We start from the raw sequence: 41,610 nt of genomic DNA, 5'->3' as shown, positions 1-41,610 counted from the left end.
TGCGTTACTGGCGCGCCGACGTGCTGGTGCTGCCGCCTGCCGATCACAGTGATGCCCTGCGCCGCACCGTGGATCAACTGCTGGGCTTCCCCGCTCAGCAGGTGGACGGTGTGTGGCTGTGGGACGTGCGCGGCCTGGTCTGAGCTACCGGTCGCCGCCCCGCATCAGGCCCTGCGCGTCCACGGAGGCCACCAATTCGCCGGTGCGCGTGAACACCTGGATCCGCCCGTACATCCGGCCACTGCCCGCGAACGGGCTCTCGCAGCGCAGCAGCAGCCAGTCGTGCAGGGTGAACGGGCGGTGGAAGGTGATGGTTTGGGTGAGCATGGCCGCCGCGCTGCGGCCCCCGCGCCGGGCGATCTCGGCTTGCGGATACGGGCGCATCGCGACCGGGCCCAGAAATCCCTCGCTGCCGTGAGCCAGTAGCGCGCGGGCGATCCCGGGCAGGTCGGGCGCCTTGTCGCAGCGCATCCACACATCCAGTGACGGCGGTCCCGCAAGGTCGAGCGCCACCGCATCGGCCCCGCCGACCGTCCGAACCTCCCACGGCAGCACCGCACACGGCAGTTCCGCGCACTCCTCCGGCCCGGGCACATCGGCGGGCAGCGCGGCGCCGTGCGCGAGGAAGTCGGGCTCGTCGACACTGAGCATGGCCAGCACCCGTGCGTGCTCGCGCCCGTCCTGCCGGAACGACACCTGCACGGTCGCCAGCGCCCGGCCCGACTGCACGACTTCGACCTCCACGTCGACCTCGCGATCGGCGTACCCGCCGCGCGGGAAAACACCGTGCAGGGATTGCACCGCCATATGCGGCACAGTGCGTTCGGCGGCGACCACCGCCTGCGCCAGCGTCTGGCTACCCAGCGTGGTCGGCAGCGTCGAGGTCACGTTCCGGGCCCGGAATCGCCCCGGCCCGACCTCGCCGAGGTCGAGCACTTCGAGCAGATCGGTCAGGTCGACGACCGGCCACAGATGAGTTCCACCAGCCATCGCGAAATGCTCGCACACACATCCGATTCCGGAGAACCCGAGGAGCGGTGAATGGGACGAGCCCCGATGCCGCGTGCTGTCGCGGCAATTCGGTCGGTGAAATCCCGCTGGTTGGAGGGGTTGTAAGGCAGCATGTGGCGCATGCGGACATTTGCCCGATTGTTGCAGGCTGGTGTTGTCGGGGCGTTGGTTGTGGCGGTCGGTCACGGCGTCGCGGCCGGTCCGGCCGCGAGCGCCCCGTTTGGTCAGTTGCCGTGGCCGACTGCTGAACCGGACGGAGTGCAGGCGCCGGGGGCCGCGCTGGCGGACGGAGTCACCGGCACGGTGTTGTGGTCGCGAGAGCCGAACACTTCGGTCCCGATCGCCAGCATCGCGAAGGTGATGACGGCACTGGTCGTGATCAACGCCGGCGACCTCGACCGGACTGTCACCGTGCCGCAGGAAAGCATCGCCTACTGCACCAGGTACGACGGAAGCAACGCAGGCCTGGCCCCCGGCGAGGTGCTCACCACGCGACAGCTCCTCTACGCCATGGTGTTGCCGTCGGGCTGTGACGCCGCCTATACCCTGGCCGAGGGCTACGGGCCCGGCCAAGACGGCTTCATCGCCAGGATGAACGGCACCGCGCGTGAAATGGGCCTGGCGGGAACATATTTCACCGATCCCAGCGGACTGCCGGCCCCCGACGACAACTCCACCTACTCCACACCGGCGAACCTGCTGGCCCTCGGTCTGCGTGCGATGAGCCTGCCGGTGTTCCGTGAGATCGCGGGGTCGCAGAGCTATCACCTGCCGGCCGGCCCGGCCAATCGCGATCACCTCTGGCAGACCACGAACCAGCTGCTGCGCACCTATCCGGGCACCATCGGCATCAAAACCGGATCCACCGACGCCGCGGGCGCCTGCTTGCTGTTCGAGACGGTGCGGGCAGGAATACCGCTGATCGGTGTGGTCCTGCACAGCTCACCCGGCAGCGGCGCCGCCGCAAGGGACGATGCCGAGCGCATGCTGAACTGGGCCTACGACCCGATCCTGACCGCGCTACCGATCGGTTAGCGCGAGATCGGTTGGCACCGAAGGAAAGTGGCGGCGGGGGATATTCGATCTGTCTACCGCGGCGTACCGTTCGCGGCGGCTGGGAAGCGCCCCGGCCGCCAGGTCGAAGTGTGATCGGGACCTCGATTGCGCAGGTGTGATTCACACCCTATGCGGAGCTAACTCTCCGCTTGGGGTGTTATTTTTTGCGCATCCGGAGCCTGCTCTCCGCTTCGACGAGGAGTTGTAAATATGGAAACCGCCCGTCGAGCGCACTATCAGGTGACGTTCGGAGTTCTCGCGCTCGGTGTGGGTGCATACGCGCTGTTGCAGTCGTTGGTGATGCCGGTGCTGCCGACCATCCAGGAGTCGCTGGGTACCAGCCAGACCAATGTCACGTGGGTGCTGACGGCCTACCTGTTGTCGGCGTCGATCTTCACCCCGATCATGGGCCGCCTCGGCGACATGCACGGTAAGAAGCGACTGTTCGTGATCGCTCTCGTCGCGCTCGGGGTGGGTTCGCTGCTCGCCGCCCTGGCCACGAGCCTGTCCGTCATGATCGTGGCGCGGGCGATCCAGGGTGTCGGAGGTGGTGTGCTGCCCTTGGCATTCGGCATCATTCGCGACGAGTTCCCCAGGGAGAAAGTGCCCGGCGCGGTCGGCATCATTGCCGCCTTGACCGCCGTGGGCGCCGGACTCGGGATCGTGTTCGCCGGCCCCATCGTCAACCTTCTCAACTATCACTGGCTCTTCTGGATCCCGCTCGTCATGATCACCATCGCTGCGGTGGCTGCCTTCTTCCTGATCCCGGAATCGGAGAACAGCAACGAGGGCAAGGTGAACTGGGGTACCGCGCTGCTGTTGTCGGCGTGGCTGGTCGCGCTGCTGTTGGCCGTGAGTCAGGCGCCGAGCTGGGGCTGGGGCTCGCCCAAGGTTCTCGGCCTGCTCGTGGCCGCGGTGGTCATCGTGATCACCTGGGTGATTGCCGAGTCACGCTCGTCCAATCCACTCATCGACATGAAGATGATGCGGATTCGCACGGTGTGGGCGGCGAACCTGGTGGCGCTGTTGATGGGCGTCGGCATGTACGCGGCCTTCGGCTTCCTGCCCCAGTTCTTGCAGACACCGACATCGGCCGGTTACGGCTTCGGCGCTTCGGTGACCCAGTCCGGACTGATGCTGCTTCCCACGACCGTCGGAATGTTCCTGCTCGGTCTGGCTTCCGGGCCACTGGCAGCGCGCTTCGGTTCCAAGAACGTGCTTTTCGTGGGATCGCTGGTCGGTGCGGTGGGCTACTTCATGCTGGCGTTCCTGCACGAATACGAGGTGGACATCTACATCGCGATGGCGATCGTCGGCATCGGCTTCGGTGTGGCCTTCTCGGCCATGTCCAATGTTGTTGTTGCCGCGGTGCCACCGGCGCAGACCGGGGTGGCCAGCGGCATGAACGCCAATATCCGGACCATCGGCGGTTCGCTCGGCGCCGCCTTCATGGCCAGCGTGGTCAGCATCGGGGCCGCGCCCTCCGGTCTGCCGAAGGAATCCGGGTACACCAACGGGTTCGTCATGCTCGGCATAGCCGTCGCACTGGGTGCATTCGCCGCATTGTTCATCCCCTCGATCGCACGGAATCAGCAGTCGCAGCTCGAGGATCCGGCTCCGCTCGCCCACGGCGAGATGGCGCTGATCGCGGGCGGTACCGTAGTGGGCGATGAGTCTGAATGAGCCCAAGGTACTGCGTCGCGATGCCGCGCAGAATCGTGAGCGGCTCCTGGATGCGGCCGAGCGGGTCTTCACCGATTACGGGATGGACGCGAGCGTCGATGAGATAGCGCGAGTCGCCGGTGTCGGGATGGGCACGCTCTACCGCCGATTTCCCACCAAGGACGCACTGATCAGTGCGCTGGTTCGCAAGTTGCTGAACGATTTGGTGGTTATCGCGAATGCGGCCCGCGACCGTACCGACGGTCGCGGCCTGGAGCAGTTGCTCTACGGGACAGGCGAAGTCATCGCATCACAGCGCGGCTGTCTGCCGCGATTGTGGAATGACGAAGAGACCAAGGCGCTGAAGGCCGAGTATTGGCGCATCGTGACCGAACTGCTGATCGCCGCCAAAGCGGCGGGCCGCATTCGTGAGGATCTCACCGATACCGATCTCGAGGTCCTGTTCTGGGCCATGCGCGGCGTGGTCGAAACAACCCGCGGGGTCGTCGATACCGCGTGGAAGCGGCACCTGGCCCTGAGTATCGCCGGAATGCGCCCTGGCGCAGAGGAACTCGTCGAAGCGCCGCTCGATGAACGGCTCGCGGTGCAGGCCAGAACCCGCTTGCATTCGAGCGGACGGAACGCGGAGACCGCCGCCGCAAACCAGCCGCCCGGGTAACCGCCGCGGTCGGCCGAACGAGAACGCCCCGGGGCCAGTGGTTCCGGGGCGTTCTACGTCATCAGCAGGACGAGTTCGGCGGCGGTGGCTTGGTGATGCACGGGATTCCCGATCCTGTGGCATTGATCAGTCCGGCCAGGATCTGGACCAATCCATTCGCGACATTTGTGCTGCCTGAGTTTTCACCGATTTCGACGGCGGGTACCGCCGGGGCGGCCGCCATCGCCGGTGCTGCGGCGCCGAGGACAGCGGCGGTGAGTGTGACTGTGGCCAAGCCGGTTCGAAGTGCGAGATTCATTGGGCAGTCCTTCTTTCTAGATTCCGTGGGATGTTGACGGTGTCAGCCCGAGATCCGGCGCTGCCACAGCGGTGAGGTGCATGAACGAGACCGCGAAGCGGCCGGATTCGGGGACCATGCACAGCAGCGTGTCGCCTGCCTCGACCATGCCTTCGGTCAGCATCTCGTGCCGAGATAGTCCTCGATCTTGTTGTTGGGCACCGGATCTCCTGGGAGAAACCGGCCGGTGGCCGTGATGTAGGCATTCATGCTGCGACTCCCGCTGATCTGACAGAGAAACTTAGCGAACAGTACTGTACGTAGATAGGCGAATCGACCAAAACGCGTATGTTCCACTTCGTGCACCGGCTCCGTAGCAGGTCAGTGCAGATGGTCGAGACGATCCGCGATGCGTGCGGTGAAGTCCGTATTGGTCAGGAGCCTGATCCGGTACCGAGCGCCCGGAGGGCGGCGGACCGGATCTCCTGGCGGAGTGCGTCATCGAGCGAGCCCGCGTGCTCCTGTAGTGCGGGCACGATGGTCTGGGCGACAGCGAAGGCGGCGCGGCCACGGACCCGATCGGCGGGCGTTGCGGCCGGACCCGCGAGCAACTCGATGATCCTGCGGCACGCCGCATCGGCGTCGTGCTGCGGAATGAGGTCGGCCACCGACGGGTCGGTCGCGAAAGCGATGAACAGCGCGCCGGTTTCGGCCGCGCCGTCGATGTACTCGGTGAGGATCTGCGCCGGACTCAGCTGCTGCGTCTCGGCCCGCGCGATGAGCTCGGTCACGGCCGTGAACGGTGAGTCCAGCAGCTCGGCGGCGATGTTCTCCTTCGCCTTGAAGTGATAGAACACCGCCGCCTTGCTGGCGCCCACCGCCGCGGCGATATCGGCGATCGAGGTCGCGGCATATCCCTTGCGCAGGAACAGTTCCCGGGCCGCGGACAATATCTCGTCTCGACGTCCGGTGGTCACCGCATGCTCGCGGGCATGGTCAGGACGATCTTGCCCTGGAGGTGTCCGCGTTCCCCGCGCTCGTGCGCGCTACGGGCGTCCTCCAGCGGGTACGCACTGTCGATGGCGACCGTGAGCGTGCCGTCGTCGAACAGTCTGCCGAGCTCGCGCAGGTCCGCTCCGCTGGATTGCACCTGCCCGCCGACACGCGTGATGCCACGTCGCGAAAGTTCTTCCGGCGGATAGAAACCCAGCGTGATGGGCACCAGGCGGCCGCCGTCGGCGAGGACCGTCAGCCACCGTGCGGCATCGACCCCGCCGACGCTGCCGACGCAGTCGATCACCACGTCCACCGTGCCCGCCGCCCCGACCGGATCCCCGTCGGTGTAGTCAATGAAAGTCTCGATTCCCAACCGGCGCAGGAACTTTTCGTGCCGACCCGAGGCGACCGCGACAACCTCGGCACCGCGCAGCCGCGCCAGCTGCACGGCGAAATGACCGACCCCGCCCGCCGCGCCCACTACCAGCACGCGCTCGCCCGGCTCGACCGCGCCGTATCGATGGATCTGCTGCCAGGCGGTCAGCGCCGCCATCGGCACAGCTGCCGCCTCGATGTGGCTCAGCCGCCGCGGTTTCGGCGCGAGGTCGGCAACCGGCGCGGTCACGTACTCCGCATGTGTGCGCCCGTGGCCGCGCCCGTCGAACGGCGGAAACCGCACGAGGCCGTAGACCTGGTCCCCGACAGCCATTTCGGTCACGTCCGCGCCCACGGCGACAACCTCGCCGGACACATCAGCGCCGGGAATGGACGGGCGCGCAATCGAGGGCCGGTACTGCGGCGGCAGATCCGCGAAACCGCTCCGGCCGCGGAAATCCGACGGATTCACCCCGGCCGCGTGCACCTCGAGCAAGACCTCGCCGCTGCCCGGAGTCGGCCTATCGATCTCCTCGACTCGCACCACCTCGGGCCCACCCGAAGTGAATACCACCACCGCTTGCATTGTCGTCACGCTGACCACACCTCTCGGCCCACCTGCCTGACCGATCGGTCAGTGCTCCCACTATGCGGGCTGAACTGACCGATCGTCAAGGGCAATCAGGTCACCACATGTGGCAGCGACCGTCGCGATGGCCACCCTGGTCGTGCTCGTCGTTGTGCCAGTTGCCGTTTCGGTCGCAATGCCAGTCGTTGTGCCACGGATCGTGCGGATCACCCCAGCCCGGATGGTTGAAACCCGCCCAATCCGTCGCGGCCGGCATTCCACCACCCGGGATCTCCGCCGAGGCCGCACCCGCTACCGGGCCGGCGAGCAATGCACCTGCGGCGGCCATCGCCACCAATGTTCCCGCAAACTTTTTCATGAAGGCGCAAACCTTTCTATTTTCTCCGAAGGCCTTAGTGGCCAAAACAATTCCAATACAGAAAGGTGATCGATACAACGAAATCTCTTGAACTCTCGGCACATTGACAGCCGGCGACACTCATATGCCGAACTGTTCCGATCACCGAATTGCCGATCGCGGGAGTAATGGCCCGCTGGACCACGCGCTATACCGCTGTTACGGATTCTGAACACCGGGTATCCGGATCAAAGGGGGGTTCGCAGACTTCATTCAGGTGGGGCACAGGATTCGGAGGGATGATCGGCAGGGTGTTGAATTCGATCTCGATATCGATGCTGGTGGCCTCGGCGGCACTGTTGCTGATAGCCACGAGCGGGCTGGTCGCGCGGATGGTGAATTCGCGACGCCAGCCGGTGATCGTTGCCGCGGCGCTCGCCCCGTGGTTGATGGCTGCGGTACTTCCGGCGGCGGTGCTGGCCATCGCGGCTCGGCAGTGGATCGCGGTCGCCGTGAGCGCCGTGCTGCTGGGCGCCGCGGTGGCAACGCAGTGGCCGCTGTACCGGGCGCGACTGTCGCGGAACCGGGCAGCGGCGGGCGAGCGACCACTACGGGTCATGCAGGCCAATATCCTTATCGGTGGAGCGGATCCGGGAGCGCTGGCGGCGTCCGTCGATCTGCTGGACATCGATGTGCTGACGATCTGCGAACTGACGCCGCAGGGTCTGGATCGCCTGATGGCGTCACGACTGCCCGAGTTGCTGCCCTACCACTACTGCAGCACCGGGGAGTACGGCGACGGCACCGGAATATGGAGTCGCTATCCGCTGTCGGACACTCGACGCCACGATGGCTTCGTGACCGAATTACTTTCCGCCCGTGTCGAACTGCCCGACGACCCGTCGCCACTGGTGTTCGCCGTGCACCCGGTGCCGCCGTGGCCGCGTAAGCCCGGTGATTGGCTGCGCGAAATGGAGTTGCTGCACCAGTTGCTCGCGAAGATCCCGGACGACGCCGGCCCGGTACTTGTCGCGGGCGATTTCAATGCCACCATGGACCACCGTCCCTATCGGGCCCTCCTCGACGGGGACTATCGGGATGCGGCGGTAGCGGTCGGCGCGGGAATCCTGCCCACGTACGCCGCCGATCGCTGGTATCCGCCCGTCATCGCGATCGACCACATTCTCCTGCGCGACGCCATCGCGCACGAGGTGCACACCGTCGAGCTGCCCGGCTCCGATCATCGCGGCATCTGGGCCTCGATCACCATCTGATCCGAGCGCATCGCTCCCGCACTGCTTTTCGATGGCGAGGGTGTCGCGGAATAGGGCGTCACGAGTTCCCGCTGATACTTGTCGGGCAGCGCACGCAGGGCTGCATCCGTCGAGACCAGGAGGAAGTGCGGCATGACTGACTGGAATGCGAATATCGTCGCCGAGTTCCGAGCCAATGAGGGCCGGGTGGGCGGTCCGTTCGAGGGCGCGCCGATGGTGCTGGTGCATCATGTGGGCCGCAAGTCCGGCCGCAAGACCGTCAGCCCGATGATGTTCATGCAGGACGAGCAGGACCCGGCGACCATCTATGTGTTCGCCTCCAAGGGTGGCGCTCCGACCAACCCCGACTGGTACTACAACCTCACTACCGCGGGAGAGGCCGAGATCGAGGTCGGCACGGCGAAATACCCGGTCACCGTCGTGGAAGTGACCGGCCCCGACCGGGATCGGATCTATACCGAGCAGGGTCGCCGCTATCCCGGCTTCGCCGAATACGCCGTCAAGACCGAGGGCATCCGCACGATCCCGGTCCTCGCCCTGCGCCGCGCGTAAGCACACTCTCCGTCGCGCCGACTGCCCTTGCCTGCGAACTCGTCGGCAAGGGCGGACAGCGCCTTTCTGATGGAGACCAGAGCAGGTCATACGTCACTACGCGGTAGTGCCGCGCCGCGAGAGCAGCGACTGCAGCAGAACGAGTACGCCGAGGACGAGGACGGTCACACCGACCACACGCAGTCCGGCGTCCGCGGCCGAGATGAATGCGGTGATGATGTCGTGGCTGCGTCCCGAAGTGGTGGCGAGGGCCTGTGCGACGGTGTGCGGGTTGTGATCGGCGCGGATGTCCTGCGGTAGTGCGGCGGCGAATCGCGCGGTGAGCACCGTGCCGATGACGGCCACGCCGAGGGCGCTGCCGAACTCGCGGGTGGTGGCCTGCAAACCGGCGCCGACCCCGGCTTGGGCGGGCGGCAGCGAGCCGGCGATGGCGCCCGAGAGCGTCGGAAGTGCCAGTGTCACACCGATTCCGGTGACGATGAGCCAGGCGGCGTAGACCGGGTACGGGGTCTGCGCACTGCTGGTGGACAGGCCGAGTAGTCCGCAGCCGACAAATCCGAAGGCCAGGGCGATGGTGGCATCGAGTCCGATGCGCTGTGTCAGGCGTCCGATGTGCCGGGCGCCGAGGATGATCGGAACGGTGAGCGGGATGATGCCCAGTCCGGTCCGCAGCACGCTGAATCCCTTGCCGTACTGCAGGAATGAGGCATTGATATAGAACAGCGCGAACATGCCGAAGAAGATCGCGGTCATACCGAGGCAGGCGCTGCGCAGGTGCGGAAGACGGAACAGTCGCGGATCGAGCAGCGGATGTTCGACTTTCAGTTCGACAATCATCCACACCGTGAACAGCACTGCGGCGCAGCCGAATCCGGCAATGACGGTAACGCTGCCCCAGCCCGCCTCGGGTCCCTGGACAATGCCCAGCAGCAGCGCCACCGAGGCGCCGACGAGCAGCAGCGCACCGGGCGCATCGAGGCGGCGGTCGTGGCGCGGTGATACCGGCGCGATACGTCCGACCAGCGCGGCGAGCAGTAGCGAGATCGGCACGGCCGCAATGAACAACCAGCGCCATGATCCCCCGGACAGCACCGCCCCGCCGCCGACATTGCCGATCACTCCGCCGATGCCAGTCATCGATGCCCAGACGGCGATGGTCGGACCCTTGCGCTCGGCGGGAACCGCGTGCAGCAGCACGGCAAGGGTATTGGGCAGTACGGCGGCAGCGCCGACGCCGGTGATCGCACGGCTGACCAGCAGCAGCATTAGGTTCGGCGCCAGCGCCGACAGCAGCGCGCCCAGCGCGAACAGCAGTAGCCCGGCGATCAGAACGCCTTTGCGCCCGAAACGATCGCCCGCGGCTCCGCCGGGGATCACCAGGCAGGCGAAGAAGATGACGTAGGTGTCGACGATCCAGACCAGCGCCGACGCGGACGGATGCAGTGCGCTGGCGGCGAGCATCGGGACGGCGAGATTGATCGCGGCGACCATACCGACCACCAGGACGACGCAGGCGCACATGGCCGCGAGCAGGCTGCGCGGCGAGGCCGGGGCAGCGGACGGGCTGCGCGCCTCTGGAGCGCGAATCAGATCGGTGAGTGGCATGGGATCGACGTTAAGGACGTGGAGGGTGTGCGCGCCACGCAACTTGGGTAATCTTGACTTGCGTACAGTGCAACTATGACCGAGCAGCTCGACCTGAATCTTCTGCGTGTATTCGACGCGCTGCTGCAAGACGGAAGCGTCACGGCAGCCTCCGAGCGCCTGCATCTGTCCATCCCGGCGACCAGCCGGGCACTGGGCCGCCTGCGGCGGGCGATGAACGATCCGATCCTCGTGCGCGCCGGTCGCGGGATGGCTCCGACACCGTTCGCACTGCGCACCGCACCGCGGGTGCGCTCCCTGCTCGACGAAGCAGCGGCGCTGATCAGTGCCGACCGTGAGGTCAGGATCTCAGACCTGAAGCGCACCTTCACGATTCGCATCAATGACGGCGTCGCCGCGACACTGGCGACGGCGGCGGTCGAAGCCACGGCCGCGGTCGCACCGGGTGTGATTCTGCGCTTCGTCAACGAGGGCAACGAAAGCATCGAGGCGCTCCGCGACGGATCGGTCGATCTCGATATCAGTGCAGGTGATGTTGCGGCGCCGGACATTCGGACGGCAGTGCTGTACCGGGAACGCATGGTCGGCATCGTCCGCGCCGACAGTTCGCTGGGCAGGAATCGCCGCCCGACCCTGGCGCAGCTGTGCGGGCATCCGCACGTTTCGGCCTCGCGTCGCGGACGGGCTCGCGGACCGCTCGACGACGCACTCGACGCGGTGGGCCTGCAGCGCCACATCGCGGCCGTGGTTCCCACCTTTGCCGTTGCCGCGCTGCTGGTTTCGTCGAGCCACTACGTGGGACTCGTCCCGCAGCGTCTCGCCGAGCAGCACGGCCGATCCTTCGGCATTCGCTGGTTTCCCATAGCCGCCGACCTGCCGGAGATCGAACTGCGACTGCTCTGGCATGCCCGGCTCGACGCCGATCCGGCACAGCGCTGGCTACGCGACACGATTCTCGACGCGCTCAGGCTCGAGTGACGTCCGAAACCCCCTGGTTCCCAGTCGATTCAGAGCTCGGACAGGCGCGGCGGCGGCGCACCGTGTGGGAGACGGGGACCGACGGCAAGCAGGCTGCCGGGCTTGCGCCCGTGTCCCCAGCCGATTTCCTTGCGGTAGCGGCCGATGTGGTCTTCGGGAATCGTGGCGGGCTCCGGCAGCGGTGCGACCTCGGGGGAGACGTACAGGGCATCGGTGGGGCAGTAGGCCTCGCACATGAAGCAGGTCTGGCAGTCGGACTGCCTTGCGATGAGCGGGATTCCGCTGTCGGTGCGGTCGAAGACATTGGTCGGGCACACATCGACGCACTTATCGCAGGCGATGCAATCGCCCGCGCGGACGAGTTCGATCATGACGCCACCGCCACGGTGGTATTGGCGGCCGCGGCGGTGGTGGTCCACACCTGATCGAGTCCGCCGGACAGAATGTGGTGGTGCTGCGCCGGATCCAAATCCGGGTGATCGGCGCGCTTGCTCATCCCACGAGTCTCATTGCGCTGCAGCGTTGATCGATACATGAGCCGCCCCACGGCGGTGATCGCCGCGGCCTGACGCGCCCGCACCCGTGCATCGCCAGCGCCGCCACCGAGTCCCTTCGCCCGCTCCCACAGCTCGTCCAGCGCATCGAGCGCGGGCCGAATCCGATCGCCGTGCCGCAGATAGTTCTTCTCGAACGGAATCAGCTCACCCTGTGCCGCGGCCACCACCTCGTCGGCGGTCACCGATTCGGTGTGCTCCGGCTGCAATCCGGTGCGCCCCGCGCCCGTCAGCGCGAGCTGGTCCGGTCGCGGCGAGCTCAGCGCGAAGGCTGCGGCTCCCGCTCCCGCCCAACTGCCCGAGGACATGGCCCAGGCGGAATTGTGACTGCCGCCACCGGTGAAGCCGCCGCAGATCCGTTCCCGCGTGGCCGCGTCACCGGCCGCGTACAAGCCGGGCACCGTGGTGGCGCACACGTCGTCGACGATATCGATTCCCCCGGTTCCGCGCACGGTGCCCTCGGCGAGCAGATCCACCTCGAAGCGGTCGGTGAACGGATCGATCCCGCGCCGATCGAACTGCAGGAAGAAGTTCGGCTGCCCCACTCGCATCTGGGCCTGCACCGTGGCATCGGCACGATCGAGCTGTGCGAACACCTTCTCTGTCAACAGAGTTCGTGCGATGACCGAGCGGCCCCTGGTGGATCCGGCGCCCTCGACGACCTCGCCGTTCTCGTGGAAGAAGGTGGCGTATCCGTAGTAGGCGGTTTTGGTGACGGTCGAACCCTTCGGCACGATGGCATAGGCATTGGAGAACTCCATGCCCGAGAACCGCGCACCCACCTCGGCGGCCATGAGCGCGCCGTCGCCGGTGTCGACATTGGTGCCCAGCGCGCGCGACAGGAATGCGCAGCCGCCGCTGGCGAGCACCACCGCGCCCGCAGCGATGCGATAGTCGCGATCGAGTTGCCGCTGATAACCCGCCGCACCGCGCACCACCCCGTCGGAATCGGTGAGCAGCTCCAATGCCGGTGAGTGGTCGAGGATTTCGACGCCGAGCCGCTTCACCCAGGCGCGCATCCGGCGCATGTACTCCGGACCCTGCACGCCGGTGCGCAACGGCTCGCCGGTGTGCGGATCGACCGGGAACGGGTAGCGGCCCTCCACCGCGAGACGATTCATATTCGTGTAGGTCCGGTCGAGCACCCGGTCCATCCAGTAGTGATCGGCCAGATGCCCGCCCAGCGCCTCCCGGCTGGCCTTGGCATTGGCGCGGGCGGCGGCCTCGGGGGCGATGTACCAGACGCCGGTACCGGAAGGCGCTGTGGCGCCGCTGGTTCCGCAGTAGCCCTTGTCCACCAGGATCACCTGCGCCCCGGCTTGGCGGGCGTGGATGGCGGCCCAACAGGCGGCCGGCCCGCCGCCGATAACCAGAACGTCGGTATCGGTCTGCCAGGTGTCGTTCATAGGACATGGTCCTCACACGAGAAGGAGTGTCCGGACACCGTAAGGCGGACAACCGCTTCCGCCGTATGGTTGCGATCAGGCCGATCCTGACTGCCAGTCGTCCGGCTCGCCGGCCGAGGCAGGCAGGTCCGGGGCGACACGGCAGGGCAGTGACTGGTCGCCGGCCCGGTGATCGGCAAGGGTGTGGGTAGTCGATCTTCGGACCACAGGAGAGGCACGTCCATGGCTGAACTCGCACCGTCCGGTCCCGCACCGGCGATTCCCCTGCGCCGCCGTGGGCCGGTGCTGTGGCTGCTGCTGCTTCCCGGCGTTCTGTACTGCCTGACGCCGGTGGTCGCCAACCGCATCGAGCCGCGCCTGTTCGGCATACCGTTCCTGATCGCATACCTGCTGGTGGTGACGGTGCTGAGTGGTCCGCTGGTCGCCCTGGTCGCCCGCTTCGATCCGGCCTACCGCGCGGGAGCCGAGGAATTCGTGCCCGCCGACGAGAACAATGCTGCGGCGGAGGAGCTTTCATGACCGGCCGGGCGGTGGTGGCGGTATCGCTGTTCACGGTGGCCATGCTCGCGACGGTGGTGATCGGCGTGCTGTCGGGGCGCGGCCGGGAGCGTTCTATGTCGGAGTGGTCCATCTCCGGGCGCGGGCTGGGCACGCTGTTCGTGCTGCTGCTTATGGCGGGGGAGTCGTATACGAGCTTCTCGTTTCTCGGCGCGGCCGGTTGGTCGTACCGGTACGGCGTCCCGATCTTCTATCTGATCGCCTACCTCAGCACCGGTCTGGTCGCCGCCTACTTCCTCGCTCCGCTCATCTGGACCTACTGCGCGCGGCACCATCTGATGTCGATCGCCGATATTGCCGAGCACCGCTTCGCCTCCCGCCGGTTGGGCATTGTGGTGGCGCTGATCTGCACGATCTTCCTGGTTCCCTACGTGCAGTTGCAGATTCAGGGCATGGGCGTGGTGGTGAATGCCATGTCTTACGGCTCGGTGGATCTGAGGGTCGCGGCCGTGGTGTCGTTCGTCGTGGCCGAAACATTCGTGCTCACCTCGGGATTGCGCGGATCCGCCTGGGTGAGTGTGCTGAAGGACGGCCTCGCCGTACTGTCGGTGGCGTTCCTCGCGATCTATGTGCCCTGGCATTACTTCGACGGCCCGGGTGAGCTGCTCGACCGCATGGTCGCCGAGAAGCCCCGGTGGCTGACCTTCCCCGGGGCCGGTGGCGGCACCTTCGGCGCGGCCTGGTTCGTGTCCACCGTGGTGCTGAACGCGGTGACCATCGGCATCTTCCCGACGACCGTCGCGGGCTACCTTTCCGCCGCGAATCCCACTGCGCTGCGCCGCAATTCAATATTCCTGCCCTGGTATCAACTGCTGCTGGTCATCCCGATGTTCATCGGCGCTGCCGCACTGTTCGTCGTACCGCACCTGTCGAATCCCGATCTGGCGCTGTTCGATCTGGTAACCGACTCACTCCCACCCGCCGTGGTGGCCGTGATCGGCATCGCCGGCGCCCTGTCGGCCATCGTCCCGATGAGCGTCTTCCTGGTCTCCATCGGAACCCTCTGGGGCAGAACAATCCTCGGCGGTGGCCTGAAGGGCTCCACCGACCTCTCTGCCAACCGTCAGCGCACCCGCTCCCAACTGGTCTGCCTCATAGTCGGAGCCCTGGCCCTGGCCGGAGCCCTCTTCTCCCCCTCGGCCCTGGTAAACCTCTCGGTCCTGTCCTACGAGGGCATGGCGCAACTGGTCCCCGCCGTACTCCTGGGCCTCTACTGGCGCCGCCTGTCCACGGCCGGAGTAACCGCGGGCCTGATCACCGGCACCGCAATCGTCCTGCTGCTGCATCTCCTGGGCAAAGACCCCCTCTTCGGCATGAACGGCGGTCTGATTGCCCTCCTGGTAAATCTCCTCGTCGCGACGTCCGTCTCATTCGCGGCCGGCGGCAGCGCGGTGGTTGCAAGCCCGGTACGCCGGGCAATCTCAGAATCGCCCTGATCGCAAGGGTTCCGGCGGGGTGGCGTCGGTGCGGATGATGGCACCGATCGATCGAGGTGAGATGGCGGTGACGGCTGGGGGTAATAGTGCTGGGGCGGTATTGCGGGCGGTCCTGGAGCAGGGGAGTGCGCCGCGCAGCGCGATCGCCAAGTTGGCGGGGTTGTCGCCGGCGACGGTGACCGCGCATGTGCGGGCGCTGGTGGCGGCGGGGCTGTTGATCGAGCTGCCGGAGACGGCGGGGCCCGCGGGGATGGGGCGGCCGCATTCGCCGCTGGTGCTGAATATTGCGGGCAATGTGGTGATCGGTGTGCATATTGCCGCTGAGCACACCACGGTCGCTGCGATCGATATCGCTGGTGCGGTGCGGCTTTCGCATCGGGTGCCGCATGTCGGTCTGGATCCTGATCGGATTCTCGCATCCGCCGCGGCAGAGGTGCGGCGGTTGCGGGACGAATTGACCGAGCGCGTGCTGGGCGTGGGGGTGGCGATCGGCGGCTGGGTGGACAGTCATGCCGGTTCGGTCGTCGATCACAGCACCTTGCATTGGCACAATGTCGCTGTGCGGCAGTATCTTTCGGATGAGACCGGGCTGCCGGTCACCCTCGACAGTCATACCCGTGCCATGGTGCACGCGGAACAATTGTTCGGCCATGCGCGTGATGCCGCGGCGACGGTGGTGCTGTTCGTCGGCAATGTGATCGATGTGGCGTTCGCGGTGCACGGCCGCGTGCACTACGGCCCGCGTTCGGCCGCGGGTGCGATCACCCGCCTGGTCGGCGGGGAGACCGCGGAGGATGCGCTGGCGGACTGCGCCGATCGGGCCCTGGTGGCCCGGGCGCAACTCGCTTCGCTGCCGGTGCACGGCATTGCCGATCTCGTCACCGCCGCGAGCAGCAACGAACAGGCCCGCGCGCTGTTCGTGGATCGGGCCGAAGTCCTGGGCCGGGTGATCGCGGTCGTCATCGATTTGCTGGACCCGGACGCGGTGGTTGTCGTCGATCAGGCCCTGGTGCGGGTGCCGGGGGTGCGCGCGGCCTATCTCGATGTGGTGCGCCGATTCTCGGCGTGCGAGCGACCGGAGGAGGTGGTCACCGGCTCATCGTTCTTCGGCCGGGTGCTCGAGACCGCCGCCGGGACCGTGGTGCTGCACCAGCTGTTCACCGATCCGCTGGCGGTGGTCGCCAAGGCGCCGAAGGATTTCGACTTCGATTCCCAGTAATTTTAAGTCGAACGAATGTTGCCCGATCGTAATGCTTTCCGCGAGAGTCTTCACATGAACGACTACGCATTCGCGGTCCGGTCCGGGAGCCCTACCTGTCCTCGTTACTCGGATTCTCATGCCGTTGTCCGGCACATTCGAGCGAGGAGTAAAGATTGCGTTCAACTATTTACGGGGTAGGGCCGCAAACCACGAAATACCTTGCGCAGTACGGTAGTCAGGGCGCGCGGGCGGTGGACACACCCGCCGTCGACGCGCTGACAATTCTGTGGGCCCCGACCGAGGTGCTGTCATGGCGACGCACGATCGCGACCTAGGCGTCCAGACCCGGGAGCTGGCGCGGTCTTTCGGCGATCGGACCATCCTGGACCACATCACCCTGACCATTCCGCCGGGACAGTTCGTCGCCCTGCTGGGTCGCAGCGGCTCGGGGAAGAGCACCCTGCTGCGCGCGCCGGCCGGACTCGATCACGATGTACGCGGCTCCGGTGTCTTCCGGGTTCCCTCGAAAACGTCTGTGGTGTTTCAGGATTCGAGATTGCTGCCGTGGCAGCGGGTGCTGGCCAATGTGCTCTACGGACAGTCCCGAACCCGCCGTCAGGCCGGGCGGGAACTGCTCTCGGAGGTCGGCCTGGCCGGACGCGAGCGGGCCTGGCCCGCTGAGCTCTCCGGCGGCGAACAGCAGCGGGTGGCGCTGGCCCGCGCGCTGGTGGCGGAGTCGACGAGGCGATCACCCTCGCACAGCGCGTGCTGGTGCTGGACGCCGGCCGCCTCACTGTCGACCTGCCCATCGAACTACCGGCCGAGCGGGATCCGGGCACTCCGGAATTCCAGCGCATCCGCCGGACTCTGCTGACCGCCCTGGGCGTCGTCCCGACCGCGGTCTGAAAGGAACATCATGTCGGAATCACCGAAGCAGTTGCACCTCAACGCATTTCTCATGTCGACCGGCCATCACGAGGCGTCCTGGCGGCTGGCGGAGTCGGATCCGTATGCGAACACCAAGATCGACCACTATGTGAACCTCGCGAAGATCGCCGAGCGCGGCAAGCTGGACTCCATCTTCTTCGCCGACAGCCCCGTGCTCTTCGGCGACACCGGCCGCCGTCCCAGCGGCAAACTCGATCCGACGGTGCTGCTCACCGCGATCGCCGTGCAGACCTCGCGCATCGGCCTCATTGCCACCGCCTCCACCAGCTACAACTCGCCCTTCAATCTGGCGCGCCGGTTCGCCTCCGTGGACTGGGTGTCGAATGGCCGCGTCGGCTGGAATATCGTCACCACCGCCGGTGCGGACGCGGCACGCAATTTCGGGCTCGACGATGTTCCCGACCACAAGCTGCGCTACGAGAAGGCCGGCGAATTCGTCGAGGTGGCAACAAAACTGTGGGACAGCTGGGCCGATGACGCGGTGGTCGCCGATAAGGAGTCGGGCGTGCACACCGACCCGGACAAGGTGCGCGCGATCGACCATGTGGGCCGGTTCTTCAAGGTGGCGGGCCCGCTGAACCTGCCGCGTTCCCCGCAGGGCTATCCCGTACTGGTGCAGGCCGGTTCGTCCGAGAACGGCCGGGAGTTCGCCGCGCGGCATGCCGAGGCGGTCTTCACCGCGCAGCAGACCATCGAGGACGGTCTCGAGTTCTATACGGACCTGAAGCGGCGTGCGGTCGCGCTGGGCCGGGACCCGGAGACCATCAAGATCCTGCCCGGCATCGTGCCCGTCATCGGTGATACCGAGGCCCATGCCCGGGAGCTGGACGCCGAACTGGAGCGGCTGATCTCGCCGGAATACGCCAAGCGGCAGCTGGCCCGGGTCTGGGGCATTCCGGTGGAGAACCTGGATCTGGACAGCGAGCTGCCCGAGGATCTGCCCTCCGAGGACGAGATCCAGGGTGCGAAGAGCCGGTTCACCCTCATTGTGAATCTCGCTCGCCGCGAACGGCTTACGCTGCGGCAACTGATCGGCCGGCTCGGCGGCGGGCGCGGCCACCACACCTTCGCCGGAACCGCGGAGCAGGTGGCCGACACCATCGAGGAGTGGTTCACCCGCGGCGCCGCCGACGGTTTCAACATCATGCCCGCGGTGCTGCCGTCGGGTCTGGACCGATTTGTCGACGAGGTGGTGCCGATCCTGCAGCAGCGCGGGCTGTTCCGCACCGAATACACCGAGGCCACCCTGCGCGGGCACTACGGCCTGACCCGCCCCGACAATCAGTTCTCGGCGGCGGCCGAGCTCGTGGTCGCCGGATGACGGACAGTTCCGTTCTTTCCGTCGGCGCGGTCACCGGCGACCGCCCTGACGGCTGGGTGCGATATCTGCTGCGGCGCTGCGCATCCCATCGCCGCACGGCGCTCATGGCCGGTATCGGCTCGGTGGTGTCCGGAGTGCTCACCGCGCTGATGCCGCTGCTGGTCCGGCATGTGGTCGACAGCCTGACGGTCACCGCCGTATCGGTGCTGCCGTGGGTGCTGGTGCTGCTCGCACTCGGATCGGCGCGATTCGTCGCGGGCCGGGTGCGTCGTATCGGGTCGTCCCGGCTGTCGCTGGATGTGCAGCACGATCTGCGGCGCGACCTGTTCGCCTCGCTGCTGCGCATGAACGGGCGGCAGCGGTCCGGGCTCTACACCGGGCAGGTGGTGAGCCGCGCCATCACCGATGTGACGCTGATCCAGATGTTTCTGCAGCTGGTTCCGCTGGTCACGGGCAATGTGGTGCTGCTGGCGGCCTCGCTGGTGCTGATGACCTTCATGTCCCCACTGCTGAGTGTGGTTGCGCTGCTGGTGGTTCCGGCGCTCTGGCTGATCATCTCGCGCAGTCAGCGGGAACTCTTCCCGGCCAACTGGGATGCCCAGGCCCGGGCGGCCGATGTCGCCATGCGGGTCGAGGCCGCGGTCGCGGGCGTGCGGGTGGTGAAGGGCTTCGGCCAGGAATCGCACGAGCTGGACCAACTGGCCGCCGCCACGCGTGACCTGTACCGGTCCCGGCTGCGCATTACCCGGATCACCAGCCGGTTCACTCCCGTCATGCAGGCGGTGCCGGCGGCGGGGCAGGCGTTGATCCTGGTCATCGGTGGTCTGCTCGCACTGCACCAATCCATCACGCTGGGCACCTTTTTGGCGTTCATGACCTACCTGGGATCGTTTGTCACTCCCATTCGCATGTTCTCGATGCTGCTGACGGTCAGTCAGCAGGGCAAGGCCTCACTGGATCGGGTGCGCGAGGTTATCGAGGGTTCGGCCGCGGTCGAGGGGCCGTTACCGGATGTCGAACCGGCGCACTGGCCGGACAGTCCGCCGCGCATCGAATTTCAGGGTGTGCGTTTCGGATTCGAGGGTCAGCCACCGGTGCTGGACGGCCTGGATCTCGGTGTCGAGCCGGGGGAGACCATTGCGATCGCGGGTGCGGCCGGTTCCGGGAAATCGATCCTGACGCTGCTGCTGCCGCGCCTGTTCGATCCGGATGAAGGGCGGATCCTGCTGGACGGCAACGATATTCGCGACCTGCCGGATCTGCGCTCGCGCGTGGCGATGGTCTTCGAGGACACCTCGCTGATGGCGGATACGGTGCGCGCCAATGTGTCCTACGGCTGTCCGGACGCGGATGACGAACAAGTCTGGCACGCTTTGCATCTGGCCGCCGCCGACGAATTCGTCGCCGCGCTGCCCGAGGGTCTGGACACCACGATCGGAGACCGTGGGCAGCGGCTCTCCGGCGGGCAGCGCCAGCGCCTCGCCCTGGCGCGGGCGCTGATCACCGACGCCCCGATCCTGGTGCTGGACGACGCCACCTCCGCCATCGACGCTCAGGTCGAGGAGGAGATCTTCGCGCGCATCACCGCCGAGGTGCGGCGGCGCACCACAATTGTGGTGGCACACCGGATCTCGACGCTGGCACTGGCGGATCGGGTCGCCGTTCTCGACGATGGCCGGGTGGCCGAGCTGGGCACCCTGCGCGAGCTGCAGAGTTCCGGCGAGTTGTTCAGTGCGCTGTTCACCCCGCCGGATCCGACCGGTTTCGCCGCGGATGCGGGCGTGGCGGCCGATACGGTACCCACGGCCCGACTATGGGTGGCGGCCGAAGCCGACGGCGACGAGTCGCGCGCCCTCGAACAGATGGCGAAGGCGTTCTCGCAGCGCGCCGCGGGCTCTCCGGGCGCGATGGCAGGCGGCATGATGTCGAGTGCGCCGCCGTCCGGTGATGTGCGTGCGCTGATCGACCGGCTACCCGCCCTGACCGGTGAACCCGAAGTGCCCGAGGATGTTTCGCACACTCCCGATCCGGACTTCTCGCTGGGCCGGTTGCTGCGGCCGTTCGCACTGCCGCTGCTGGCCGGACTGGGTCTGGTATTCCTGGACGCGCTGGCGCAGATTCTGATTCCGGTCCTGGTGCGCTATGGAATCGACCACGGGGTGCTGGCGGGCGCCCGGGATGTGCTGCTGATCGCCGCCGCCTCGGCGTTTGTCGTCGTGATCGTGGACTGGGCGATCACCGTCGCGCAGGTACGGGTGTCCGGGCGGGCCGGTGAACGCCTGCTGTATGGACTGCGGGTCAAGGTGTTCGCGCAATTGCAACGCCTGGGTCTGCAGTTCTATGAGCGAGAACTGGCCGGCCGCATCATGACTCGCATGATCACCGATGTGGACGGACTGTCGGCCTTCCTGCAGACCGGGCTGTCGGTGGCCTTGACCAGCACGCTCACCATCGGTGGCGTGGTGGTGGCACTGATCGTCATCGATGCCCGGCTGGCCCTGGTGGTACTGGCCCTGATGCCGGTGCTGGTGGCCGCCACCGTCGCGTTCCGGCGGGCCTCGGTGCCCGCGTACAACCTGGCGCGCGAACAGGTGAGCGCCGCCAATGCCTATCTGCAGGAGAACGTCGACAATATCGCGGTCACGCAGGCTTATCGCCGGGAAGCGGTCAATCAGCGTGAATTCGAGCGCCGCTCTTGGGGTTACCGCAATGCGCGGCTGCGCAGCCAGACCTTGATGGCGCTGTTCTTCCCGTTCATCGAATTCATGTCGGTCATCGCCACCGCCCTGGTACTCGCCTTCGGTGTGCACCAGGTGCGGGAAAGTGCGCTCACCGCAGGCACATTGATCGCCTTCCTGCTCTACACCGATCTGCTCTTCTCGCCGATCCAGCAGTTGTCGCAGGTCTTCGACAGCTACCAGCAGGCGGTCGTGGGCGTGGAACGACTCGGCGGGCTCATGCGCGAACCGGTGGCGACGCCGGATGCGCCCGATGCCCGCCCGGTGCGGAGTCTCACGGGTGCGATCGAATTCCGTGATGTCGGCTTCGCATACGACACCGCGGGAGTGCGGGTGCTCGCGGGCATCAACCTGCGTATCGCGCCGGGGCAGAAGGTCGCGGTGGTCGGAGAGACCGGTGCGGGCAAGTCGACACTCGTGAAACTGCTTGCGCGCCTGTATGACACGACCGAGGGCGCGGTGCTCGTCGACGGCGTCGACATTAGGCATTATCGCCTGCGGGACTTTCGTAAACGACTGGGTGTGGTGCCGCAGGAACCCTTCCTGTTCGGCGACACCGTGCAGGAGGCCATTGCCTACGGCAAACCCGATGCCACTCCCGCCGATATCGAATGGGCCGCACGGGCAGTGGGCGCTCACGAGATGATCGCCGCCCTGGAACACGGTTACCGGCAGCCGATCGGCGCACACGGTGACAGTCTCTCGGCGGGCCAGCGTCAGCTTCTCGCCTTGGCACGCGCGCAATTGGTGGAGCCGGACATCCTCATCCTCGATGAGGCCACCGCCTCGCTCGATCTGGCGACCGACGCCCGCGTCCGCGCCTCCGTCGACCTGCTGACCGCGGGCCGCACCACCATCGTTGTCGCGCACCGCCTGGCGACCGCCGCGGACGCCGACATGATCGTCGTCGTCGGCGAGGGCCGACTCCTGCAAACCGGCCGGCACGCCGATCTACTCACCACCGAAGGCCCCTACCGCCGGCTCTGGGCGGCATACGTCGGTGACGAGGCCGCGGCCAGTCTCGGAGGGCGCTGACGACGCGAAACCTGATGCCCGGCTCGGATATCACCATCCACCCCGCGGCCCGGCGTGACCCGAGGCGGGTCGCGTGCCCAGGCGGCTTCCGCCGCGAAGAGTTCCAGCCAGTGAAATTGTCGCGGCCACAACGCAGTTAGCGGCATTAGAACTGCGGCATGACAATAGTTGACACCGGGAGCGACGAAATCCGCCGAATCGAGGCTGCGGCGGCACCCTCCCGTTTCGCTCGCGGTTGGCACTGTCTCGGGTTGATTCGGGAATTCGCCGACGGTGAGCCGCACGCGATCGAGGCTTTCGGCACCAAGCTGGTGGTTTTCGCCGGGGCGGACGGCAGTCTCAATGTGCTGGATGCGTACTGCCGGCATATGGGCGGCGACCTGTCGGCGGGGCAGGTCAAGGGTGATCAGATCGCGTGTCCCTTCCATGACTGGCGCTGGGGCGGCGACGGCCGGTGCAAGCAGATCCCCTATGCCAGAAGGGTTCCGCCGCTGGCCCGGACCCGCGCGTGGCCCACGCTCGAGCAGGATGGGATGTTGTTCGTCTGGAACGACCCCGAGGGCAAGCCGCCGCCGGCCGAGGTGACCATCCCGCGCATCGAAGGCGCGGGCACCGGCGAGTGGACCGATTGGCACTGGTACTCCACTGTCATCTCGAGCAATTGCCGCGAGATTGTCGACAATGTCGTGGATATGGCGCACTTCTTCTATATCCACGGATCGCTGCCGACCTTCTTCAAGAATGTCTTCGAAGGTCATACCGCCACCCAGTACTTCGAGGGCGCCGCGCGTGCGGATCTGCCCGGCCCGGAAGGTAAACCGCCACTGCTGGGCACCTTATCGGTGGCGGCGTATCACGGCCCGTCCTTCATGATCGACGATCTCACCTACCAGTACGCCGACGGTGATCTGAATACCGTACTGCTCAACTGTCACTATCCGATCGACTCGAATTCCTTTGTGCTGCAATACGGAATCATGGTGCGCAAATCGACCGGCGTCTCCGAGGAGGAGGCCATGGCGACCGCGGTATCACTCGGCGACTGGGTCAAGCTGGGCTTCGAACAGGACGTGCAGATCTGGAAAAACAAAGCCACCGTGGACAATCCGCTGCTGTGCGAGGAGGACGGCCCGGTCTATCAGCTGCGCCGCTGGTACCAGCAGTTCTATATCGATGTCGCCGATATCGCGCCGGAGATGGTGAACCGCTTCGAATTCGAGATCGACACCACCCGGCCGACGCAGTCGTGGAACGAGGAAGTCCGCCGGAACGTCGAGCGCGCGGCAGCGCGGTAGAGAACAGGACCCACATCGTATGTCCGCCTTAACATTCGAGAACACCCGGCGCGAGCTGAACACCGACGAAGGTGTGCTGCGCTACCACGAGGCCGGCGATGGCCCGCCGCTGCTGCTACTGCACGGTTCCGGGCCCGGTGTCACCGGATGGCGCAACTACCGTGGAAACCTCGCCAGGTTCGCCGAACATTTCCGCTGTCTGGTGCTGGAGTTTCCCGGGTTCGGGGTCAGCGACCCGACCGATGAGCATCCGATGGTGGCCGCGCCGAAAGCGGTGCGGCGCTTCCTCTCCGGGCTGGGGCTCGAGCAGGTCGATGTCATCGGAAACTCCATGGGCGGAATCGTTGCCGCGAATCTGGCCACCACCGACCCCGAGCTGTTTCGGCGCATCGTCACCATCGGCGGTCTCGGCCGTAATATTCTCAGTCCCGGTCCGGGCGAAGGCATTAACCTGCTGATGGACTTCACCGACCATCCCACCAGGGAAGCCTTGGTGACCTGGCTGCACTCGATGGTCTACGACCGCGCCATTGTCACCGACGAGATGATCGAGGATCGGTGGGCACAAGCCACCGAACCGAAAACGCTGGAAGCCGCGCGGCGCATGTACGGCAGACAGGCGATGATGGCCGGCATGGCCGCCGCGGCCTCCTCGGATCAACCGCCGTATTGGGCGATGCTGCACAAGATCTCGGCTCCGACCCTGATTACCTGGGGCCGCGACGACCGGGTGAGCCCGATGGATATGGGGCTGCTGCCCATGCGCACCATCCCGAACGCCGAACTGCACGTATTCCCGAATTGCGGGCACTGGGTCATGATCGAGCAGAAGGCGGCGTGGGAGAGCGCCGTCCTGGCCTTCCTGACCCGGCCCGAGGCTTAACGCCAGCAGTGCCCCACCCATCTGGTGCGGGACCGAATTTCCAATCTTTGATTTCAGGAGGTGCGAGCATGTCGCACGAGGTAATGCGCCGGGTGGAAGAGTCCGCCGCGCAATTGGCAGCGACGGCGGACGAGACCGAACGCCTGGGCAGGTTGTCCGATGAGAGCGTCAAACTCATGCGTCAGGCCGGCGTCATGCGCCTGCTGCAGCCGACCGATTTCGGCGGATATGCCGCGCACCCAAGGGAGTTCGCCGAAACGGTGATGGCCGTGGCCAAGCATTGCGGTTCGGCGGGCTGGGTGCTCGGAGTCGGCGGCGTCCACCCGTGGGAAATGGCGCTGATGGATCGCACACTGCAGAACGAGGTGTGGGGCGAGAATCCGGACGCCTGGATTGCCTCGCCGTACGCGCCGCAGGGCATCGCGACCCCCACCGACGGCGGCTATATCTTGAAGGGCCACTGGAACTTCTCCTCCGGCACCGACCATGCGGACTGGCTGTTCCTGGGCGCATTGCTCGGGAATGCCGATGGCACACCGGCAATGCCGCCGAAGTCGCTGCACGTCGTGCTTCCCCGGAGTGACTACACGATTGTCGACGACTCCTGGGACGTGATCGGCCTGTCCGGTAGCGGCAGCAAGGACATCATTGTCGACGGCGCTTTCATTCCCGCATACCGGACGATCGATGCGGACGAGGTCGCGGCCGGCGCGGGCGCGGCGGAACGGGCCGGTCGTACCGACACCGTGTACAAACTGCCGTTCTGGTCGATGTTTCCGCTGGGCATCACCTCGGCGGTCGTCGGGATCTGCGAGGGTGCGCTCGCCGCGAATCTCGAATATCAGCGCGGCCGGGTGAACGCCATGGGTACCCAGATCAAGGACGACCCGATCTCGCTGTACGCGATTTCGGAGGCCGCCACCGAGATCGCGGCATCGCGCACCCATCTGATCGACGGCATCTGCCGCCTCTACGACAAGGCCGACGCCGGGCAGGAGATCACCTTCGAGGATCGTTCGCTGGTGCGCCGCAATCAGATTCGCGCCGCCTGGCGTGCGGTGTCGGCGGTCGATGAGATCTTCGCCCGATCCGGGGGCAATGCCGTCCGCCGCAGCAATCCGATGCAGCGGTTCTGGCGTGATGCGCACGTCGGCCTGCAGCACGCCATCCACGTCCCCGGCGGTACCTACCACTCCAATGCGCTGACCGCGATGGGCATCGAGCCTCAGGGCGTGCTGCGCGCAATGATCTGAGCTGCCGAATCAGGTTGCAGGAGCGTTGGTTCCGCCGTTACGAACGGCGGAACCACTGCGGTTCATCAGGTTCGGGTTCAGCGGGTTCGGCAATGGCGCGGCATACCCGAGACCGCGTACCGGATATCCACGGCGGCGCTGCGCACCGCGGTCACCGCGGCCTCGACCCGCATCGACTTCGTCGGCCCGCACAGCGAGAGCGCCACGCGCGCACTCTCCCCCTCCGCGCCGATGGGTGCGGCCACGACGGTGACGCCGAGCGCGGCGCCCTGCGCGTCCACGGCAATGCCGCCCCGATCCCGGACCCGCTGCAATTCGCGATCCAGCTCGCGCCGTGAGCGCACGCTGTAGCACGTGGGCGTCGTGGCATAGCCGACTTCCGGCCACACGTTCGGCGGCATGGTCACCAGCAGCGAGTGCCCCGGAGCGGTCGTTTCCACCGGCTGCCGCGCCCCGACGCCCCAGCTTCGACTTGGATTGGGCCGCACGCCGATTCGCTCGAGGTGCACGATCTCCGCGCCGTCCAGAATGCTCAAGTACGTGGTCAGGCCGGTGCGCCGGTGCAGCTCGACCATCACCGGCAGCGCGGCCTCGTGCACGCCGCGCTGGCGCACCGTATGCGAGCCCAGCTCGAACATTCGGATGCCGAGGAAATATTCGAACCCCTTGCGTTCCACCCAGCCGAGTTCGACCAGGCGTCCCAGGATGCGATGAGTCGAGGACCGCGGCAATTGCGACCGCCGGGCAATGTCGGCCAGGGTGAGCGGGCGTTCCCCGACGAAGGACTCCAGCACCGAAACCACTCGATCGATCATCGCGGCGGGAGCTGCTGCGGATCGCGTCATTGCCATCACTTCCTCCGACAATCAGAGAATGTCATATTCTGACTTAATGTCAGATTCTGACAAACGTGAGTGTAAGCGCGCCGTGAATGCGATGTAAAGGAGATGGCGGCGTCAGGTCCGGTCAGCGGAACCAGTGGCGGATAAGCCGGCGCCACTGATCGCGATAGCCTAAAGCCCGGAGATTACGAGGAGCCGCAGTGCCGAAGTTGGCCAAACCCACCCTGAGTGAGCGCCGCAGCCAGGAGCTTCGGACCACTATCGCCTTGACGGCACGCGATCTCTTCATGACGGACGGTGACACTTCGGCCACCGTGGAACGCATCTGCGAGATCGTCGGCATCGCACCGCGGACCTTCCACCGGCACTTTCAGGTCAAGGAGGACGTCGTCATCCCGCTCTTCCGGCGTTTCGGCGGGACGATGACCGGAGTGCTCGCCACCGCACCGGCCGGGGCCGACCCTCTCGAGACTCTGGTCCACGCGTTCACGACCCGGGTCGACCGGCGCGATTTGCCGGAACTGGACCGGGAGTTCATGACGCTGATAGTCCGGAACGCGCAGTACCGCCTGCGCTGGCTGGAATGCGCGGAGCAGCTCTACGCACCGGTCACCGAATTCCTCACCGCCCATTACGAATTGGACGAGGATCCGTTCCTGCGCAGTCTGCCCGCCCACCTGATCGCGCACACCAGTCGGCATGCCTATATCCAGTGGGTCGATACGGGAGATTTCGCCGAACTCGAGGTCAATCATCGCCGCGGATTCAGCATGGTGCTGCACAGCTTGCGCCCGTCATCTCGGTAGCACCTCCACCTCAGGAGGAGTAGCACCATGAGCGGAATCGGACCCGATCATCCTGCGCTGAAGGCCGCTACCGCCGCCGCGACAGTGGTTTCGCCACTGATCAACTCGAGAACGTGGCCGACGCCGCCTCCGGTGACCAGCAGTTCGGCGAGCACGGTCGCCACATCGCCGCGCGGAATGCGCCCGCCGGGAACACTTTCCGCGAGCCGGACCAGCCCGGTCGCGGGTTCGTTGGTCAGCGAGCCCGGCCGCACAATGGTCCAGTCGAGGTCTCGACCCCGAAGATCGTTCTCCGCCTGCGTCTTCGCATCGATATAGGCAACCCACGACTCATCGCCCCCGGCAGCAGGTTGCCCGGCCCCCATGGACGAGATCTGCACAAACCGCCGCACCCCGGCCTTCTGCGCCGCCTCGGCTAGCAGCACAGACCCGTCCCGATCAACCGCGTACTTACGCTCGACCCCACTACCGGGCCCCGCTCCAGCCGCGAACACGACCGCATCGACCCCGCTCAGCGTGGCGACCAATTCATCCGCCCCGGGCCCTTCGAGGTCCAGCACGACCGCCTGGCCGCCGACTTCCTCCACATCTCCGGTATGCGCCGGATTCCGAATAACGGCCTGCACCACATTCCCGCGCTCACTGAGCAAGCGCGTGAGCTGCAAGGCGATCTGTCCGTGTCCTCCGATAATGGCGATTCGCATGACCCCGAGCCTACGGCGGCCCACGCCTGCTTCGCCGCTGCACAGGGACGGCCCCGGAGAGAATCTCTCCGGGGCCGTCTCATTGCCTGTGCTGGTTACAGCGTGCGGCCGATGATCAGCTTCATGATCTCGTTGGTGCCGCCGTAGATCTTCTGGATGCGGGCGTCGGCGTACATCCGGGAGATCGGGTATTCGGCCATATAGCCGTAGCCGCCGAAGAGCTGCAGGCATTCGTCGGCGACCTTGCACTGCTGTTCGGTGAGCCACCACTTGGCCTTGGCCGCGGTGGGGACGTCGAGCTCGCCGCGCAGGTGCTTGTTGACGCAGTCGTCGGTGAAGCTCCAGGCGATGGTCTTGATGGTGTCGCACTCGGCCAGCGTGAACTGGGTGTTCTGGAAGGCGAAGATCGGCTTGCCGAAGGCTTCGCGCTGCTTGGTGTATTCGAGGGTGACCTCGACGGTCTTCTCGATGGCGGCCGCGGCGATCACGGCCAGGATGAGTCGTTCCTGCGGCAGCTGCTGCATGAGCTGGATGAAGCCGATGCCCTCGGCGGTGCCGAGCAGATTCGCCTGCGGCACACGGACATTGTCGAAGAACAGCTCGCAGGTGTCCTGACCGTGCTGGCCGATCTTCTCCAGATTGCGGCCGCGCCGGAAGCCCTCGCGCTCGGTCTCCACCAGCACCAGCGAGACGGTGTCGGCGCCCTTGCCCTCGGAGGTCTTGCAGGCCACGATCACCAGATCGGCCAGATAGCCGTTGGTGATGAAGGTCTTGGCCCCATTGAGGACGTAGTCGTCACCGTCCTTGACCGCCTTGGTCTTGATGCCCTGCAGGTCGGAGCCGGTGCCGGGTTCGGTCATGGCGATCGCGCCGACCAGTTCACCGGAGGCCATCTTCGGCAGGTAGTGCTGCTTCTGCGCTTCGGTGCCGTACGAGTTCACATAGTGCGCGACGATCCCGCTGTGCACGGGATTGCCGAGGCTGGGGGACAGGCCGCGAACCTGTTCGGTGAGCACGACGGCCTCATGCGCGAAGGTACCGCCGCCACCGCCGTACTCCTCGGGAATGCTGAGGCACAGCAGGCCCAATTCGCCTGCGCGGTTCCAGAGTTCGCGGTCGACATGGTGCTGGCGCGCCCACCGATCCTCATTGGGGGCGCATTCCTTCTCGAAGAACTTGCGCGCCAGATCGGACAGCGCGTCCAGGTCTTCATCCATCCACGGCGAGCGGTGCAGGGCCACGAGTGAACTCCTCTGTTCTAATCGGCTCTGCCGTGACGGTAAGGCGATATGTCCGCTGCGCCTATGACCCGCTTGCTCGACTTCTTGACCGGAACGCTCGAGCCGTCAGCGTTGGTAGGAGCCCGGTGCGCTGCCCGTCCAGCGCCGGAAGGCCCGGGAGAAGGCACTCGGCTCCGAGAAGCCGAGGCGTCGCGAGAGCGCGGACACTGTTTCGTCGCCGCGCACCAGACTGGCGATGGCGGCGTCGCGCAGGATGTGTTCACGGATCTCGCGGGGTGAAGTGTGTTCCTCGCGCAGTTTGCGGCGCAAGGTCTGCGGGCTCATGGACAGCGCGGCGGCAATGTCCTCGACACTCGGCCACTCACCGGTGAGTCCCTGTTCGAGAATGCGCCGGACCCGCGAGGCCAGTGATGCCGAGTAGTCGCGGGGACCGAGTACACCGGCCGGGGCATTGCGCAGGAAGACGAGCAGCTCGTCCTCGGTGCGCGTGGCCGGATGATCCAGTAGCGCGGCATCGAAGACCAGCATCGGCGCCGGCGCCGAAAAGACCACGGGCGCACCGAAAATCAGCTCGTAATCATCGACTTCCGGGTCCCGGGGATACGGCACCTCGACCCGCCGCAGCCGCAGCCGCCCGCCGATCGCCCAGGCGATGAATCGATGCGTAATGGTCAGCATGGTGTCGATGACAATGCCGACCGGCTGGCTGACGTCGCTGATATCGAAGGTCACCCGCGCTTCACCGTCCTGCTCGATCAGCGTGATGGGCGGCAAACCGGGCAGCGACCGGCGGAAACTCTCGAATCGGCGAATCGCACCGCCCAGCGTCGACGCGCCGACCAGTCCGAAGCACACCAGCCGCAGGGTGCCGCGCGGCATCGGATGCAACCCCAGCCCCAGCAGTTCGTCATCGGTGACCCGCCACAGCCGCTGCACCATCTCCACGGCCTGCTCGATGGTGACCCGGGATCGCCCCTCCGCCAACAACTCCGGTGCGATCCCCGCATCATCCAGCATGCCCGTCACATCCCAGCCGCGCCGCTCGGCCAGCTCGACAATCGCCCGCACCCGCTGGATGGGCAGCGTGCTTCGGGAATCGATGGTGGACATATCGGCCTGACCGTATCAATCCCACCGTCGCCGACCGGTAGCGGTACACCGAACCGCGGAGGTCGGCGGCCGTTTTGGTGTATCCGCACCGTCCGTGTACTGTTCTGTTTACCCGACGCGGGGTGGAGCAGCTCGGTAGCTCGCTGGGCTCATAACCCAGAGGTCGCAGGTTCAAATCCTGTCCCCGCTACTATGTTTGACCAGGGAAAACGGCCCCGGAACCATTGGTTCCGGGGCCGTTTTTCGTAGCCAACCCAGTTTCAGGGATGCGGTGCCGTCGCAGGGTGTCCACGGTGTCCCAGCATGTAGCTGGCGGCGCGGGCGGCGGCGTCTTCGTCCATGCCGGGCAGGACGTGCTGGTAGGTCTTCATAGTGAAGGCGACGTCGGCGTGCCCGGCGCGCTGGCTGACGACCTTCGGGCGAACACTGCTCATGAACTGGGCTGCTTGTGCGGGAGTCCACACCGGCCGCCGGGTTCGAGCGACTCGAGGCGGTTTCGCGTTGTCGGCAGGGTTATCGACCAGGTGTTTCCAAGCGACGGCGTCTGCGAGCGCCCGATGGATCGCGAGATGGATGTTGCGGACTGTTTTCGGTTCCAGCCCAGCGGGTTTCGCAGTCGGGATCCGCCCGTCCTTGTAGCGACGCACGGCGGCGCGGGCAGCGTGGATCGTGACCCCGCAGGCATCGGTGATCTGGCGAGGCGTGGGTTGCTGGCCGCGGCCGGTTGCCTTCGCCCAGTACTCGTACATCCGAATGTTGTTGTCGGGCTTGATACGTCCGTCGATGAGCAGTCGAGTGTAGAACTTCACCAACATCGGAGCGGTCAGCTTCTGCAGTCCCAAGTGATGGCCGACCGCATGCTGCCCGCGGCTCTCGAACTCCCGATCGTGGCCGGCGTAGTTCCGGTGGCTCACGCCGCTCGCCGTCAACGACCAGGCGATGCTCGAGGCTCTCGCCGATCGGAGTCTCACCACGACTAGACATCTCACGCTCGCTTGCAGGGCGCTCTCGCTACTTGCCGAGCCCGCCTAAAGCGGCGCGGATGAGCCCGTCCACGCTTGATTCGGTGAGCTCGGTGTGCCCGGTGATCAAACGATAGACAAGCGGTCCGAAGAACATGTCGATCATGTCGTCGATATCGACTGATTCGTCTACTTCATCGCGGAGGACGGCGCGGCGCCAGATCGCGGAGAAGGTGTCTCGTCGTTCGTCGAGGAAGTATTTGTTGAAGTAGACGGATGTGACCGGATCCTGCACGCAGGAGGCGAGCAGCTGAGCGAAGACAGAACCGAGATCGCTACGGTAGAAACGGACGATGCTCTTCAGATAGATCGTCAGGTCCTGGGTGAAGTCTCCGGTATCGGGGATCGGCAGCGCATCAATCATCATCAGGCCGAACGAATTTGCGATGATCGCGGACCGCGAAGGCCAGTGGTTGTACAACGTCACTTTGCTGATGCCCGCGCGGGCGGCGATGGCATCGATCGTCGCGGCGCCATACCCGCCTTCGGTAAGGAGTTGCTGTGTCGCGACGATCGCCTGCTGATGCAGCCGGGCGCTCCGAGGGCTGTCCGGTGGCTGGTGCTCGACAGCGATCTCTGAAACCCTCTTCGCCATCAGTGGTCTCTCCCTTCGATTCCCCCGACCTGTGGAACGCCGAACTGACTCAGGAGTAGTTCGCGTCTGCTCTGCGATCACGACAATAGCGAACTAGCCGTACAGTTCAGCGGGCGACAGTGGCCACCAAGTGGATCCGGCATCGTGTCGTCGGACGCGACCGAACACCACATCGGCGAAGTGGATGCCGAACCCGAGCATGTCGGGCTCTGCGAGTTCGGCAACCAGCCGGCGGCGGTGTTCCGCGGCCTGATCGGAGTCGTAATCGACGGCGGCCGACCATTCAGGATGCTCGACCTGGATGGGCGAATGCAGCGCGTCACCGAAAGCGATCAGCCGCCGTCCGCCACCGGTGATGACGTACTCCGCGTGCCCAACGGTGTGTCCGGACCTGATTCGGACCCGCACACCGGGAAAAATCTCCTGTCCGTTCTTCACCGTGCGGACACGTGGTTCGAACGCGGTCAGGATCTCGTCACTGATGCCCTGAGCCGAAAACAGGTCTCGCTGCACCCATTCCGGTTCGGCCACAAGATAGTCGGCACCCGCGAACGCCAGTTCGTCGCCGCCAGGAATCGGATGCCAAGCCCAGCCCACATGATCGGGGTGCAGATGGGTGAAGGCCACCGCCTCGATCTGCTCCGGCCTGCGCCCCAGGCTCGCCGGGCTGTCCAGCAGTTCGCCGCCATATATCGTGCCGCGCGGGGTGTTCGGGTCCGGTGGCAGAGACCGGGGCCCGAACCCCGCATCGATCAACAGCGTTCGGTCGCCGCGCTCCACCAGCAAGGCTCCGATGCCCGCCACCAAATAACCGGCGGAATCCAAATACTCCGGTCGAGCCGCCCAGAACTCGTCGGTGCTGGCTGGAAGCCAACCGCATGGCGGAAGTTGCAACGCGCCGTCCGGTACGTAGGACACCCTCGTGTCGCCCAGCCGGATCGAGCGGATTCCCGACGCCCGGCGCAACCGCCCATCCTGGTCAACCTCAGAGTTCACGATGCTCGTTCTCCTGCCTCGGTATCAAGAGATCCGGTCCGCGTGCCCGTCAGTCCCACTGCGGGGTTCTACGGTGCGGCGACGGGCGCCGCTACCGAGGCCGACAGGCGTTCGAATTGTTCGTCGGACAGCTGCAGATCTGCCGCCGCGACGTTCTCTCGCAGATGCGAGAGCGAGGTCGTGCCGGGGATGGGCAGCACAGTGGGGGAGCGGTGCAGCAGCCATGCCAGGGCCGTTTGGGTTGCGGTGGCACCGATTTCGGCGGCGACCGTGGCGACAGGGCTACCGGCAGCCGTGTCGACCATCGCGACAGGGAAGTATGGAATGAACGTGATCCCCTGTGCGGCAGTGTAATCGAGCACCGGCTCCTCGTGGCGGGTGGCGAGACTGTACTGGTTCTGCACGCTGGCGATGGGTGCGATTTCGACCGCCTCCCGTATCTGCTCGACCGTGGCTTCGGAAAGGCCGATGTGCCGGACCTTGCCTTCATCGAGAAGTTGGCGCAGCGCACCGATCTGATCTGCCAGTGGCACTTTCGGATCGATGCGATGTAGCTGCAGCAGGTCGATGTGGTCGAGCTTCAGTCGACGCAGGCTCAGCTCGGCCTGCTGGCGCAGGTAGGCGGGGTGTCCCAGGGGTTCCCACTCCGCCGGAGACGGCCGTGTCACACCGACTTTGGTGGCGATCACCAGATCCTCGCCATACGGGTGCAGTGCCTCGGCGATCAGCTGCTCGCTCTCACCGAGGGCGTATGCGTCGGAGGTATCGACAAAGTTCACTCCGAGCTCGATCGCCCCGCGCAGCACCGTGATCGCCGCGTCACGGTCCGCGGGTCCATGCCAGACCGCTGCGTCCGCCAACCGCATGGTTCCGTAGCCGATGCGATTCACCCGAAGATCGCCGGCCACCGTAATTGTCTTCGTCATCACGAATCCTTTCGAAGCAGTTTGTAGGAGAGTTCATTTCACGTGAGCACGAAGCGTCGTGCCTTGGAAAGTGATGGACTTGAGCTGCGAGTAGACGTTCAGGGTCTCGCGGCAGTATTCCCGGCCCAGACCGCTGTCCTTGAAGCCGCCGAAGGGCGTTCCGCCGTGGAGATTCGCATAACGGTTGACCCATACCGACCCGGCGTCGAGCCGGTCCGCGGTTTCCATCGCATTGCGAAGGTTCGAGGTGTAGATGCCGGATGCGAGCCCGTATTCGGTGGCGTTCGCCTCCGCGATCATCGTCTCGTAATCGTTCCATTTTATGACGGTGAGTACGGGTCCGAAGATCTCTTCCTGCGCGATCGTCATATCGTTGGTGGCCTCGAATATCGTGGGCTCGATGAAATACCCGGCGGGGCACCCGGGGACTTCTACGCGTCGTCCGCCGTGGAGGATCCGGGCACCCTCGGCTCGGCCGGCCTCGATGTAGGCGAGCACCCGTTCTCCCTGCCGCGCTGAGATCATGCAGCTGACATCGGTGTTCTCATCGAGCGGAGCGCCGACCACGAGCTCGCCGAAGTGCTCGACCAGCTTGGGTACGAATTCTTCGTAGATGTCCTCGTGCACGAACAACCTGGTGCCCGCCAGGCAGGATTGACCGTTACACACGATGACCGCTGCCGTGGCATCCTCGACCACCGCGTCGATGTCATCGACGTCGGGAAAGACAATATTCGGACTCTTGCCACCCAATTCCAGCGTCGCCGGAATGAGCCTCTGCGCCGCGGCGGCCGCGATGATGCGACCGACCTCGGTGCTGCCGGTAAATGCGAGTTTCTGGACGCGCGGGTCCCCGGTGATCGCCGTCCCCACCTCCTCCCCGGAGCCGGGCACGACATTCACCACGCCCTTGGGCAGGGCAGCCGACAGATGCTTGCAGATCTCCAGCGTGGCCAGCGAGGCATTCTCATCCGGCTTCAGCACAACCGTGTTTCCGGCCGCCAGCGCCGGAGCCAGCTTGAATGCCAGCATGACGACCGGATCGTTCCATGGAATGATCTGGCCGCACACACCCAGCGGCACTCGCTTGGCAATGCTGTACCCACCCGGGATCGGACGCCCGAAGTCCTCGTGGGCCAACGTCACCGACGCGAAGTATCGGAAGTGCTCCACCGCCATCCGGTAGTCCTCGCGCATCTCCCGAATGTGGCGACCCACGTCGCGGCTGTCTATCTGGGCCAAACGTTCCGCGTCCGCTTCGATGAGATCAGCAATTCGATGCAGCGCCCTGGATCGCTCCTCGGGAAGCGTCCGGCTCCATGCGCCGAACGCTGCCGCAGCCGCCGACACCGCCCGATCGACATCGGTGGCATCGCACCTGGCAACGTCGGCGAGGTGCTCGCCAGTAGCTGGATCCACTGCGCCGTGGCGGTGCTCAGCATCGGTGTCGAACTCACCATCGATGAACGCCCCATAGAACGGGTTCAAGCCCAACCCGGTTGCACTCATTCATGCCTCCACGTCTGCAAAATGGTAACTTCTGTGAGCTATCTGAACTGAGTGTACAGTTCAGATAGTGCGATTGCCTAGAGTTCGCCTCGGTGGCACGGATCACGGCCCGGCAGGTCGGCTCGCGGTGACCGAACCGCGGCACGTCACTCCACATTTCATCGATAGACAAGGGGACGGTCATGACCTCGTTGAACGGAAAAGTTGCCCTGGTCACCGGTGCGTCGAAAGGAATCGGTGCGGCAATAGCGATCGAGCTCGCCGCTGCAGGTGCCCGTGTCGGAGTCAATTACTCCGCGAGCCCGCAGGCCGCCGAAGCTGTTGTCGCCCGCATCGAAGACGCTGGCGGTTCGGCCTTCGTCATCTGCGGTGACATATCCGAAGAGACCGACGTCGAGCGTATGTTCGCCGATCTTCGTAACCACACCGACCACCTCGATATTTTGGTCAACAATGCCGGCGTATACCAGATGGGCGATATCGAGGAGGTGACGTGGAAGGAATTCACCCGCCAGTTCTCCCTCAATGTTTTCGGACTGACCTTGGTAATCCGGGAGGCGCTCGCGTCATTTCTGACGGAAGGTTCGACAATCATCAATATCGGCTCGAGTGTATCCTCGTTCCACCCGGCCGGATCTACGATCTACACGGCCTCCAAGGGCGCGGTAGACGCGATCACCCGCACTCTGGCCAACGAGCTCGGTCCCCGCGGAATCCGGGTGAACTCGGTCAACCCCGGGCTCACCGAAACCGAGGGGATGCGGCGCAGCGCCTTCTCCGACGACTCGTTCCGCCAGGAAATCACCAAGATCACCCCGCTGCGCCGCATCGGGATGCCCGGGGATATCGCACCCGCAGTCGCTTTCCTCGCCTCGGATGCCGCATCCTGGGTGACCGGGGAAACCCTGGTCATCGGCGGCGGCCTCCGCTAGCGAAAACCCAACCACGGAAAGGGATTCTCCCGATGCCCGTCGCGCGCATCCGGCACTGGGATTCTGGCAAGGCGACCGCCCGCGCCGATGGCTGTCGGCCGCGCCATTCGTAGTAGCCGGAGGTCGACACGCCCAGCACCCGGCACGAGATCGTGACCGGGACAGCGCCTTCGGCGAATTCGGTGACCACCGGGAACACTATTTTGGGAGAATGTTGTCCCGGGCGAAAAGGCTGCGGCCTTGCGCAGTACCTCGTTCTCGAGTTCGAGGCGGCGGGCCTTGCGGCGCAACTCCACCAGCTCTTGGCGTTCGGCGCTGGTCAATCCTTCGCGTTTGCCGGCGTCGACGTTGGGTTTCGCGTTGTCGACGAGGTGTTTCCAGGCGACCCCGTCGGCGAGCGCCCGATGAATTGCGAGATGGACGTTGCGGACTGTTTTCGGTTCCAGCCCAAAGGGTTTCGGGGTCGGGATCCGCCCGTCCTTTGGTTCGGAGCTGTTGAACCGGCAACGATGGAGCACATCGCCTGTCAGGGCCGGGTCGGGTCGACGATGCGGTCCAGGTGATCGATGACGTGTCGCGCGTATGAGGCCGGCGCTTCGGCCCAGCCGAAGTGGCCGCAGTCGGGGAGCTCGACGTAGCGGGCGTCGGGGATGGCGGCGGCCATACGGCTCATGACGTGGGGCGGGCACGTAGTGTCCAGGCTGCCGGCCAGAAGCAGGGTCGGTACCACGATGCCGGGCAGCACGTCAGGGTCGTCGTACTGGGCGACAGCGCGCATGGCGGCGAGGAAGTGCTCGCTGTTCATCCGGCGCACAGTTTGCAGGACGAGATCCACCGCTGGTCCGTGGGCTCCCGGGCCCATCATGGAGCGCAGGAGCTCGGGGGCGTAGTCGGAGATGGGGCGGCCCTGGGTGAGTGGGGCGACGCGTGTGCGCTGGAATTCTTCCTGCCACTCGGGACCGGAGTGGTTGTAGGTGTGGACAGTCGCCGACAGGATCAGCCCGTCGGTGCGGTGCGGGGCCAGGCGTTGGATGCGCTGGGCGACCAAGCCGCCCATGCTGTGACCGAGTACCACGTTGCGTCCGGTGCCGACCGCGTCTATGAGGTCAAGGGCAGCCTGGGCGTAGGTTTCGATGCTGGGGTCGCTCGGCAGTGGGCTGATGCCGTAACCAGGGGCGTCCCAGGCCACGACGCGGTATCCGGCGCGAGTGACGTCGTCGATCAGCGGCAGCCAGTACTCCTTGCTTCCGTACGCGCCGTGCAGCAGGAAGAGCGTGGTATCGACGGCAGGCCCGTGCACGTTGTGGTCGGGAAGGCGCGTGCGGCCATGGCTCGGTGTGCGAGTGGTCATTGTGAGTTGTCTCCGTCAGGTTCAGCGTGCGGCGATATTCGGGCGCTCTTGTCCAGCCAGTCGGCGAGGGCGTCGGGTTGTTCCAATGGGACCAGGTGTCCGGCGTTCGGCACCAGATGCACGTGGGCGCCGAAACGGTGCGCCGCTTCGCACTGCCGGTGCAGGGGGACGACGTGGTCGTCGGCCCCGGACGCGAAGCGGACCGGAATCCGGCGGGCAGTCAGACCGGCCAGAACGTGGCTGCGGTCGGGACGGTCGGCGGCCGCCTGCTGGTGGGCGAGGAACCGGTCGGGTCCGTAGGCGCGGACCATGGCCCGGCGTCGCGCGAGCAGACTGACGTCGTCAAGCGAGTCGGGGTGGAATGCGGTAGCTTCGCCGGCGGCGATCAGGTCCTCGTAGCGGTCGGGCTCGGCGTTGACACGGCGCGCGGCGACCAGACGCCGCTCGCGTTCTTCCGCCGTGTCGGCGTAGGGCGTGGTTCCGATCAGACTGAGTGCGGTTGTGCGCTCGGGTGCCATGGCTGCCGCGGCCAGGGCGACGTAGCCGCCGAAGGAGAACCCGACCAGGTGCAAGCTCCCGGAGGTGCCCTCGAGCATCTGCCTGGCGAGGGCATCCACATCGGGGAGGGCGGCCAACGTGGGCGTGTGACAGACCGTGCCGTTCGTTTCGAGACGGGTTGCCACCTCGGCCCAGACCGCGCCGGTGTTGTTCAGTCCGGGCAGCAGCACCAGGGTCGCGCTCACTCGAGAGTCCGGTGCTCGCCGTCGATGCGATCGGCCTCGATCCACGTGGCGTGCGTGCCCGTACTGATCCGCTCGGGCAGCACGATGCGGGCCACCGGACCGGCGGCGAGGTCGGCGGCGTCCAGAATCAGGCACTCGGAACGGTCCGCGCGCAGGTCGGTGACGAGCGTGATCAGGTAGCCGTCGTCCTCGGCCCGCGCGCCGGGGCGCAGGGCGATGGCCGGTTCGCTGCCGTAGCGGCCCGGCCCGTACTCGTAGCGGACGCTGGTACCGGCGAGTAGGTCATAGCGCTTAACGCCGGCGAAGAGCCAGGCGCCCTTCTCGAACAGGGTGTTGTAGCTGTAGCGGTAGGGGCGGCCCACGTAATCGTTCACTGTGACGGGGAACTCGCTGACCTCGTCGTCCAGCAGCTCCTCATGGGTCTGGCCGGTGCGCAGGTCGAAGCGCCAGCGGTGCATACGGGTACGAGTGTTGTGCTTGTCCAGGTGCCGGGTGATCTTCGCGTACGGGTCACCGCCGGTTTCATCGCCGACCGGGGGCATCTGCGGGTCGTAGGAGATGCAGCCGTCCATGACCACGACGTCGCCGTCCTCGTAGCAGTTGGTGATGTGCAGCACGAAGCAAGGGGTGCCCTCGAACCAGCGGATCTCGCCATTGCCGCCGTGCCGGGGCACGATCCCGAACCGGGAGGGCATGTCCCGGTGGAACTCCAACGTGCGGACGCCGTGCTCGAGTGCCTCGGGGTCGAAGAAGAACGGGAAGTCGTGCAGCACCGTGTAGTTCTCGGTGATCCCCAGGTCATGCGGCCAGCGCGGGCCGGGCAGCTCGATGGGCGTGTAGTGGACCAGCTGGTTGTCGCGGTCGATGACGCCGTAGTTCATGAACGGCGCGTGCTCCGGATAGTTGAAGAACATCATCTCCCCGGTGCGGGGATCGACCTTGCCGTGCGCGCTGACCCCGTCCGGGATCAGCTGGGCCCAGGCCGCGTCGGGGCCGAGGGTCTCCAGAGTGCGCGGGTCCAGCCGCCAGGGTTCACTGCCCTGGGACATGACCGCCACCAGCTTGCCACCGTGCGCCCACACGTCGGTGCCGGCATTGTCCTTCATCGCACCGATCGCGCCCCACCCGCGACGGGTGTACTGACTCGGCTGTAGCAGGCCCGGCCACAGGGACCTGCCGGCACCCTGCTCGGCCAGGAAGCCTGTGGTGCGCACCATGCGGTTGCGGTAGACGGCCTTGCCGTCCTGGAAGTGCACCGCGTGCAGCATCGCGTCGCCGTCGAAGGGGTGGTAGATCCCCAACGGCTGCTGGACCTGGTTGTGAGTGTTGCGGACATAGATCCCGTGCAGGTCGGCCGGGATCTCGCCGATCACCTCCAAATCATCGGTGTCGGCGTCCCACTCGCGGGTGTTGGGGCGGAACGCGTCCCGCAGGAACGGGTTCTCCGGGTTCGGGTCCAGCCCGGACCTGACCGTATTGATGACCTTGCGCATACCTGCCTCCAATGCCGCGTGTGTACCTCCTTCAGTGTTCGCTTTTATTACATTGCAGTCAAGTAACGTAATTATTTTTAGTAGACTTGCCCGTATGAGTAACCCGGCCCCGCAGGAAGGCACCACACCGGCATCCCCCGGCCGCCCGCGTCAGGCGTATGTCGAGGCCGCGGTCCTGAACGCCGCGCGTGCCCGACTGGCACGCGACGGCTACGCCCGCACCACGATCGGCGCGATCGCCGCCGACGCCGGAGTCACGCGCCCGACCGTCTACCGTCGCTGGGCCAGCAAGGCCGACTTGATCACCGCCGCGATCGCCGACATCACCACCACACCCGAACCCCCCGCCAGCGGCGACAGCCGAGCCGATCTCCTGACCGAACTCCGCGCTCTGTACGCCTCTCTGGCCGCCAGGGACACGCTCGGCCTGATCGGTGCCGTCCTCGCCGAGGAACAGCACAACCCGGACCTTCTCGCACTCTTCCGCACGCGCCTGCTCGAACCGCGACTAGTGCGCATCCGATCCGTCCTGGAAGCCGGCATCGCGCACGGCACCCTCCTGCCGGACCTGGATTTGGAAGCGGTCTGCGATATGCTCGCCGGCTCCTTCCTGGCCGCACACCTGAACACCGGAAGTCTCCCCGCGGACCTCCCCGAGCGTCTCACCCGAACTCTCTGGCCCGCCCTGAAATCCGTGAATGTCAGTATCGACTGAAACCTGAAGCTTTCCCCTTGATCGTGGATACCTGGAGACCGGGACGTGCGGTCCCAGTGGCACTGGGCTTCTCTTAAGGTTCACGACAGGCACCCTCGCGATCCATCCCGCATCCGACGAACTGGAAGGCCCTGAAATCGCGATGCTCTCCGGGTTCTCCGACATGGGGGAAGTGTGGCGTCCCGGTGAGGGCACGTTCGTCGACCTGGAATGATGATTCTACCGTTGCGGGCTGGGTCTTCTACGCACCCCACGGCACCGGTCTGTGCCAGAGCCCGAAGGCTCGTCGGCCGGTTCAGAGCAGCGCTCTCTCCCCCCCCCCCGAATCCGGCATGATTGGCAACGGATTTGGCAACCGGACGCGGTGGAATCGAGTGAGTCGGATGGGATCCCACGGACAGCGGGGACGGATAGCGTCCCGTTGGCCAGTACAAATGGGATTCTGTGGGACCTGGAACCCTGCGTGGGACGGGTCCTCGGTAGGGGTCGGCCCTGGGCGCGGTGTCCGAGTTGCCTCGGGTCCGTTTCCCAGGACCGCCCTCCGAACCGGACGTGCGAGTTTCCCCGCATCCGGCTCTCCATGGACATCATGCTGGTGTTGCTGCG

The 41,610-nt window shown here is 66.0% G+C and carries 38 protein-coding genes, 1 tRNA gene and 1 pseudogene; 19 read left to right on the top strand and 21 right to left on the bottom strand.

Annotated elements, in window-relative coordinates; translation table 11 throughout:
• Positions 1-144: 144 nt before the first annotated feature.
• On the bottom strand, positions 145-990 hold the full coding sequence (locus JWN03_RS26280; protein WP_297620447.1) for an acyl-CoA thioesterase: 846 nt from the start codon (positions 988-990) through the stop codon (positions 145-147).
• 141 nt (positions 991-1,131) lie between these two features.
• Here JWN03_RS26280 and JWN03_RS26275 point away from each other — a divergent pair, with 141 nt between their 5' ends.
• The 3 genes from JWN03_RS26275 (at position 1,132) to JWN03_RS26265 (ending at position 4,408) form a co-directional block, all read left to right on the top strand.
• Positions 1,132-2,046, top strand: coding sequence for a D-alanyl-D-alanine carboxypeptidase family protein (locus JWN03_RS26275; RefSeq protein WP_297620445.1), 915 nt, complete (start codon positions 1,132-1,134; stop codon positions 2,044-2,046).
• A gap of 231 nt (positions 2,047-2,277) precedes the next feature.
• Positions 2,278-3,750: an MFS transporter gene (locus tag JWN03_RS26270; protein ID WP_297620443.1), complete on the top strand. Its 1,473-nt coding sequence runs from the start codon at positions 2,278-2,280 to the stop codon at positions 3,748-3,750.
• Positions 3,737-4,408, top strand: a complete 672-nt coding sequence (locus JWN03_RS26265; protein ID WP_297620441.1) for a TetR/AcrR family transcriptional regulator — start codon at positions 3,737-3,739, stop codon at positions 4,406-4,408. Before JWN03_RS26270 ends, JWN03_RS26265 begins: the two co-directional genes overlap by 14 nt.
• A 61-nt stretch (positions 4,409-4,469) precedes the next feature.
• Here the strand turns inward: JWN03_RS26265 and JWN03_RS26260 are convergent, their stop codons facing one another.
• From JWN03_RS26260 to JWN03_RS26240, 5 genes are all read right to left on the bottom strand, one after another.
• Positions 4,470-4,706, bottom strand: coding sequence for a hypothetical protein (locus JWN03_RS26260; protein WP_297620439.1), 237 nt, complete (start codon positions 4,704-4,706; stop codon positions 4,470-4,472).
• A gap of 16 nt (positions 4,707-4,722) precedes the next feature.
• Positions 4,723-4,869, bottom strand: coding sequence for a hypothetical protein (locus tag JWN03_RS26255; RefSeq protein ID WP_297620437.1), 147 nt, complete (start codon positions 4,867-4,869; stop codon positions 4,723-4,725).
• 250 nt (positions 4,870-5,119) lie between these two features.
• Positions 5,120-5,662: a TetR/AcrR family transcriptional regulator gene (locus JWN03_RS26250; protein ID WP_297620435.1), complete on the bottom strand. Its 543-nt coding sequence runs from the start codon at positions 5,660-5,662 to the stop codon at positions 5,120-5,122.
• Positions 5,659-6,642, bottom strand: coding sequence for an NADP-dependent oxidoreductase (locus JWN03_RS26245; protein ID WP_297620451.1), 984 nt, complete (start codon positions 6,640-6,642; stop codon positions 5,659-5,661). Before JWN03_RS26245 ends, JWN03_RS26250 begins: the two co-directional genes overlap by 4 nt.
• Positions 6,643-6,742: 100 nt before the next feature.
• Positions 6,743-7,003 (bottom strand): hypothetical protein, encoded by a 261-nt coding sequence (locus JWN03_RS26240; RefSeq protein ID WP_297620433.1) that lies wholly within the window; start codon positions 7,001-7,003, stop codon positions 6,743-6,745.
• A gap of 278 nt (positions 7,004-7,281) precedes the next feature.
• On the opposite strand from JWN03_RS26240, the gene JWN03_RS26235 reads away from it, so the two are divergent.
• The gene (locus tag JWN03_RS26235) at positions 7,282-8,256 is read left to right on the top strand and encodes an endonuclease/exonuclease/phosphatase family protein (protein ID WP_297620431.1); all 975 of its coding nucleotides are present in this window, start codon (positions 7,282-7,284) and stop codon (positions 8,254-8,256) included.
• 132 nt (positions 8,257-8,388) lie between these two features.
• Complete coding sequence (locus JWN03_RS26230; protein ID WP_297620419.1) at positions 8,389-8,808, top strand: nitroreductase/quinone reductase family protein; 420 nt, start codon at positions 8,389-8,391, stop codon at positions 8,806-8,808.
• Between the two features lie 96 nt (positions 8,809-8,904).
• Here JWN03_RS26230 and JWN03_RS26225 read toward each other — a convergent pair whose 3' ends face one another.
• On the bottom strand, positions 8,905-10,413 hold the full coding sequence (locus JWN03_RS26225; protein WP_297620416.1) for an MFS transporter: 1,509 nt from the start codon (positions 10,411-10,413) through the stop codon (positions 8,905-8,907).
• Between the two features lie 75 nt (positions 10,414-10,488).
• Here JWN03_RS26225 and JWN03_RS26220 point away from each other — a divergent pair, with 75 nt between their 5' ends.
• A complete protein-coding gene (locus JWN03_RS26220; RefSeq protein WP_297620413.1) occupies positions 10,489-11,391 on the top strand; it encodes a LysR family transcriptional regulator in 903 nt (300 codons plus the stop codon).
• Between the two features lie 29 nt (positions 11,392-11,420).
• Here the strand turns inward: JWN03_RS26220 and JWN03_RS26215 are convergent, their stop codons facing one another.
• Positions 11,421-11,762, bottom strand: coding sequence for a 4Fe-4S dicluster domain-containing protein (locus JWN03_RS26215; RefSeq protein WP_297620410.1), 342 nt, complete (start codon positions 11,760-11,762; stop codon positions 11,421-11,423).
• On the bottom strand, positions 11,759-13,351 hold the full coding sequence (locus tag JWN03_RS26210; protein ID WP_297620407.1) for an FAD-dependent oxidoreductase: 1,593 nt from the start codon (positions 13,349-13,351) through the stop codon (positions 11,759-11,761). The genes JWN03_RS26215 and JWN03_RS26210 overlap by 4 nt, the downstream gene beginning before the upstream one ends.
• Before the next feature lie 222 nt (positions 13,352-13,573).
• Between JWN03_RS26210 and JWN03_RS26205 the strand changes: the two genes are divergently transcribed.
• The 9 genes and pseudogenes from JWN03_RS26205 to JWN03_RS26165 all read left to right on the top strand — a co-directional run bounded on the left by JWN03_RS26205 (position 13,574) and on the right by JWN03_RS26165 (position 26,019).
• The gene (locus tag JWN03_RS26205) at positions 13,574-13,870 is read left to right on the top strand and encodes a DUF3311 domain-containing protein (RefSeq protein ID WP_297620404.1); all 297 of its coding nucleotides are present in this window, start codon (positions 13,574-13,576) and stop codon (positions 13,868-13,870) included.
• Entirely contained in the window at positions 13,867-15,345 is a 1,479-nt protein-coding gene (locus tag JWN03_RS26200; RefSeq protein ID WP_297620401.1) for a sodium:solute symporter family protein, read from the top strand. Before JWN03_RS26205 ends, JWN03_RS26200 begins: the two co-directional genes overlap by 4 nt.
• Positions 15,346-15,412: 67 nt before the next feature.
• The gene (locus JWN03_RS26195; protein WP_297620399.1) at positions 15,413-16,564 is read left to right on the top strand and encodes an ROK family transcriptional regulator; all 1,152 of its coding nucleotides are present in this window, start codon (positions 15,413-15,415) and stop codon (positions 16,562-16,564) included.
• A gap of 292 nt (positions 16,565-16,856) precedes the next feature.
• Positions 16,857-17,452, top strand: a pseudogene (locus JWN03_RS26190) (ATP-binding cassette domain-containing protein).
• A gap of 10 nt (positions 17,453-17,462) precedes the next feature.
• Positions 17,463-18,815, top strand: coding sequence for an LLM class flavin-dependent oxidoreductase (locus tag JWN03_RS26185; RefSeq protein ID WP_297620396.1), 1,353 nt, complete (start codon positions 17,463-17,465; stop codon positions 18,813-18,815).
• Complete coding sequence (locus JWN03_RS26180; protein ID WP_297620394.1) at positions 18,812-22,588, top strand: ABC transporter ATP-binding protein; 3,777 nt, start codon at positions 18,812-18,814, stop codon at positions 22,586-22,588. Before JWN03_RS26185 ends, JWN03_RS26180 begins: the two co-directional genes overlap by 4 nt.
• Positions 22,589-22,746: 158 nt before the next feature.
• Entirely contained in the window at positions 22,747-23,883 is a 1,137-nt protein-coding gene (locus JWN03_RS26175) for a Rieske 2Fe-2S domain-containing protein (protein WP_297620389.1), read from the top strand.
• A 19-nt stretch (positions 23,884-23,902) separates the two neighbouring features.
• Positions 23,903-24,766, top strand: a complete 864-nt coding sequence (locus JWN03_RS26170) for an alpha/beta fold hydrolase (protein ID WP_297620386.1) — start codon at positions 23,903-23,905, stop codon at positions 24,764-24,766.
• Positions 24,767-24,834: 68 nt separating this feature from the next.
• Positions 24,835-26,019, top strand: a complete 1,185-nt coding sequence (locus JWN03_RS26165) for a hydroxylase (RefSeq protein ID WP_297620383.1) — start codon at positions 24,835-24,837, stop codon at positions 26,017-26,019.
• Positions 26,020-26,096: 77 nt separating this feature from the next.
• Here JWN03_RS26165 and JWN03_RS26160 read toward each other — a convergent pair whose 3' ends face one another.
• Positions 26,097-26,864 (bottom strand): IclR family transcriptional regulator, encoded by a 768-nt coding sequence (locus JWN03_RS26160; protein WP_297620380.1) that lies wholly within the window; start codon positions 26,862-26,864, stop codon positions 26,097-26,099.
• A gap of 197 nt (positions 26,865-27,061) precedes the next feature.
• On the opposite strand from JWN03_RS26160, the gene JWN03_RS26155 reads away from it, so the two are divergent.
• Positions 27,062-27,667: a TetR/AcrR family transcriptional regulator gene (locus tag JWN03_RS26155; RefSeq protein WP_297620377.1), complete on the top strand. Its 606-nt coding sequence runs from the start codon at positions 27,062-27,064 to the stop codon at positions 27,665-27,667.
• A 47-nt stretch (positions 27,668-27,714) separates the two neighbouring features.
• Here JWN03_RS26155 and JWN03_RS26150 read toward each other — a convergent pair whose 3' ends face one another.
• From JWN03_RS26150 to JWN03_RS26140, 3 genes are all read right to left on the bottom strand, one after another.
• Entirely contained in the window at positions 27,715-28,371 is a 657-nt protein-coding gene (locus JWN03_RS26150) for an SDR family oxidoreductase (RefSeq protein WP_297620374.1), read from the bottom strand.
• Positions 28,372-28,466: 95 nt separating this feature from the next.
• On the bottom strand, positions 28,467-29,588 hold the full coding sequence (locus tag JWN03_RS26145) for an acyl-CoA dehydrogenase family protein (RefSeq protein WP_297620449.1): 1,122 nt from the start codon (positions 29,586-29,588) through the stop codon (positions 28,467-28,469).
• Positions 29,589-29,717: 129 nt separating this feature from the next.
• Positions 29,718-30,722 carry an AraC family transcriptional regulator gene (locus JWN03_RS26140; RefSeq protein WP_297620372.1) on the bottom strand — a complete coding sequence of 335 codons (1,005 nt, stop codon included), beginning with the start codon at positions 30,720-30,722 and terminating at the stop codon, positions 29,718-29,720.
• 116 nt (positions 30,723-30,838) lie between these two features.
• On the opposite strand from JWN03_RS26140, the gene JWN03_RS26135 reads away from it, so the two are divergent.
• Positions 30,839-30,912 (top strand) — tRNA-Met (locus JWN03_RS26135).
• Positions 30,913-30,982: 70 nt separating this feature from the next.
• Here the strand turns inward: JWN03_RS26135 and JWN03_RS26130 are convergent.
• The 5 genes from JWN03_RS26130 to JWN03_RS26110 form a co-directional block, all read right to left on the bottom strand.
• Positions 30,983-31,636: a hypothetical protein gene (locus JWN03_RS26130; RefSeq protein WP_297620369.1), complete on the bottom strand. Its 654-nt coding sequence runs from the start codon at positions 31,634-31,636 to the stop codon at positions 30,983-30,985.
• Between the two features lie 97 nt (positions 31,637-31,733).
• Positions 31,734-32,339, bottom strand: coding sequence for a TetR/AcrR family transcriptional regulator (locus tag JWN03_RS26125; RefSeq protein WP_297620366.1), 606 nt, complete (start codon positions 32,337-32,339; stop codon positions 31,734-31,736).
• A 93-nt stretch (positions 32,340-32,432) separates the two neighbouring features.
• Complete coding sequence (locus JWN03_RS26120; RefSeq protein WP_297620363.1) at positions 32,433-33,335, bottom strand: MBL fold metallo-hydrolase; 903 nt, start codon at positions 33,333-33,335, stop codon at positions 32,433-32,435.
• Positions 33,336-33,403: 68 nt separating this feature from the next.
• Positions 33,404-34,261 (bottom strand): aldo/keto reductase, encoded by an 858-nt coding sequence (locus JWN03_RS26115; protein ID WP_297620360.1) that lies wholly within the window; start codon positions 34,259-34,261, stop codon positions 33,404-33,406.
• 33 nt (positions 34,262-34,294) lie between these two features.
• Positions 34,295-35,770, bottom strand: a complete 1,476-nt coding sequence (locus tag JWN03_RS26110) for an aldehyde dehydrogenase family protein (protein ID WP_297620358.1) — start codon at positions 35,768-35,770, stop codon at positions 34,295-34,297.
• Between the two features lie 182 nt (positions 35,771-35,952).
• Here JWN03_RS26110 and JWN03_RS26105 point away from each other — a divergent pair, with 182 nt between their 5' ends.
• On the top strand, positions 35,953-36,702 hold the full coding sequence (locus JWN03_RS26105; RefSeq protein ID WP_297620355.1) for an SDR family NAD(P)-dependent oxidoreductase: 750 nt from the start codon (positions 35,953-35,955) through the stop codon (positions 36,700-36,702).
• Between the two features lie 526 nt (positions 36,703-37,228).
• On the opposite strand, the gene JWN03_RS26100 is transcribed toward JWN03_RS26105, so the two are convergent.
• The 3 genes from JWN03_RS26100 to JWN03_RS26090 are packed head-to-tail and all read right to left on the bottom strand — an operon-like array spanning position 37,229 to position 40,289.
• On the bottom strand, positions 37,229-38,053 hold the full coding sequence (locus JWN03_RS26100; RefSeq protein ID WP_297620352.1) for an alpha/beta fold hydrolase: 825 nt from the start codon (positions 38,051-38,053) through the stop codon (positions 37,229-37,231).
• The gene (locus tag JWN03_RS26095; RefSeq protein WP_297620349.1) at positions 38,050-38,796 is read right to left on the bottom strand and encodes an alpha/beta fold hydrolase; all 747 of its coding nucleotides are present in this window, start codon (positions 38,794-38,796) and stop codon (positions 38,050-38,052) included. The genes JWN03_RS26100 and JWN03_RS26095 overlap by 4 nt, the downstream gene beginning before the upstream one ends.
• A complete protein-coding gene (locus JWN03_RS26090) occupies positions 38,793-40,289 on the bottom strand; it encodes a carotenoid oxygenase family protein (RefSeq protein ID WP_297620346.1) in 1,497 nt (498 codons plus the stop codon). The genes JWN03_RS26095 and JWN03_RS26090 overlap by 4 nt, the downstream gene beginning before the upstream one ends.
• A gap of 94 nt (positions 40,290-40,383) precedes the next feature.
• Between JWN03_RS26090 and JWN03_RS26085 the strand changes: the two genes are divergently transcribed.
• On the top strand, positions 40,384-41,004 hold the full coding sequence (locus tag JWN03_RS26085) for a TetR/AcrR family transcriptional regulator (RefSeq protein ID WP_297620343.1): 621 nt from the start codon (positions 40,384-40,386) through the stop codon (positions 41,002-41,004).
• Positions 41,005-41,610 lie beyond the last annotated feature (606 nt).

The organism is Nocardia sp. (assembly GCF_025465275.1).
Classification (GTDB): domain Bacteria; phylum Actinomycetota; class Actinomycetes; order Mycobacteriales; family Mycobacteriaceae; genus Nocardia.
This window is presented reverse-complemented; position numbering and strand designations above follow the sequence as displayed.

What these genes read in the sequence shown, in the direction of transcription:
- JWN03_RS26280 (WP_297620447.1), bottom strand. Translation starts at nt 990, where the DNA reads ATGGCTGGTGGAACTCATCTGTGGCCGGTCGTCGACCTGACCGATCTG.
- JWN03_RS26275 (WP_297620445.1), top strand. Translation starts at nt 1,132, where the DNA reads ATGCGGACATTTGCCCGATTGTTGCAGGCTGGTGTTGTCGGGGCGTTG.
- JWN03_RS26270 (WP_297620443.1), top strand. Translation starts at nt 2,278, where the DNA reads ATGGAAACCGCCCGTCGAGCGCACTATCAGGTGACGTTCGGAGTTCTC.
- JWN03_RS26265 (WP_297620441.1), top strand. Translation starts at nt 3,737, where the DNA reads ATGAGTCTGAATGAGCCCAAGGTACTGCGTCGCGATGCCGCGCAGAAT.
- JWN03_RS26260 (WP_297620439.1), bottom strand. Translation starts at nt 4,706, where the DNA reads ATGAATCTCGCACTTCGAACCGGCTTGGCCACAGTCACACTCACCGCC.
- JWN03_RS26255 (WP_297620437.1), bottom strand. Translation starts at nt 4,869, where the DNA reads ATGCTGACCGAAGGCATGGTCGAGGCAGGCGACACGCTGCTGTGCATG.
- JWN03_RS26245 (WP_297620451.1), bottom strand. Translation starts at nt 6,642, where the DNA reads ATGCAAGCGGTGGTGGTATTCACTTCGGGTGGGCCCGAGGTGGTGCGA.
- JWN03_RS26240 (WP_297620433.1), bottom strand. Translation starts at nt 7,003, where the DNA reads ATGAAAAAGTTTGCGGGAACATTGGTGGCGATGGCCGCCGCAGGTGCA.
- JWN03_RS26235 (WP_297620431.1), top strand. Translation starts at nt 7,282, where the DNA reads ATGATCGGCAGGGTGTTGAATTCGATCTCGATATCGATGCTGGTGGCC.
- JWN03_RS26230 (WP_297620419.1), top strand. Translation starts at nt 8,389, where the DNA reads ATGACTGACTGGAATGCGAATATCGTCGCCGAGTTCCGAGCCAATGAG.
- JWN03_RS26225 (WP_297620416.1), bottom strand. Translation starts at nt 10,413, where the DNA reads ATGCCACTCACCGATCTGATTCGCGCTCCAGAGGCGCGCAGCCCGTCC.
- JWN03_RS26220 (WP_297620413.1), top strand. Translation starts at nt 10,489, where the DNA reads ATGACCGAGCAGCTCGACCTGAATCTTCTGCGTGTATTCGACGCGCTG.
- JWN03_RS26215 (WP_297620410.1), bottom strand. Translation starts at nt 11,762, where the DNA reads ATGATCGAACTCGTCCGCGCGGGCGATTGCATCGCCTGCGATAAGTGC.
- JWN03_RS26210 (WP_297620407.1), bottom strand. Translation starts at nt 13,351, where the DNA reads ATGAACGACACCTGGCAGACCGATACCGACGTTCTGGTTATCGGCGGC.
- JWN03_RS26205 (WP_297620404.1), top strand. Translation starts at nt 13,574, where the DNA reads ATGGCTGAACTCGCACCGTCCGGTCCCGCACCGGCGATTCCCCTGCGC.
- JWN03_RS26200 (WP_297620401.1), top strand. Translation starts at nt 13,867, where the DNA reads ATGACCGGCCGGGCGGTGGTGGCGGTATCGCTGTTCACGGTGGCCATG.
- JWN03_RS26185 (WP_297620396.1), top strand. Translation starts at nt 17,463, where the DNA reads ATGTCGGAATCACCGAAGCAGTTGCACCTCAACGCATTTCTCATGTCG.
- JWN03_RS26180 (WP_297620394.1), top strand. Translation starts at nt 18,812, where the DNA reads ATGACGGACAGTTCCGTTCTTTCCGTCGGCGCGGTCACCGGCGACCGC.
- JWN03_RS26175 (WP_297620389.1), top strand. Translation starts at nt 22,747, where the DNA reads ATGACAATAGTTGACACCGGGAGCGACGAAATCCGCCGAATCGAGGCT.
- JWN03_RS26170 (WP_297620386.1), top strand. Translation starts at nt 23,903, where the DNA reads ATGTCCGCCTTAACATTCGAGAACACCCGGCGCGAGCTGAACACCGAC.
- JWN03_RS26165 (WP_297620383.1), top strand. Translation starts at nt 24,835, where the DNA reads ATGTCGCACGAGGTAATGCGCCGGGTGGAAGAGTCCGCCGCGCAATTG.
- JWN03_RS26160 (WP_297620380.1), bottom strand. Translation starts at nt 26,864, where the DNA reads ATGACGCGATCCGCAGCAGCTCCCGCCGCGATGATCGATCGAGTGGTT.
- JWN03_RS26150 (WP_297620374.1), bottom strand. Translation starts at nt 28,371, where the DNA reads ATGCGAATCGCCATTATCGGAGGACACGGACAGATCGCCTTGCAGCTC.
- JWN03_RS26145 (WP_297620449.1), bottom strand. Translation starts at nt 29,588, where the DNA reads ATGGATGAAGACCTGGACGCGCTGTCCGATCTGGCGCGCAAGTTCTTC.
- JWN03_RS26140 (WP_297620372.1), bottom strand. Translation starts at nt 30,722, where the DNA reads ATGTCCACCATCGATTCCCGAAGCACGCTGCCCATCCAGCGGGTGCGG.
- JWN03_RS26125 (WP_297620366.1), bottom strand. Translation starts at nt 32,339, where the DNA reads ATGGCGAAGAGGGTTTCAGAGATCGCTGTCGAGCACCAGCCACCGGAC.
- JWN03_RS26115 (WP_297620360.1), bottom strand. Translation starts at nt 34,261, where the DNA reads ATGACGAAGACAATTACGGTGGCCGGCGATCTTCGGGTGAATCGCATC.
- JWN03_RS26110 (WP_297620358.1), bottom strand. Translation starts at nt 35,770, where the DNA reads ATGAGTGCAACCGGGTTGGGCTTGAACCCGTTCTATGGGGCGTTCATC.
- JWN03_RS26105 (WP_297620355.1), top strand. Translation starts at nt 35,953, where the DNA reads ATGACCTCGTTGAACGGAAAAGTTGCCCTGGTCACCGGTGCGTCGAAA.
- JWN03_RS26100 (WP_297620352.1), bottom strand. Translation starts at nt 38,053, where the DNA reads ATGACCACTCGCACACCGAGCCATGGCCGCACGCGCCTTCCCGACCAC.
- JWN03_RS26090 (WP_297620346.1), bottom strand. Translation starts at nt 40,289, where the DNA reads ATGCGCAAGGTCATCAATACGGTCAGGTCCGGGCTGGACCCGAACCCG.
- JWN03_RS26085 (WP_297620343.1), top strand. Translation starts at nt 40,384, where the DNA reads ATGAGTAACCCGGCCCCGCAGGAAGGCACCACACCGGCATCCCCCGGC.